This is a genomic window from Kitasatospora phosalacinea, from assembly GCF_000717185.1.
GTDB classification, from domain to species: domain Bacteria; phylum Actinomycetota; class Actinomycetes; order Streptomycetales; family Streptomycetaceae; genus Kitasatospora; species Kitasatospora phosalacinea_A.
Window position 1 is genome coordinate 1 of sequence record NZ_JNYE01000100.1, and the last position, 43,810, is coordinate 43,810.

31 protein-coding genes are annotated in these 43,810 nt (G+C 75.1%); 9 read left to right on the plus strand and 22 right to left on the minus strand.

Going from position 1 to position 43,810, the window contains the following annotated elements:
* Positions 1 to 120 precede the first annotated feature (120 nt).
* A complete protein-coding gene (locus OO57_RS31130; protein WP_033256082.1) occupies positions 121 to 1,029 on the plus strand; it encodes an ABC transporter ATP-binding protein in 909 nt (302 codons plus the stop codon).
* Positions 1,026 to 1,784, plus strand: coding sequence for an ABC transporter permease (locus OO57_RS31135; protein ID WP_051778473.1), 759 nt, complete (start codon positions 1,026 to 1,028; stop codon positions 1,782 to 1,784). The genes OO57_RS31130 and OO57_RS31135 overlap by 4 nt, the downstream gene beginning before the upstream one ends.
* A 156-nt stretch (positions 1,785 to 1,940) precedes the next feature.
* On the opposite strand, the gene OO57_RS31140 is transcribed toward OO57_RS31135, so the two are convergent.
* Positions 1,941 to 3,212: a DUF6350 family protein gene (locus tag OO57_RS31140; protein WP_051778474.1), complete on the minus strand. Its 1,272-nt coding sequence runs from the start codon at positions 3,210 to 3,212 to the stop codon at positions 1,941 to 1,943.
* A gap of 117 nt (positions 3,213 to 3,329) precedes the next feature.
* Here OO57_RS31140 and OO57_RS39985 point away from each other — a divergent pair, with 117 nt between their 5' ends.
* Positions 3,330 to 4,784, plus strand: a complete 1,455-nt coding sequence (locus OO57_RS39985; protein WP_051778475.1) for a LuxR C-terminal-related transcriptional regulator — start codon at positions 3,330 to 3,332, stop codon at positions 4,782 to 4,784.
* Between the two features lie 124 nt (positions 4,785 to 4,908).
* On the opposite strand, the gene sucD is transcribed toward OO57_RS39985, so the two are convergent.
* The 6 genes from sucD to OO57_RS31175 all read right to left on the minus strand — a co-directional run bounded on the left by sucD (position 4,909) and on the right by OO57_RS31175 (position 12,654).
* On the minus strand, positions 4,909 to 5,799 hold the full coding sequence (sucD, locus tag OO57_RS31150) for a succinate--CoA ligase subunit alpha (RefSeq protein ID WP_033256083.1): 891 nt from the start codon (positions 5,797 to 5,799) through the stop codon (positions 4,909 to 4,911).
* Between the two features lie 18 nt (positions 5,800 to 5,817).
* The gene (gene sucC / locus OO57_RS31155; RefSeq protein WP_033256084.1) at positions 5,818 to 6,990 is read right to left on the minus strand and encodes an ADP-forming succinate--CoA ligase subunit beta; all 1,173 of its coding nucleotides are present in this window, start codon (positions 6,988 to 6,990) and stop codon (positions 5,818 to 5,820) included.
* A 375-nt stretch (positions 6,991 to 7,365) separates the two neighbouring features.
* On the minus strand, positions 7,366 to 8,499 hold the full coding sequence (locus tag OO57_RS31160) for a VWA domain-containing protein (protein WP_033256085.1): 1,134 nt from the start codon (positions 8,497 to 8,499) through the stop codon (positions 7,366 to 7,368).
* A 49-nt stretch (positions 8,500 to 8,548) separates the two neighbouring features.
* The gene (locus OO57_RS31165) at positions 8,549 to 10,987 is read right to left on the minus strand and encodes a DUF5682 family protein (RefSeq protein WP_418909931.1); all 2,439 of its coding nucleotides are present in this window, start codon (positions 10,985 to 10,987) and stop codon (positions 8,549 to 8,551) included.
* Complete coding sequence (locus OO57_RS31170; RefSeq protein ID WP_033256086.1) at positions 10,984 to 12,081, minus strand: ATP-binding protein; 1,098 nt, start codon at positions 12,079 to 12,081, stop codon at positions 10,984 to 10,986. The genes OO57_RS31165 and OO57_RS31170 overlap by 4 nt, the downstream gene beginning before the upstream one ends.
* Positions 12,082 to 12,237: 156 nt before the next feature.
* Positions 12,238 to 12,654: a hypothetical protein gene (locus tag OO57_RS31175; protein ID WP_033256087.1), complete on the minus strand. Its 417-nt coding sequence runs from the start codon at positions 12,652 to 12,654 to the stop codon at positions 12,238 to 12,240.
* Between the two features lie 104 nt (positions 12,655 to 12,758).
* Between OO57_RS31175 and OO57_RS31180 the strand changes: the two genes are divergently transcribed.
* The 3 genes from OO57_RS31180 to OO57_RS31190 all read left to right on the plus strand — a co-directional run bounded on the left by OO57_RS31180 (position 12,759) and on the right by OO57_RS31190 (position 16,444).
* Complete coding sequence (locus tag OO57_RS31180) at positions 12,759 to 13,112, plus strand: MerR family transcriptional regulator (RefSeq protein ID WP_033256088.1); 354 nt, start codon at positions 12,759 to 12,761, stop codon at positions 13,110 to 13,112.
* 281 nt (positions 13,113 to 13,393) lie between these two features.
* On the plus strand, positions 13,394 to 14,707 hold the full coding sequence (locus tag OO57_RS31185) for an SWIM zinc finger family protein (protein ID WP_033256089.1): 1,314 nt from the start codon (positions 13,394 to 13,396) through the stop codon (positions 14,705 to 14,707).
* 174 nt (positions 14,708 to 14,881) lie between these two features.
* On the plus strand, positions 14,882 to 16,444 hold the full coding sequence (locus tag OO57_RS31190; protein WP_033256090.1) for a DUF5691 domain-containing protein: 1,563 nt from the start codon (positions 14,882 to 14,884) through the stop codon (positions 16,442 to 16,444).
* 77 nt (positions 16,445 to 16,521) lie between these two features.
* Here OO57_RS31190 and OO57_RS31195 read toward each other — a convergent pair whose 3' ends face one another.
* From OO57_RS31195 to OO57_RS31205, 3 genes are all read right to left on the minus strand, one after another.
* Positions 16,522 to 16,926: a cobalamin B12-binding domain-containing protein gene (locus OO57_RS31195; RefSeq protein ID WP_033256091.1), complete on the minus strand. Its 405-nt coding sequence runs from the start codon at positions 16,924 to 16,926 to the stop codon at positions 16,522 to 16,524.
* Positions 16,927 to 17,094: 168 nt separating this feature from the next.
* Positions 17,095 to 19,725, minus strand: a complete 2,631-nt coding sequence (pcrA, locus tag OO57_RS31200) for a DNA helicase PcrA (protein ID WP_033256092.1) — start codon at positions 19,723 to 19,725, stop codon at positions 17,095 to 17,097.
* A gap of 148 nt (positions 19,726 to 19,873) precedes the next feature.
* Positions 19,874 to 20,869, minus strand: a complete 996-nt coding sequence (locus OO57_RS31205; protein ID WP_033256093.1) for a glycosyltransferase family 2 protein — start codon at positions 20,867 to 20,869, stop codon at positions 19,874 to 19,876.
* A 460-nt stretch (positions 20,870 to 21,329) separates the two neighbouring features.
* Here OO57_RS31205 and OO57_RS31210 point away from each other — a divergent pair, with 460 nt between their 5' ends.
* Positions 21,330 to 23,762, plus strand: coding sequence for a hypothetical protein (locus tag OO57_RS31210; RefSeq protein WP_033256094.1), 2,433 nt, complete (start codon positions 21,330 to 21,332; stop codon positions 23,760 to 23,762).
* 78 nt (positions 23,763 to 23,840) lie between these two features.
* On the opposite strand, the gene OO57_RS31215 is transcribed toward OO57_RS31210, so the two are convergent.
* The 5 genes from OO57_RS31215 to OO57_RS31235 all read right to left on the minus strand — a co-directional run bounded on the left by OO57_RS31215 (position 23,841) and on the right by OO57_RS31235 (position 30,225).
* Entirely contained in the window at positions 23,841 to 25,367 is a 1,527-nt protein-coding gene (locus OO57_RS31215; protein ID WP_051778476.1) for a glycosyltransferase family 39 protein, read from the minus strand.
* 60 nt (positions 25,368 to 25,427) lie between these two features.
* On the minus strand, positions 25,428 to 26,675 hold the full coding sequence (locus OO57_RS44275; protein ID WP_033256095.1) for a hypothetical protein: 1,248 nt from the start codon (positions 26,673 to 26,675) through the stop codon (positions 25,428 to 25,430).
* Between the two features lie 145 nt (positions 26,676 to 26,820).
* Positions 26,821 to 27,978 (minus strand): acyltransferase family protein, encoded by a 1,158-nt coding sequence (locus OO57_RS31225; RefSeq protein ID WP_063737678.1) that lies wholly within the window; start codon positions 27,976 to 27,978, stop codon positions 26,821 to 26,823.
* Between the two features lie 173 nt (positions 27,979 to 28,151).
* A complete protein-coding gene (locus OO57_RS31230) occupies positions 28,152 to 28,832 on the minus strand; it encodes a LuxR C-terminal-related transcriptional regulator (RefSeq protein WP_033256097.1) in 681 nt (226 codons plus the stop codon).
* Entirely contained in the window at positions 28,825 to 30,225 is a 1,401-nt protein-coding gene (locus OO57_RS31235; protein WP_033256098.1) for an ATP-binding protein, read from the minus strand. The genes OO57_RS31230 and OO57_RS31235 overlap by 8 nt, the downstream gene beginning before the upstream one ends.
* A gap of 135 nt (positions 30,226 to 30,360) precedes the next feature.
* Here OO57_RS31235 and OO57_RS38720 point away from each other — a divergent pair, with 135 nt between their 5' ends.
* A complete protein-coding gene (locus tag OO57_RS38720; protein WP_035790312.1) occupies positions 30,361 to 31,890 on the plus strand; it encodes a PspC domain-containing protein in 1,530 nt (509 codons plus the stop codon).
* Positions 31,890 to 32,117 carry a hypothetical protein gene (locus tag OO57_RS31245; protein WP_033256099.1) on the plus strand — a complete coding sequence of 76 codons (228 nt, stop codon included), beginning with the start codon at positions 31,890 to 31,892 and terminating at the stop codon, positions 32,115 to 32,117. Before OO57_RS38720 ends, OO57_RS31245 begins: the two co-directional genes overlap by 1 nt.
* A 6-nt stretch (positions 32,118 to 32,123) precedes the next feature.
* On the opposite strand, the gene OO57_RS47255 is transcribed toward OO57_RS31245, so the two are convergent.
* From OO57_RS47255 to OO57_RS38725, 7 genes are all read right to left on the minus strand, one after another.
* Positions 32,124 to 33,125, minus strand: coding sequence for a ubiquinol-cytochrome c reductase iron-sulfur subunit (locus OO57_RS47255; protein ID WP_063737679.1), 1,002 nt, complete (start codon positions 33,123 to 33,125; stop codon positions 32,124 to 32,126).
* Positions 33,126 to 33,274: 149 nt separating this feature from the next.
* Positions 33,275 to 34,861 (minus strand): glutamine-hydrolyzing GMP synthase, encoded by a 1,587-nt coding sequence (guaA, locus tag OO57_RS31255; protein WP_033256100.1) that lies wholly within the window; start codon positions 34,859 to 34,861, stop codon positions 33,275 to 33,277.
* Positions 34,862 to 35,617: 756 nt separating this feature from the next.
* Complete coding sequence (locus OO57_RS31260) at positions 35,618 to 37,228, minus strand: zinc ribbon domain-containing protein (RefSeq protein WP_033256101.1); 1,611 nt, start codon at positions 37,226 to 37,228, stop codon at positions 35,618 to 35,620.
* A 65-nt stretch (positions 37,229 to 37,293) separates the two neighbouring features.
* Positions 37,294 to 39,054 (minus strand): GMC family oxidoreductase, encoded by a 1,761-nt coding sequence (locus OO57_RS31265; RefSeq protein ID WP_051778477.1) that lies wholly within the window; start codon positions 39,052 to 39,054, stop codon positions 37,294 to 37,296.
* Between the two features lie 21 nt (positions 39,055 to 39,075).
* Positions 39,076 to 40,683, minus strand: a complete 1,608-nt coding sequence (locus OO57_RS31270; protein WP_033256103.1) for a succinic semialdehyde dehydrogenase — start codon at positions 40,681 to 40,683, stop codon at positions 39,076 to 39,078.
* Between the two features lie 84 nt (positions 40,684 to 40,767).
* A complete protein-coding gene (locus OO57_RS31275) occupies positions 40,768 to 42,420 on the minus strand; it encodes a serine/threonine-protein kinase (protein WP_051778478.1) in 1,653 nt (550 codons plus the stop codon).
* 155 nt (positions 42,421 to 42,575) lie between these two features.
* Positions 42,576 to 43,667, minus strand: a complete 1,092-nt coding sequence (locus OO57_RS38725; RefSeq protein ID WP_106974155.1) for a protein kinase — start codon at positions 43,665 to 43,667, stop codon at positions 42,576 to 42,578.
* Positions 43,668 to 43,810 lie beyond the last annotated feature (143 nt).

A 43,810-nucleotide genomic window follows, 5' to 3' on the forward strand; every position in this document is an offset into this window, starting at 1 on the left:
CCCCCTCCCGCCCGCCCCCTCCTCCCTCCCGGGAGGGAGACGGACCACCCGCGGGCGGGATCCGGCGGCCCCGGCCCGGGCGGTTGACTCGGAACAGGCAACCGGAGGAAGGGAGTTCCCGTGATCGAGATCCGCGACCTGACCAAGGCGTACGGCGAGCGCCGGGCCGTGGACGGCCTGTCGTTCCGGGTCGAGCCCGGGCGGGTGACGGGCTTCCTGGGGCCGAACGGGGCGGGCAAGTCGACGACGCTGCGGATGGTGCTGGGGCTGGACCGGCCGACGTCCGGGACGGCGCTGGTGGACGGGCGGCCGTACGCCGGGCTCGACCGCCCGCTGTGCCGGGTCGGCGCGCTGCTGGACGCGCAGGCCGTGCACCCGGGCCGCACCGCGGCCGGGCACCTGCGGTGGATCGCCGCCTCGCACGGCCTGCCCGCCCGCCGCGTGGCGGAGGTGCTCGCCCTGGTCGGCCTCGCCGAGGTCGCCGACCGCCGGATCCGCACCTTCTCGCTGGGCATGCGCCAGCGCCTGGGCATCGCGGCGGCCCTGCTCGGCGACCCGGCGGCGCTGCTGCTGGACGAGCCGGTGAACGGCCTGGACGCGGAGGGCATCCGGTGGATCCGGAGCCTGCTGCGCCGCCTCGCGGGCGAGGGCCGGGCCGTGCTGGTCTCCTCGCACCTGATGGCGGAGATGGCGCTCACCGCCGACCACCTGGTGGTGATCGGCCGGGGCCGGCTGCTCGCCGACACCTCCACCGCGGACTTCCTGGCCCACCACGGCCGCCGCCGGGTCCGGGTCCGCGCCGTCGACCCGGCCGCCCTGGCCGCCCTGCTCGCCACCGCCCACCCGGACGCGGTGCCCCGCGCCGACGGCTCCTACGACGTCCCGGACGCCGACCCGGCCCGGCTGGGCGCCCTGGCCGCCGAGCACCGTGTGGTGCTGATCGAACTGTCCGTGACCCACGACTCCCTGGAGGAGGCCTTCATGCGGATGACCGCGGACGCCGTCGAGTACCGGGCGGTGGCGGCATGAGCACCCTGACGCCGCGGGCCCGCCGGACGTACCCGCTGCGCGCCGAGTGGGCGAAGTTCGCCACCCTGCGCCCGCTGTGGACCACCCCGTTCCTCGCGGTGGCCCTCAGCGCGGGCATCACCGCGGCCGTCCAGGCCGCGTACGGCCGCACCGACACCTCGCTGACCGACGACCCGATGGAGGGCCTGTACTACGGGCTGAACTTCGGCCAGGTCGCGGTCGTCTGCCTGGGCATCCTGCTGGTCGGCCAGGAGTACGCCTCCGGGACGCTCACCACCTCGCTCGCCGCCGTCCCGGACCGGCTGCGGTTCTACCGCGCCAAGCTGCTGCTGGGCACCGGCCTGGGCCTGGCCGTCGGCGTCGCCACCGTCGGCGGCCAACTCGCCGCGACCGCGGCGACGGTGGGCCTGGACCTGTCCGCCCCCGGCACCGTGCGGGCCCTCGTCGCGGGGGTGCTCTACCACCCGCTGCTGCTCGTCCTGTGCCTGGCGCTCACCACCGTCCTGCGCAACCAGACCGCGGCCCTCGGCCTGCTCTCCCCCGCGGTCTTCCTCGGCACCACCGCCCTGACCGCCGTCCCCGGCCTCCGCGAAGCCGCCCGCTTCCTCCCCGACCGCGCCGGCCAGTACGCCCTCCGCCTCGCCGACGCCCCCGGCACCCCCTACGGCCACACCACCGGCCTCCTCCTGATGGCCGCCTGGACCCTGGCCGCCGCCCTCGCGGGCCTGCGCACCCTCCACCGCAAGGACGCGTAAGCACCCGGAGGGGCGCGGGGAACTGCGCGAGCAACCGGGCACCCACCGCAAGGTCGCGAGGGAACGGCAACGCACCGCCCACCTCGCGACCTTGCTGACGTTCACCTCCCGCCGCGCACAGTTCCCCGCGCCCCCATCTGCGCGCTTCGCGTTGCGCTACGCGGCCAGTCGGCACACCAGCCGGTACGCCCCCACCCGGGCGCGGACCACCGGCCCCGCGCCGTCGCCGTGGCGGCCGAGCCACCAGCGCCGGAGCAGCGCCCCGGGCAGGGCGAGGGCGAGCAGCCAGGCGGTCTGGGCGAGGGCGAACTGCCAGGGGACGGGGCCGAGCCGGGACATCCGGCCGGGGCCGAGCGCGCCGCCCGCGAGGTGGGCGGCGAGCAGGGCGGGCGGGACGGCGGCGAAGGCGGTGGCGACGGCGGTGGCGGCGGTCTGGGCGGGGGTCCAGCGGGTGGCGGCGCGGCCGATGAGCAGGGCGGTGGTGAGGGCCGCGGCGACGGCCGCCGCGCAGGCGAGCAGGTGCCAGTCGGGGCCGCGGTCGGCGGGGAGCAGGGCGAGCAGCGGGAAGTCCGGGGCGGGGCCGAGCCGGGTGCCGAACGGTCCGGCGTGGTTCCCGGTGCCGACGTCGAAGCCCGCGCCGAGTGCGTAACTCGCGGACCAGGCGAGCGCGTTGGGCACCAGGGTCAGGCAGGCCAGCAGCATGCCGAGCCAGTCGGCGGCGCCGCTGCCGAGCTGTTGCGCGTCCCGTCCGGCGGAGCCGAGCAGGACGGCGGCGGCGAACACCGCGCCGCCCCCGGCGGTCAGGGCGAGCAGCCATCCGGCCAGGGCCCGGCCGAGGACGGCCGGGGCGCCGTCGGGCCAGAGGGCGGGCGGTAGCGGCGGGCGGGGCAGTGCGACGGGTCGGCCGAGTCCGCTCCACAGGCCGTGGCCGAGCGCGGCGGCGGCGAGCAGGGCGACGGCGGTGAGGTCGGGGACGGCCCGGGAGCGGAGCAGGGCCTGCGGGTCGGCGCACTGGGCGACGGCGACGGCCGCGACCAGCAGGTACCCGGCGTACACCGTGAGCGGGGAGCGCCAACGCACCCATCCGCGCCCCCGGGCGCGCCGGGCCTGGCGGCGCCCGGCGCGGGAGAGCAGCACGGCGGTGACGGCGGTGAGCAGCAGCGGCGCGACGGTCACGGGGGCGGCGCCGGGGCCGCGGGCGAGGGGGGCGCCGTGGCCGAGCAGCCAGAGCGCGAAGACGGCCCGGGCCGCGTCCTGCGCCGTGTCGTCGCCGTACGGGGCGAGCACCCACAGGCCGAACACCGGGACGGCGATCACGGACAGGGTGAGCAGCGCGGTGCGGACACCGGTGAGCAGGTCGGAGAGGGTGGAGCGGCTGTCCAAGTCGCTCGGCAGGCCCAGGATCGGACGGCCCATCAGCTGCGTCATGGCCCTCATGCTGCCAAGGCCACCCGTTGAGGGGTGTCACCGCGCGAACCTTCGCCGTGTCCCGGATTATCAGTACATGTGCCTTTTTCCGGGACGGACCTGCCACGGAGGAGATCGGTGACCTCGCCCTCGACCGCCGAACCGGAGCGAACCGCCGGAACCCCGCCGCGGGCCCGCGAGGACGCCGAGCTCCTGCTGCGCCGCCTCGCCCCCCGCGAGGCCCAGGCCCTGGCCCGGCTGGCCGCGGGCGACGACCTGCAAGCCGTGGCCCGGCACCTGGGCGTCGCCCCCGGCACCGCCCGCAGCCACCTCAACCGGGCGGTGCGCAAGCTCGGCGTCCGCAACCGCGAGGAGGCCGTCGCCCTGGTCGCCGCACTCGCCCCGCAGGCACCGCAGGCACCGGCCCCCCAGCCCCCGGCCTCCGCGTCCGCACCCGCACCCGCACCCGCACCCGCACCCGCACCCGTCGAGTTCGTCGGTCCCCCCGCGCCCCCCGCAACCTCCGCGCCCCCCGCGCCCGCCGCAGGCCCCGCCGCCGTCCCGGCCTCCTTCGCGGAGTTCGCCGCCCTGGTGCACGCCCGGCTGGTCCAGCAGACCTTCCTGCTGACCGGCCACCGCCACCGGGCCGTGCACTGCGTGCACCTGGCGCTGGGTTCGGCGGCCCGCCGGTGGGAGGAGGTGGCGGCGGACCCGGATCCGGAGGGGCGGGTGCGCCGGGAGGCGTTCGACCTGGCGCTGTCGCCGTGGCACCGGGGCGGCCCGCGGCGGGCGCACCTGCTGCGGCGGCCGCGGCGGCGGATCGTGGTGGAGGGGGCGGGCGCGCCGGAGCCGCCCGAGCCGCCGCAGCAGCTGACGCACCGCGACCGGGCGCTGGTGAAGGCGCTGCTGCGGCTGTCGCGGCCGCAGCGGCGGGCGCTGGTGCTGCACGACACGCTGGGCCTGCCGGTGGAGCGGGTCGCGGTGGAGGTGGAGTCGAGCACGGCGGCGGCCGGGGCCCGGGTGCGTTCGGCGCGGGCCGCGCTGGCCCGGGAGGTTCCGGCGCTGGTCGGCGCGGACCCGGAGGACCCGGAGTTCGCGGAGCGGCTGGCGGACCTGCTGCACCGGGCGGCGGTGCACGGCTGCCCGGGGCCGCGGCTGCCGTCCCCGGCCCGGCTGGTCGCGGACAGCAGGCTGCACACGGGCCTGGTGACGGGTGCGGCGGTGGCGCTGACGGTCGTGGTGGGCGGGGCGATCGTGGCGACCCTGCTGGGGGTGGGCCCGTCGGACCTGGCGCGTCCGGAGCCCGTGCGCGGGACGGCCTGCACCGGGGCCGGTTCGGGCAGCGCCGGTCCGGCGGCCCCGTACCGCGCGCCGGGCCTGCAGACGCCGTGGTGCGGGCCGGTGCCGGGCGTCCCGGCCCGGCTGGCGGACCCGCCGGGGCAGCTGCCGCCCCCGCCGGACCGGTCGGGCGCGCCGCCCGCGGACCCGTTCGCGGCCCGCCGCCCGCTGTTCGCCCCGCCGCCGGAGCACCGCCCGCTGCCGCCCCCGGCGGCGTCCGCCGCGTGCGGCCCGGTGGAGCGCTGCGTGCTCTGACCCCCCGCGCCGAACCCCACGCCCCGGCCCCACACTCCGGGCCCCGGGAACGCCGGAGGCGCCGCCCACCGTCACAACGGTGCGCGGCGCCTCCGCCGTACCTGCGCGTCTGCGCGGCTGCTGCTTACTTCGCGGCGGCGAACAGCTCGCGGGCCAGGCGGGCGGTCTCGGACGGCGTCTTGCCGACCTTGACGCCGGCGGCCTCCAGGGCCTCCTTCTTCGCCTGGGCGGTGCCGGAGGAGCCGGAGACGATGGCGCCGGCGTGGCCCATGGTCTTGCCCTCGGGCGCGGTGAAGCCCGCGACGTAGCCGACGACCGGCTTGGTGACGTGCTCGGCGATGTAGGCCGCGGCCCGCTCCTCGGCGTCGCCGCCGATCTCGCCGATCATGACGATGAGCTCGGTCTCCGGGTCCTCCTGGAACGCCTTGAGGGCGTCGATGTGGGTGGTGCCGATGACGGGGTCGCCGCCGATGCCCACCGCGGAGGAGAAGCCGAGGTCACGGAGCTCGTACATGAGCTGGTAGGTCAGGGTGCCGGACTTCGACACCAGACCGATCTTGCCCGAGCCGGTGATGTTGGCCGGGATGATGCCCGCGTTGGACTGTCCGGGGCTGATCAGGCCGGGGCAGTTCGGGCCGATGATGCGGGTCTTGTTGCCCTTGGCGCCGGCGTGGGCCCAGAACGCGGCGGTGTCGTGCACCGGCACGCCCTCGGTGATGACCACGGCGAGGCCGATCTCGGCGTCGATCGCCTCGATCACGGCGGACTTGGTGAACGCCGGCGGCACGAAGATGACGGTGACGTCGGCACCGGTCTTCTCCATCGCCTCGACCACGGTGCCGAACACCGGGACCTCGGTGCCGTCCACGTCGACGGTGGTGCCCGCCTTGCGCGGGTTCACGCCGCCGACGATCTGGGTGCCGGAGGCGAGCATGCGGCGGGTGTGCTTCATGCCCTCGGAGCCGGTCATGCCCTGGACGATGACCTTGCTGTCCTTGGTAAGGAAGATAGCCATGGTGTTAAGTCCCCTTCCTTACTTGTTGGCCAGCTCGGCGGCGCGGTCAGCGGCGCCGTCCATGGTGTCCACCTGCTCGACCAGCGGGTGGTTGGCGTCGGTCAGGATCTGGCGACCGAGCTCGGCGTTGTTGCCGTCCAGGCGGACGACCAGCGGCTTGGTGACGGCCTCGCCCTTGCCCTCCAGGAGCGCGAGGGCCTGCACGATGCCGTTGGCGACCGCGTCACAGGCGGTGATGCCGCCGAAGACGTTGACGAAGACCGACTTGACGTCGGCGTCGCCCAGGATGATCTCCAGGCCGTTCGCCATCACCTCGGCGGACGCGCCGCCGCCGATGTCGAGGAAGTTGGCCGGCTTCACGCCGCCGTGGTTCTCACCGGCGTACGCGACGACGTCCAGGGTGCTCATGACGAGGCCCGCGCCGTTGCCGATGATGCCGACCTGGCCGTCGAGCTTGACGTAGTTCAGGCCCTTGGCCTTCGCCGCCGCCTCGAGCGGGTTGGCGGCGGCCTTGTCCTCGAGCGCCTCGTGCTCGGGCTGGCGGAACTCGGCGTTCTCGTCCAGGGAGACCTTGCCGTCCAGGGCGATGATCTTGCCCTCGCCGGACTTGATCAGCGGGTTGACCTCGACCAGGAGGGCGTCCTCCTTGACGAAGACGACCCAGAGCTTCTGCAGGACGTCGGCGACCTGGTCGGCGATCTCGGCCGGGAACTTCGCGGCGGCGACGATCTCGGCGGCCTTCTCCGGGGTCACGCCCTCGTTCGCGTCGACCGGGATCTTGGCCAGCGCGTCCGGGTTCTCCTCGGCCACGACCTCGATCTCCACGCCGCCCTCGACGCTGGCCATCGCCAGGAAGGTGCGGTTGGTGCGGTCGAGCAGGAAGGAGACGTAGTACTCCTCCTTGATGTCCGCGGTCTGGGCCAGCATGACCTTGTGGACGGTGTGGCCCTTGATGTCCATGCCGAGGATCGCCTCGGCCTTGGCCACGGCGTCCTGCGGGTCGGACGCGAGCTTCACGCCACCGGCCTTGCCCCGGCCACCCACCTTCACCTGAGCCTTGACGACGGCTCGGCCGCCGAAGCGCTCCGCGATGGCGGCAGCGTCTGCGGCGGTCTCGATGACATCGCCGTCAAGCACGGGTACACCGTGCTTGGCGAAGAGGTCCCTCGCCTGGTACTCGAACAGGTCCACGTGTTTGTCCTTGTTCGTGGTCGCGGAATGTGTCTCTACGAGCGTGCCACGGCAGGATCTTCGCTGCGGGTCGTCGACACTGAGCGGGTACGCAGATGTACGGCCTTGCGGCCCACGCAGTTGCCGGGCGCATCGTCAATCAACACGCGCGTCACGTCCGCATGGCAGGTTATCCCCGCACGACCGGCCTGTTTCGCCCGGGGCCCGCTCCGCGTTGGTGAGAACCGTCACAACGGGCCCGCTCCGGGCCCCTCACCAGCGGGGGCGCGCAGCGGTGAGGGCCACCACCGGTTCACCCGGACGGGTGGCCGCCGCCCCCCTTGACGCCCGCCTCGACACCCTCCCCGCCCCTCCGGGCCCGCCGCCCGGCACCGCTCACCGCCGGTCGGGCACCGGCAGCGGACGCTTCTCGATCGCCGCCGCCATGATCTCCGGGAACGCGTCCGGCGTGCAGGCGAACGCCGGGGCGCCCAGCTCCGCCAGCGCCTGCGCGTGCGCGTGGTCGTACGCCGGGGCGCCCTCGTCGGACAGCGCCAGCAGCGCGATGAACTGCACCCCCGCGGCCTTCATCGCCGCGACCCGCTTCAGCATCTCGTTGCGGATCCCGCCCTCGTACAGGTCGCTGATCAGCACCACGACCGTCTCGGACGGGCGGCTGATCTTCGACTGGCAGTACGCCAGCGCCCGGTTGATGTCGGTGCCGCCGCCCAGCTGGGTCGCGAACAGCACGTCCACCGGGTCGCTCAGCTGCTCGGTCAGGTCCACCACCGAGGTGTCGAACACCACCAGCCGGGTGTCCAGGCTCGGCATCGACGCCAGCACCGCGCCGAACACCGCCGAGTGCACCACCGACGGCGCCATCGAACCGGACTGGTCGATGCACAGGATCACGTCCTTCTTCACCGCCCGCTGCGCCCGCGCGTAGCCGACCAGCCGCTCCGGGACGACCGTGCGGTACTCCGGCAGGTACTTCGACAGGTTGGCCCGGATGGTGCGGTCCCAGTCGATGTCCCGGTGCCGGGGGCGGTTCACCCGGGCGCTGCGGTCCAGCGCGCCGCCGACCGTCGAGCGGGTCCGGTCGGCGAGTCGGCGCTCCAGGTCGGCCACCACCTTGCCGACCACCGCGCGGGCGGTCTCCCGGGTGGTCTCCGGCAGCGCGTGCTTCAGCGACAGCAGCGTCCCCACCAGGTGCACGTCCGGCTCGACGGCGGCCAGCATCTCCGGCTCCAGCAGCAGCCGGTCCAGGCCGAGTCGGGAGATCGCGTCCTGCTGCATCAGCTGCACCACGCTGGTCGGGAAGTACTCCCGGATGTCCCCCAGCCAGCGCGCCACCTTCGGCGCCGACCCCCCGAGCCCCGCCGACCGCTTCCCGTCCTCCCGGTACAGCGCCCCCAGCGCCCCGTCCATCGCCGCGTCCCGCCCCGACAGCCGCACCCCGGTGCCGTCCGCGTCACCGCCGAGCACCAGCCGCCAACGCCGCATCCGTTCGTCGTCCTGACGGACCGTCATGTGATCTCACTCCTTGGCTTGCCCATCGGGCCGGGGGAACGGGGGAAGGTCAGGCCGTGGCGCGGCGGTCCGCCTGGCGGGGGATCCGCGGCTGCGGGACCTGCACGCCCAGCAGCAGCGCCAGCACCGGCACGGCCGCGTCGGCGCGCTCCTCGTCGAGCGGGGCGTCCGGGGCGGAGCCCGCCGCCGGAGCCGTGAGCGGGCCGGTGGCGACCCGGGAGCCGATGGTGTGGCGGACGCCCGTCTCCAGGGAGGAGAAGGTGCGGCGCAGCACCGGCAGCAGGTCGGTGAAGGCCTCCGGGGAGACCCCGCACAGCCAGCCGTCGAGCAGGCCGAGCAGGACGGGGTCGTGCAGCAGCAGGGCGCCGCCGCCGGAGACGAAGCCCTCGACCCAGCCGCCCGCGTCGGCCGGTTCGGAGGCGGTGGAGAGCACCAGCCCGAGCCGCCGCCCGGCCTCCTCGGCGTCGAGCCGCCCGTCGTCCAGCAGCAGCCGCACGGCGCGGCCGCGCAGCAGGCCGGGGACGCCCGTCGCGGGGCCGCCGTGCGGTTCGCGGGCGGCGAGGGCGGCGAGGGTGTCGGCCCAGCGTTCGGCGGTGGCGCCGCCGAGCAGGGCGACCGCCTGGTGGACGGCGTCCAGTTCGGCGCGGCGGGCGGTCGCGCCGTCCGCGTCGAGGCCGGTGCAGGCGGCGGGCAGCGCGACGGAGAGCCGTTCGGCGAGGCCGTGGGCGACGGCGGTGAGGGCACTGGTGTCGGTGGCCCGGACGTCGCCGTAGCGCAGGGTGCGGACCAGGGCGGGGAGGGCGGCGGCGAGGTGCCCGGCGTCGGTGTCGAGGGCGGCGCGGTCGGCGAGGGCGCGCATCACCTCGGGCAGCGCGTCGGGCAGGTCGGCCAGCAGGCACTGCTCGGCGAGCGCGGTGAGGGCGGTGAGCTCGGCCTTCGCGGCCTCGGCGACGGCCCTGCCGGTGGCGGCGGAGCGCACGGTGGTGCCCCACTGGCCGGCCTCGACCAGGCGGACGGAGAACTCGGGCTCCCAGGCGAGCTGCCAGGTCTCCCGGAAGGTGCCGGTGGAGTGGACGCTGTCGCGGGCCGGGCGGCCCCAGTGCAGGCCGAGCAGCCGCAGCCGGTGCAGCAGCCGGGAGCGCTCGCCGTCGAGGTCCTTGCGCAGGTCGAGGACGAGTTCGCGGGCCGCGGCCTCCGGCTTGAGCCGCAGGGTGCGCTGCAGGCGGGTGAGGTCGCGCTGCAGCGGCACGGCGGGCACCGAGTCGGGGACCTCGCCGAGCGCGTCGCCGACCACCAGGCGGTCGCGGACCAGCGCGAGGGCGACGTCCGAGCCGTCGCACATCACGGCGCGCACCGCGTCCAGCGTCTCGGTGAGGCCGGGCAGCGGGCGGCCGCGCACCGCGGCGAGCGAGTCGGCGAGCCGGACGGCCTCGATGACGTGCGCGGAGGAGACCGGGTGGTCCTCGGCGCGGAGCAGTTCGGCGACCCTGGTCATCCAGCGGGCGACCGGCTGCCCGGGGGCGGTGAACAGGTGGTGGTACCAGCCGGGCGAGTCGATGCCCGCGCCGTAGCCGGTGTGCTGGGACAGCCTGCGGTGCGTCCACGGCACCCAGGTCAGCTCGACCTTGGGCTTCTTCGGCAGCTCGGCGAGCAGGGCCCGGTCGTGCGCGACGGTCGGCGTCGCGGCGAGCGCCGGGACGTGCCAGGCGCCGCAGACCACCGCGATCCGCCGGTGCCCGGCCCGGCGGGCGGCCCGGACCTGCTGGCGCATCGCGGCCTCGCGGACCAGGTCGCGCCGCTCGGCCGGGTGGTGCTCGCGCAGCGCCGCCATCGCCTCGGCGAGGGCCGCGAACGGGGCCAGGGGGTCGCCGTCGGGGGTGCGGTGCTCGACCGCGTCCTCCCACCAGGCCTCGGGGTCGGCGTGGCCCGCGGCGGCGGCGAGTTCGGCGATCGGGTCGACGGGCGCGGGCCGGGAAGTGCCCCCCGGCACTCCCGACCCCTCCCCCTCTTCAGACGCGCCGTCACCGCCGGAGGTGTCGCCCTCCCCGGTAACGGTTCGGCCCTCCTCGTCGTCACCGCCGCGCGGGCCGAGCGCGAGGCCCTGCGCGGCGGGCAGGTCGATGAACCGGACGGGCACCCCGGCGTCCAGCGCGTGCCGCAGCGCCACCCACTCGGGCGAGAACTCGGCGAACGGCCAGAACGCGGCCCGCGCCGGGTCGTCGGCGACGTGCGCGAGCAGCGCGACCGGCGGCACCATCTCCTTCTCGGCGGCGGCCGCGACCAGCCCGTCGGCCTCCGGCGGGCCCTCGATCAGCACCGCGTCGGGCTGCAGGGCGGCCAGCGCGGCGGCCACCGCGCGGGCCGAGCCGGGGCCGTGGTGGCGCACCCCGAGCAGCGTCACCTCCGCGCCCGCGGCCCGGGCGCCCGCGGTCCCCGCGCTCACGCTCTCGGCACCCGCGGCCCGGGCGCTCACGGTCTCGGCACTCACGCGGAGACCTCCCGGGCGGCCCGGTAGAAGTCCTTCCAGCCGTCGCGGTCGCGGACCACGCCCTCCACGTACTCGCGCCACACCTGGCGGTCGGCGACCGGGTCGCGGACCACCGCGCCGACGATGCCGTCCGCGACGTCGCCCGCGCGCAGCACGCCGTCGCCGAAGTGCGCGGCCAGCGCGAGGCCGTTGGTGACCACGGAGATCGCCTCGGCGGTGGAGAGCGTGCCGCTGGGGGTCTTCACCTTCGTCCGCCCGTCGGCCGTCAGGCCGGAGCGCAGCTCGCGGAAGACCGTCACCACCCGGCGGATCTCCTCGGCGCCGCCCGGCAGTTCGGGCAGGTCGAGGGAGCGGCCGAGCTGGCCGACCCGGCGGGTGACGATCTCCACCTCCTCCTCCAGCGTCCCCGGCAGGGGGAGCACCACGGTGTTGAAGCGGCGGCGCAGCGCGGAGGAGAGCTCGTTGACGCCGCGGTCGCGGTCGTTGGCGGTGGCGATCACGTTGAAGCCGCGCACCGCCTGCACCTCGGAGCCCAGCTCCGGGACGGGCAGGGTCTTCTCGGAGAGGATGGTGATCAGGCTGTCCTGCACGTCCGCCGGGATGCGGGTGAGCTCCTCGACCCGGGCGATCTGCCCGTGCCGCATGGCGCGCATCAGCGGGGACGGCACCAGCGCGTCCTCGCTCGGGCCGTGGGCGAGGAGCTGGGCGTAGTTCCAGCCGTAGCGGACGGCCTCCTCGGGGGTGCCCGCGGTGCCCTGCACCAGCAGGGTGGAGTCTCCGGAGATCGCCGCCGCGAGGTGCTCGGAGACCCAGGTCTTGGCGGTGCCGGGCACGCCGAGCAGCAGCAGCGCCCGGTCGGTGGCCAGCGTGGTCACGGCGACCTCGACCACCCGGCGCGGGCCGACGTACTTGGGCGTGATCACGGTGCCGTCGGCGAGCTCGCCGCCGAGCAGGTAGGTGGCCACCGCCCACGGCGACAGCCGCCAGCGCTCCGGCCGGTCCCGGTCGTCGTGCCGGGCGAGGGCGGCCAGCTCCTCGGCGAACGCGTCCTCGGCGTGCTGCCGCAGGACCTCGCTGGTCGTCTCGGTGGTCATCGACTGCTCCGATCTCACGGGGGTCTCACGGGTCGTCAGAACGCTGCGCGCAGGGGCGCGAAGGACGAACGGCACGGCGCTGACCTGGGAGGGAGAACCTCCGTCCGCCCCGTGCACCCACCACTGTGCCGCCCGCCACTGACAACCGACCCGGCGTCAGGACGCCGCCGGGACGGGCCGGTCGGCCGCCCGCCGCCAGGGCCACAACTGGGCCGCGCCGAACGCCGCCTCCACCACCAGGAAGCCCCACAGCAGCCCGGTCGCGCCCTGCGCCAGCGCCCAGCCCTGCCAGCAGGCGAACAGCACCCGGGCCGCCCCGTCGAACAGCCCGTGCACCGGTTGCGGGCGCAGCAGCCGCAGCAGCGCCCAGACCAGCACCACCGACCCCATCAGGTTGGCGAACAGCGTCTGCATCGGTTCCGGCGGCGGCAGTTCGCCCAGCCCCAGCGCACCGGACGCCGCGGACAGCGCCCGGTGCGCGAGGGCGTACGTCCAGGGGGTGGCGAAGGGGGCGGTGACCAGCAGGTCGTACCGGGCGCTGGCGCGGACCAGGCGGGCGTAGCGGGGCGTCATGCGGACTCCTCCGTGGCGTCTCGGGCGGGGACGGCCCCATGCTGGGGGGTGGAGTACTGTCCAGGGTCAAGTCCCAGGGTCGATCCGCCGACGGGAGCAGGGACGTGCGCATCGGGGAACTCGCCGAACGGACCGGGCTGAGCCGCGACACGCTGCGCTTCTACGAGCGCACCGGGCTGCTGGTCCCCCGGCGCCTGCCCAACGGCTACCGCGACTTCCCGCCCGAGGCGGAACCCTGGCTGCGGTACGTCCGCACCGCGCAGGCGCTGGGCTTCTCGCTCGCCGAGATCACCCGCACCGGCGCCGAGTTGAGCGCCGCGCCGGACGCCGCCGAGCGGCTCTCGGAGCTGTTCCGGGAGAAGATCGCGCTGATCGACGCCCGGACGGCGGAGCTCGCCGCGCTGCGCGCCGACCTCGCCGGGCGGGTCGGCACCGGCTGCCCGCTGGGGCCGGTCTGACGGTCCGCCCGGGTCCCGGCCCCCTCCGGCCTCCGGCCGACCGGCACGGCGAGCGGTTCCGCAGCCCGGCGGCGGGCAGGCGCCGAGCACCACGGACCGGGGGCCGTCCCCGGGGCCCCCGGCTCCCCGCTCCCCTCGCCCCGGCCCGGCCACGCCCCGGCCCACCTCCCGGAAGACCCCGCCGCGGGACCGCCCCGCCCTCCGTACGGCGCGGCCGGCGGTTCCGGGGGCGGCCCCTGACGGGCCCTCGACTGTCAGTGGCCCCTCCTAGCGTCAACGGCATGGAGGAACGCTGGAGCACCGAACACGTCCTTTCGCTGGCGCCCGATCCGGCTTCCCTGAAGGCCGCGGGCAAGCTCTCCGGGCCCGGCCCGTGGTCGGCCACCGGCACCGGGCGGGGCGCGCTGTGGGGCCTGTGCAAGGGCAGCGGCAGCACGCCGTACCGGACGGCGGTGGAGCTCGGGACGCCCGCGTACAAGTGCAGTTGCCCGAGCCGGAAGTTCCCGTGCAAGCACGCCCTGGGCCTGCTGCTGCTGTGGGCCGCCGGGCCGGAGGCCGTCGCCGACGGCGCCGCCCCGCCCGACTGGGTCGAGGAGTGGCTGGACGGGCGCGGCCGGGCCGCCGCGGACAGGGCGGCCAAGCAGCAGGCGAAGGCCGCCGAGGCGGACCCGGAGGCCGCCCGCCGGCGGGCGGAGAAGCGTGCGGCCCGGGTCGCGGGCGGGGCCCGCGAGCTGCGGCTGCGGCTGGCCGACGGCGTGCGCCGCGGGCTGGCCGACCCGCTGCCGGCCGGTGCGTGGGAGGAGGTCGCCGCGCGCATGGTCGACGCCCAGGCGCCGGGCCTGGCGTCCCGGGTGCGGGTGCTGGCCGAGGCCCCGCAGGACGAACTGCTGGAGGAGTACGCGATGCTGCACCTGCTGGCCGGCGCCTACGGCCGGATCGACACCCTGCCGGAGGCCCTGGCGGCGACGGTCCGGACCCGGGTCGGCTTCACCACCGACGCCGCCGACCTGCTCGCCGGGCCGACCGTCCGGGACCGCTGGCACGTCCTGGGCAGCCGGGACACCGCGGACGACCGCCTGACCACCCGCCGGGTGTGGCTGCACGGCGCGAAGACCGGGCGGCACGCCCTGCTGCTGGCCTTCGGCCGCCCCGGCCAGGCCCCCGACCTCGCGCTGCCCACCGGCCGCCTGCTGGAGGCCGAGCTGGCCTACCACCCGGGCGCCCGCCCGCTGCGGGCCGTCCTGGGCACCCGCTACGGCGGCCCCGAGCCCGCCCCGGCCGCCGCGCCCGCGGGCCTGTCGCCCGCCGGGGCGCTCGCCGGGTACGGCGCCGCCGTCGCCGAGGACCCGTGGCTGGACGGCTGGCCGACCGTCCTGGCCGACGTGGTGCCGGTCCGCACGCCGGAGGGCTGGCAGCTCACCGACGGCGCCCACTCCCTGCCGGTGCGCCGCGGCGCGCTGCCCGAGGCGGCGCTGTGGCGGTTGGCCGCGGTCTCCGCCGGGCACCCCGTCACGCTGTTCGGCGAGTGCGGCCACCACGGCTTCACCCCCGTCACCGCCTGGGACGCCGAGCACCGGCCCGTCCCGCTCGGCTGAGCCTCCCCGCCGCTCCCCCCCCCCCCCCCCCCCCCACCCCCCCCCCCCCCCGCCCCCCCGCCCCCCCTGCCTCAACGAGCACCTCGACCAGCGCGGCGTCCCCCGGGCCGCCCTCGCCAGCGGCTGGGGCCGCCGCCACCGCACCGCCGTCCGGCGCCCGAACGGGGCCCGGGGATGACCGCGCCCGTGCTCGCCCCCGCCGACGACTGGGCCGACCTGCAGGGCGCCGCCCTGCTCGGCACCGACCGCCGCCCGCTGCCCGAGCCGCGCACCGCGCTGGCCGCCGCCGTCGACCGCACCGATCCGGCGGGCGCCCTGCTCGACCTGGCCGCCGTCGCCGCGGTCCGCCGCCGGGCCGGGGCGCTGCCCGCCCCCGCCGTGGAGACGCCCGCGCCCGCACCGGACGACCCGCGGCCCGCCCTGCCCGAGGCCGCCGCCCGCCGCCTGGCCGTGCTGCTCGGCACCCGCGGCGGCCACGGCAGCACCGCCAACCTGGCCGAGCTCCTCCCGCAGTGGCTGACCGCCGCCCGCACCCGCGGCTACCGGCTGCCGCCCGCCCTCGTCCCGACCCTGCTGGACACCGCCCGGGCCCGCTCCGAGCTGCGCTCCGACGCCGTCGCCCTGGCCGGCCCGCTCGGCCGCTGGCTGGCCCCGCACAACCCCGACTGGAAGTACGTCACCCGCACCGCCGGGGAACAGGACGTCCACCAGCAGCCCGGTGAACTCCTGTGGCAGGAAGGCCTGTTCGCCGAACGCGTCACCCACCTCACCCGGCTGCGCCGCACCGACCCGGCCGCCGGGCTGGCCCTGCTCGCCTCCACCTGGAGCACCGAGCGCGCCGAGGACCGGGTGCTGTTCCTCGACTCCCTGCAGGACGGGCTCTCCGCCGCGGACGAGGACTTCCTGGAGGCCGCGCTGTCCGACCGCTCCAAGAACGTCCGGGCCACCGCCGCGGAACTGCTCTCCACCCTCCCCGGTTCCGCCCTCGCCGCCCGGATGGCCGCCCGCGCCCGCGCGGCCGTCCGCCACGACGGCGACCGGCTGCACGTCACCCCGCCCGCGGCCTGCGACGCCGCCATGCAGCGCGACGGCATACCGGTCAAGTCGCCCACCGGGCGCGGCGAACGCGCCTGGTGGTTCGGCGAGGTCGTCGCCGGGGCGCCGCTCGCCCTGTGGACCACCGGCACCGGCCTGGGCCCCGAGCAGCTGCTCGCCCTGCCGACCGTCGACGCGCCCGACGGCGGCGGCGCCGAGTGGGCCGAGGACCTGCGCGAGGCCTGGGCCCGCGCCGCCGTCCGCCAGCAGGACGCCGCCTGGGCCCGCGCCCTGCTCGGCACCCCGCCCCGCCCCGGCCGCGACACCCGCACCCCGGGCGCCCCGGCGAAGCTGCTGGCCGTCCTCCCGCCCGCCGAACGGGCCGCCTGGACGGCCGCGTTCGTCCAGACCCACGGGCTCGGCGACGCCTTCCAGCTCCTCGGCGCCTGCGCCACCCCGTGGACGCCCCCGCTCTCCACCGCCGTCGTCGCCGCGCTCAAGCGCGCCGCGGAGCTCGGCTCCTACCCGTGGAGCCACAGCGGCGTCCTCGGCATGACCGAACGCGCCCTCGCCCCGGAGACCGCCCCCGCCGTCGAGGCCCTGGCCGCCGACACCTCCCCGGACACCGCCTGGTCCGACACCTTCACCCGCCTCGCGGGGACGCTGCGCTTCCGGCAGGCGATGCTCACCGAACTGGAGTGAGCGGCGGGACGCGACACCAGGGGCCCGGGGCTGTCGTTCCCCGGGCCCCTGGAAGGGCTTCTCGGCCGAAGGGCTTCTCAGCTGGCGCGCAGGTTCGACTGCACCCAGCTGACGACCTCCTGCGTGGAGGTGCCCGGGGTGAAGATGTCGGCGACGCCGAGGGCCTTGAGCTCGGTGATGTCCGCGTCGGGGATGATCCCGCCGCAGAAGACCTTGATGTCCGCGGCGTCGCGCTCCTTGAGGAGTTCGATCACCTTCGCGCAGAGGGTCATGTGCGCGCCGGAGAGGATGGACAGGCCGATGCCGTCCGCGTCCTCCTGGATCGCCGTGTCGACGATCTGCTCGGGGGTCTGGTGGAGGCCGGTGTAGATGACCTCCATGCCGGCGTCGCGCAGCGCCCGCGCGATGACCTTGGCTCCCCGGTCGTGCCCGTCGAGCCCGGGCTTGGCCACCACGACTCGGATCGGCCCCGACACCACCATGACTGCCTCCTGGACCATGTTGTCCACCACCCGGCCGACCTGGTCGCGGGCTCGGTGTTAACCACTTCTAACAGACCTGAGGGGAGGTTAGCGGGCCGCGGCGCCGCCGTCCTTCCCCACCTGCCGAGAGGAGGGCAAAATCACAGCGCCACGGGGCCGTCCGACTACTCAGAGCTTCTCGACGGGGGCGTACCGGAGCAGCAGCACCTTGCGCCCGGCGGAGCCGAAGTCGACCGTGGCCTTGGCCCTGTCCCCGACGCCCTCGACGCCGACGACGGTGCCGAGGCCGAAGCTGTCGTGGCTGACCCGGTCGCCGACGGCGAGCGCGACGACCTCCCGGTCGGTGACCGTCCGCGCGGACTTGCCCCAACCGGCCTTAGGCGAGGCCGCGGTGGAGAACCCGGAGCCCCGCGAGGACCCGTACGAGCCCGAGGACGAGCCCGAGCCCGAGGACGAGTAGCCGCGCGAGGGCGGCACCGCGGCCGCGCCCGTCCGCTTCCACTCGATCAGCTTCTCCGGGATCTCCTCCAGGAAGCGCGAGGCCGGGTTGTAGGAGGGCTGGCCCCAGGCGCTGCGCAGCACCGAGCGGGTCAGGTAGAGCCGCTGCCGGGCCCGGGTGAGGCCGACGTAGGCGAGGCGGCGCTCCTCCTCCAGCTCCTTGGCCTGGTTGAGGGCCCGCATGTGCGGGAAGATCCCGTCCTCCATGCCGGTGAGGAAGACGACCGGGAACTCCAGGCCCTTGGCGGTGTGCAGGGTCATCATCGTGATGACGCCCGCCCCGTCCTCCTCCCCGTCGGGGATCTGGTCGGAGTCGGCGACCAGCGCGACCCGCTCCAGGAAGTCGGCGAGCGAGCCGACCGGCGGGCCCTCGTCGCCCTCGGGGCGCTCCCCCGGGTCCTTCTCGTACTCCAGGGCGACCGAGGCGAGCTCCTGGAGGTTCTCCACCCGGGTCTCGTCCTGCGGGTCGGTGGAGGACTGGAGCTCGGCGAGGTAGCCGGTCTCCTCCAGGACGGCCTCCAGCACGGCGGCCGGTCCGGCGCCGGAGTCGACGACCTGGCGCAGCCCGGCCAGCAGCTCGTTGAACTTCTTCACCGCGTTGGCGGAGCGCGCCGCCATCCCGTACGCCTCGTCGACCCGGCGCAGCGCCGCGGCGAAGGAGATCCGCTCGCGCGAGGCGAGGGCGTCGATCATCGCCTCGGCGCGCTCGCCGATGCCGCGCTTGGGGACGTTGAGGATGCGGCGCAGCGGGACGGTGTCCTCGGGGTTGGACAGGACCCGCAGGTAGGCGAGGACGTCCTTGACCTCCCTGCGCTCGTAGAAGCGCACGCCGCCGACGACCTTGTAGGGCAGGCCGACCCGGATGAACACCTCTTCGAAGACCCGGGACTGGGCGTTGGTGCGGTAGAAGATCGCCACGTCGCCGGGGCGGGCGTCGCCCGCGTCGGTGAGCCGGTCGATCTCCTCGGCGATGAACTGGGCCTCGCCGTGCTCGTCGTCGGCGACGTAGCCGACGACCTGCTCGCCCTGGTCGCCCGCCGTCCAGAGGTTCTTCTTGCGGCGGTTGGTGTTGCGTTCGATGACCGAGTTGGCGGCGCTCAGGATGGTCTGGGTGGAGCGGTAGTTCTGCTCCAGCAGGATCGTCGTCGCGTTCGGGTAGTCCTCCTCGAACTGGAGGATGTTGCGGATGGTCGCGCCGCGGAAGGCGTAGATCGACTGGTCGGCGTCGCCGACGACGCACAGTTCGGCGGGCGGGACCTGCGCGAGGCCCGCCTCGGCGGGGTTCACGTGGTCGCCGTCGACGGTCCTCCGGGGCGCCTGCCCCGCGGAGCCGCCGGAGAGCTCGCGCACCAGGGTGTACTGGGCGTGGTTGGTGTCCTGGTACTCGTCGACCAGGATGTGCCGGAACCGGCGCCGGTAGTGCTCGGCCACGGCGGGGAACGCCTGCAGCAGGTTGACGGTGGCCATGATGATGTCGTCGAAGTCGAGGGCGTTGGCCTCGCGCAGCCGCCGCTGGTAGAGGAAGTACGCCTCGGCGAGCTTCTTCTCGGTCGGGTTGGCCGCCTGGTCGGCGTACGTCTCCTCGTCGATCAGCTCGTTCTTCAGGTTGCTGATCTTGGAGGTGAAGGACTTCGGCGGGAACTGCTTGGGGTCGAGGTCCAGGTCGCGGCAGACCAGGGCCATCAGGCGCTGCGAGTCCGCCGAGTCGTAGATCGAGAAGCTGGAGTTCATGCCCAGCTGCTTGGCCTCGCGGCGCAGGATGCGCACGCACGCGCTGTGGAAGGTGGAGACCCACATCGCCTTGGCGCGCGGGCCGACCAGCGCCTCGACGCGCTCGCGCATCTCGCCCGCGGCCTTGTTGGTGAAGGTGATCGCCAGGATCTCGCCGGGCTGCACGCCGCGGGCGGCCAGCAGGTGGGCGATCCGGTGGGTCAGCACCCGGGTCTTGCCGGAGCCCGCGCCGGCCACGATCAGCAGCGGCGACCCGGCGTGCAGCACCGCCTCGCGCTGCGGGTCGTTCATGCCCTCCAGCAGCTGCGCCGGGTCGACCACGGTGCGGGCGGCGCCGTTGCGGTGCCAGGCGTCGCGCTCGGCCTCGGCGGCGTGGTCGGTGGCGAACAGCCCGTCGGGCAGCTCCTCCTCGTACGCCCCGTCGTAGGGCCCGGCGTCGTACGGCTCGTCCGGCTCGTCCGGGGGCGGGGCCTCCTCCTCGGACCACTGCTGGGCTGCGGGGCGGGGGCTCGACCCGACGGCGGGGCGCTCGAAGCCGGGGAGCGGGAGGTCATCGAAGAGGCTACTCATGGCCCTTCGAGTCTATGGCCCGCCGCCGACATCCGGTCCGCCCCGACGCCCGCACCGCACCGCACCGGCCCGCCCCGCACCGCCCCCGGCAGCGCGAACGGCCCGGCCCCCGCGGCGGGGGGCCGGGCCGTCCCGGAGTTCCGGGAGGTCAGACGCCGACGTCGACCCGCTCGGCCCGCTCGGCGTCGCGCCGCTGCGGGACGTCGGCCGAGTCGTAGCCGATGAAGAAGGTCGGGCGCTTCTGCACCGCGGTGTAGATCCGGCCGATGTACTCGCCGAGCAGGCCCACGCAGATCAGCTGGATGCCGCCGATGAACAGCATCGCGACGAACAGCGAGGTCCAGCCGGGCACGGTGTGGCCGGCCAGGTAGACGCCGATGGTGGCGGCCAGCATCGCGAAGCAGCCGAAGAAGCTCAGCACGCCCAGCCAGGTCGCGATCCGCAGCGGCGCGGCGGAGAAGTTGGTGATGCTGTCGATCGCGAGGCGGATCATCTTGCTCAGCGGGTACTTGGTCTCGCCCGCGACGCGCTCCTCGCGGAAGTAGGTGACCTGTCCGCTGGGGAAGCCCAGCCAAGGCACCAGCAGGCGGTAGACCTGCTGCTGGTCCGGCAGCGCCTTGAGGGCGTCGACGGCCTCGCGGCTGAGCAGCCGGAAGTCGCCCGCCTGGGACGGCACCCGCTTGCCGACCATGCGGCGCATCAGCCAGTAGTACAGACCGGCGGTCCGGCGCTTGAAGCCGCTGTCGGTGCTGCGGTCGGAGCGGACGCCGTAGACGATGTCGAGCTTGTCCCGCCGGGCGAGCTCCAGCATCTCCGGGATCTTCTCCGGCGGGTCCTGCAGGTCGGCGTCGATGCTGGCCACGTAGTCGCCGACCGAGCTGTGCAGACCGGCGGTCAGCGCGGCCTGGTGCCCCGAGTTGCGGCGCAGCTTGACGATGCGCAGCTCCGACCAGCCCAGGCGTATCTCCTCCAGGAGCTCCGCGGTGCGGTCGGCGCTGCCGTCGTCCACGGCCACGACCTCGTAGGAGACGTTGGTGCCGTCCAGCGCGGGGCGGAGACGGGCGACGAGGGCCGGCAGGGCGGCTTCCTCGTTGTACATCGGAATGACGACGGACAGGGTCGTCGTGGCTCGTGCAGCCGCCATGGGGTTTCCCGCCAGAGAAGAGTAGTTCGATGAGTCAATGACGCAGAGGTTCGATTGATCGAGCGCATCCTAGCAAGGCGCCCCATACGGAATCGTCACCCGAGCTGCCCGGAACCCCCCGGTTCCGACGAACACTCAGAAGCCGCTCGAAGCCGCCCCGAGACCGCCCCGAGACTGGCCCGAGACCGGCCCGGAACCGCTCCGGCGCCCGCCCCGGAAGGCCTCCGGACCCTGCTGGTAGCCTGTGGGTCGCGTACGGCATGCTATCGAAGTCCGCGCTGTCGAGCCGGGTCGTCCCACCTCAGGACCACGCTCGTCACCGACCGCCTGCGCCGCTGCCCGGCGGTAGGCGGTCCCCTCCCCCGGGGCCCCGCCCCCGCTCCCGAGCCGCGGCCGGCACCGTTCCGTTCTCCAGGTCGGCGCAGAGCCACCGAGCACTCCAGGGGGAGAAAACAGTCTCATGGGCACCTTTCACGACACCCCCGTGGCGGCGGACGTCCCGCCCGCGGTTCCCGACCCCCGGCGCCCCGACGGCGTCCGGGGCCGCCCGGAGGGCCCGGGGGCGCTCGGCGCGGTGTGGCGCTTCCTGCCCGCCCTCGCCGCCCTGGCGCTGCTGCTGGCGACCCTGGTGGCGTCCGACACCCCGCTGAACTCCATAGCCAGGTACGGGTTCTACATAGCCTGGGGTGTGCTGCTGCCCGGCACGCTGGTGTACCGCTCGCTGCGCCGTGCTCCGCACACCCTGCTGGAGGACCTGGTCCTGGGCGCGGTCACCGGCCTGGTGCTGGAGCTCGCCGCCTGGGCGCTGTTCCTGCCGCTGGGCCTGGCCGGGGCGGCGGTGCTCTGGCCGCTGCTGGTGGTCGTGCCGTTCGCCGCGGTGCCGCGGCTGCGCCGGCACTGGTGGGTGCGCGGCTACGCGAAGGTCCCGGTGGGCTGGTCCTGGGCGGTGGCCGGGACGGTCGCGCTGACCAGCGGCTACCTGTACCGGACGTACCTGTCGCGCACGCCGCTGATGCCCGCGGACGACGCCAGCCGCCAGTTCATCGACCTGTCGTACCAGATGTCGCTGGCCGGCAACGCGAAGCACGCCTTCCCGCTGACCCTCCCGCAGGCGGCCGGCGAGCCGCTGCAGTACCACTGGTTCGCGTTCGTGCACGAGGCGATGACCAGCCTGGTCGGCCACCTCGACCTGCCGGTGGTGCAGCTGCGGCTGATGATCCCGGCGCTGTGCGCGCTCACCATGCTGGTCGCCGCGGTGGTCGCGCACCGGCTCACCGGCCGGATCTGGGCCGGTCCGATCGCGGGCCTGCTGCTGTTCGCGATCGGCGAGTTCAACGGCGGGCACGGCCAGACCCCGTTCGGTTCGCCGCAGACCACGCTGATGGTGTGGGGCAGCGTCTCCATGACGTACAGCCAGCCGCTGCTGCTGGCGCTGATCGCCACCGCGGGCGACGCGCTGCGCCGCCCCGAGCGGGAGACCGGCGCGCCGGTGCCCCAGCTGGGCGGCCGGGCCGTGTACGTGCTGACGGTGCTGTTCGCCTTCGCCTCCAGCGCCGCCAAGGCCACCTCCGTCCCGGTCACCCTGGCGGCCCTCGCGCTGGCGGGCGCGGTCGGGCTGCTGGTGAGCCGGCGGATCCCGTGGACGGTGGTCAAGCTCGGCGCGATCGTGGCCGCCGCCCAGCTGTTCTCCACCGCGGTGATCTTCGCGTTCAAGACGTACGGCCTGACGGTGGACCCGTTCTCCAACCTCCGCTACGGCTGGGCCGACCCGCACGGCCTGCGCGGCGCCTCCGGCCAGGCCGTGGTGGTGGCGCTGGTGCTGTTCGCCTTCGTGGTCAACACCCAGCTGCGGATGGCGGGCGCGCTGCCGCTGCTGTGGCGCAGCCGGTTGAAGCTGGAGCCGGTGCAGTGGTTCCTGCTCGGCGGTGCCGTGGCCGGTCCGGCCGTGTTCGTCCTGGTCAGCGGCTGGAACGCGGGCTACTTCACGCACGCGGGCCTGGTCTTCGGCGTGCTGCTGTCCGCCTGGGGCTACTGCGAGTCCTTCGAGCGGGCCGACCTGGGCCGGGCCGGGCGGGCCGTGCTGGCCGCCTTCGCGGTGGGCTGGACGGTGCTGCTGACCTGGTTCGTCGTCGACAAGCACGACTCCGCCTGGCTAGACCGGCTCGCCGGGCACCTGCACGCCCTGCACCCGACCAGGAGCGGGTTCCTGCGCGCCTTCCTGGGCGGCAACCCGGACGGCAACGGCTCCGCGTCCGGGCTGTTCCCGATCGTCGCGGCCGGCCTGGCGCTGCTCGGCGTCGGCGTGCTGTGCGCGCTGCTGTGGTGGGGCCTGTCCCGCGCGGTGCCGCGGATGCGCCGCCGCGGCGGCGTGGTGCTGCTGACCGCCGCGCTGCTGGCGGGCGCCCCGACGCTGGTGCTGGACCTGCCCAAGCCGGTCTGGGACGCGACGGTCTGGGGCTCGATGCCGCTGCCCGCCTCCAAGGTGGACGCGGCCCGCTGGGTGCGCGCGCACAGCGAGCCGACGGACGTGCTGGCGACCAACGAGCACTGCTGGTCGTACGACGACTTCGCCGACCCGACCGCCCCGTGCAAGGACTACCGGGACTTCGCGCTGAGCGCCTACTCGGAGCGCTCGGTGCTGGTCGAGGGCTGGGCCTTCGCCCCGCGGGTGATGGCCGGCACCGACCCGGGCTTCTGGGACCAGCCGCTGCTGGCGCTGAACGACGAGGCCTTCTACCGGCCGACCGCGCAGGTGCTGGCGCAGCTGCACGACGAGCACCACGTGCGCTACCTGTTCGTGAACCGCAAGGTCCGCGCCGAGTCGCCCGAGCTGGCGGTGCTGGCCGCCAAGGTGTTCGACAACGGCCGGATCGGCGTCTACGAGCTGCACTGACCGTCCCGTCGGCCGCGACGGTGAAGGCCCGGACCTCCGCGGAGGTCCGGGCCTTCACCGTTGCGGCGCGGCCGCGGGTCAGGGGGTGCGCTGCAGCAGGGTCACGGTCATCTGGCGGACCTTGGTGACCTCGACCGGGGTGAACTCCGACTTGAGCAGCGCGGCCTGGGCGGCCGGCAGGCCCTCGTAGAGGTTGCCCTTGTTCTCGAAGGCGTAGGTGACCATCCAGATCCGCCGGGTGTCGCCGAGGCAGGCGGCCGGGTCGGGGCACTCCTTGGCGAACAGGTCGTTGCGGTCGACCGCGGACTTGGCGACGAACACGTCCCTCGGCTGGACGTCGTCGGGCAGGTAGTAGTCGAGCGCGAGGTCCATCATCATCCAGGCCTGCTTGCCGCGGACCGGGAGGATCCCGTCGCCGGGCTGGTACCCGGCCGCGATGGCCCGGGCCGCGCCGCGCTCGTCGGAGTACTCGTGCGAGATGGAGATGCGCAGGTGCTCCTGGGTCTCCATGCCGAGGTAGCCGGTGCCGAGCAGGAACACCAGCGCCATCCACACCCGGGGGCGCAGCGCGGTGATCGCCGCCGCGGCCACCACGCACCAGGCGGGCACGGTGAACAGCAGGTAGCGGTCCATGAAGTACGAGGTCTTGCCCTGCGAGACGAGGTAGACCGCGGCGATCGGCAGCGCCGCGACCATGCCGATCTCGATCGCCCGGCGGCGGTTGCCGCTCCACGCCAGCGGCATGACGGCCATCGCCAGGAAGATGCCGCCGACCAGCGGGTCGCCGAACACGCCGTTCCAGAAGGGCTGGAAGGACGTCAGGTCGGGGGTGGTGATCCAGGAGATCTGCCGGCCGACCTGCCGGCGGCCCAGCAGCACCAGCGGGACGAGCGGGAGGACCCCCGCCACGACCGCCGCCGGGAAGCCGAACAGCAGCCGCCGGTCGCGGGTCGGCCACCAGCGCAGCGCCACCACGACGGCGTGCGGCAGCAGGAACACCAGCGAGATCATGTGGAACAGCCCGGCCATCGCCACGCAGGCCGCGTAGGAGAGCCAGCGCAGCCAGGTCGGCCGTTCCAGGGCGCGCAGCAGCGCCCAGGTGCCCGCGGCGACGAACAGCACCACGAAGGCGTAGCCGCGGACCTGCTGGGCGAAGCCGGAGACCGAGGGGACGACGGCGAACAGCAGTCCGGCCACCAGCCCCGTCCAGGCGCTGCCGAACTGCTTGCGGGCGATCAGCACGACGAACGCGGCGGCCCCGGCCATCGCGAGCGCGGAGGGCAGCCGCATCGAGGTGGCGGAGTCGCCGAACCAGCCGATCCAGAAGTGCAGCAGCAGGTAGTAGGCGCCGGAGACGGCGTCGACGTGGTGCAGCATGCTCAGCAGTTCGCCGGTGCTGCGTTCGGCGGCGCTCCAGGAGGCCAGCTCGTCGCGCCACAGCTGGGGCCGCCAGGAGCCCCGCGTGCCCAGGGCGAGGGTGATCAGCATCGGCCACACCCACAGCGTGTCCACCAGCCACCGGGGCGGCGCGGCGAACCGTCCGGCCGGAGCGGCGGAGCCCTTTCGTTCGGCGGCCGGCTGTTCGGCCACGGCGGCTTCCGCCACGTCTTTCCCCTTAGGACGCATGTGTGCAAGGACCGGTTCGGTGCTTCGGCGGTTCCGGTGTCAGGGGGCGTCCGGGTAGACCCAGGTCAGGTAGCCGCCGTAGACGGCGGAGCACGCCGCTGCCGAAACGACGACCAGCATAGTCGCCGCCCGGCTGCGCAACCGCGCCAGCCCGAGGGCCGCGGGCAGCAGCAGGGAGAAGGCCGGGAGCAGGAAGCGGACCCTGGAGTTGAAGTACGCGGCGTCGCCGAGCGCGACCAGCAGCAGCACCGCGCTGTACGTCAGCAGCCAGGGCGGCTGGCGCTGCAGGACGCCGACCGCGAACAGCACGACGTACCCGATCAGCACGATCGCGGTGACCGCCTCGGTCAGCCAGACCGGCTGCGCGGAGAACAGCAGCCGGGAGTAGGAGGCGAGGGTGCTGCGGCCGAAGTCGAAGTGCGAGTCCCAGGCGCGCTGGACCTCGAAATAGGCGTCCCAGCGGCCGCGGCGGTGGCCGACCCAGGCGAGGTAGCCGACGAAGCCGAGCGGGGCGACGGCGGCGGCGGCGACCGGCCGGACCCAGCCGGCGGCGTCGCGGCGGCGGACCGCGGAGACCAGGGCGAGCAGCGCGGCGACGCCGACGGCGGCGGCGACGGCGATGCCGGTGGGGCGGGTCAGGCAGGCCAGGGTGGAGAGCAGTCCGGCGGTCAGCCAGCGGCGCAGCAGCAGGGCGAGCAGGGCCCAGGCGGCGAAGGCGGTGAAGAGCGGTTCGCTGTAGGCCATCGACTCGACGACCGCGCCGGGCAGGGAGCCCCAGAGCAGGACCAGCAGCAGGCCGGTGCGCCGGGAGTACAGGCGGCTGCCGAACTCGGAGATCCCCCAGGCGGCGGCGAGCGAGCCCGCCCAGGCGACGGCGAGGGCGGAGCCCGCGACGCCGAGCGGGAGCACGGCGTCGACGGCGGCGATCAGCCAGGGGTAGAGCGGGAAGAAGGCCAGCGTGGAGTAGGGGACGCCGTTGGCGTAGCCGCCGACGTCCAGCTGGTCGGTGTAGCCGTGCACCACGATGTGCTGGTACCACTGGGCGTCCCACAGGGTGGCCAGCCGGTGCAGGGCGGACTGCCCGGGGTCGAGCCGGTGGCCCCAGACGACTACGGCGGCCAGGCCGATCAGCCGCACCGCGGCGTAGCCGCCCAGGGCGAGCGCCGTCCAGCGCAGCCGTTCGGAGCGGAGCAGCCGCTGCGGGGTGCGGGCCGGGTACGGCCGGGCGGGGCCGCCGGGCGGCGTCGGACGGTCCGGCTGGTCCAGGCGGTCGGCCTCGGCGGTCACGCTTCCTCCTGCCGGGCCGGGGGTGCGAGTGGCTCGGACAGGGGTGGGCGGGGGGTGGGGACGGCTCCGGCCCCGGCAGGATATGCACGGGGCCGGATCGGGGGCGCCGACGCGCGGGCCGCGCGCCGGCTTTCACCCGGAAGGGTCAGTCGGATTCGCCGTTGCGGCGGATCTGTGCGAAGGAGCTCTCCAGCTTCTTCTTCATCCAGGGCGCGAGCGGCACCTCGACCAGCCGGTGCACCAGGTAGGCGGCGACCATCATCGCGGCCAGCACCAGGAAGAAGGTGGGGTACGGGTCCAGGTGGCGGCTGACCCGGGTGATCACCTGGAAGCCGACCTCCTGGTGCAGCAGGTACAGCGGGTAGGTGAGCGAGCCCGCGACGGTCAGCCACTTCCAGCGGACCCAGTTGAACCAGCCCAGCGCCGAGCCGAGCACCAGCAGGAAGGCGACGGTGACGTACGCCATGACCAGGTACCAGGACAGGTGGTGCCGGGTGCCGTACTCGTAGCCGCCGATCACGCCGCGCATCCGGTCCTGGGCCATCAGCCAGCAGTAGACGACCAGCGCCCAGAGCACCATGTTCGGCTTGAAGCGGTACATCAGGTACATCGCGATGCCCGCGATGAAGTACCAGGCGTAGGTGGACTGCACCATGGTCTCGAGGATCGGGAGGTTCACCGAGGGCGAGATGGTGGCGAGGAACGCCCAGACGCCGCAGAACGCGACCACGCGCTTGTAGGTCAGGCCCCAGAGCAGCAGCAGGCCGAACAGCACGTAGAACCGCATCTCGGCCCAGAGCGACCAGTACACCGGGTCGATGTTGCCGACGCCGAGCGGCATGTTGAACATCGTCAGGTTGGTCAGGATGCGGGTCGGCGTCGGGTGGTGGGTGTCGTCGCCCCATATCGTCGGGACCACCATCAGCACGGCCGAGGTGACCAGCACCGCCACCCAGTACGCCGGGTAGAGCCGGACGATGCGCGAGGTGACGAAGTCGCCGATCGAGCGGCCCCAGCAGGACATGCAGATGACGAAGCCGCTGATCAGGAAGAACAGTTGGACGCCCGTCCAGCTGTAGGCGCCGATCAGGTGGCCGAACGGCATCAGCTTCGACGGGGAGCCGTGCCAGACGCCCTGGAAGCGCTCGACGCCGAGCCAGTGCCAGCACAGCACGCCGATCGCGGCGAGCAGCCGCAGACCGTCGAGCACGTAGAGCCGGGGGCGCTTGGCGGGTTTTGCAGGGGCCGCGCTGTCCGCCGTCAACGGGGACAGCGGCTCGTGGCTCGCAACGGTCGAAGACATCGGCGCGCTCTCGCTGTGGAGGGACTGAGGAGGCCGGCCGCCGGGCCCGGATCGGGGCCGCCGCGGTGCCGGTCGGGAGGAAGCCTACCGACACCCCGACGCGGCCCCGCGCCCGGTGACCGGATCGTCGGCACACGGCCGCACCGCGCGGGCCGGGCCCCGGCTGCGACGGTCTAGACCAGGCGGCGGGCGGTGGCCCAGCGGGTCAGCTCGTGCCGGTTGGAGAGCTGCAGCTTGCGCAGCACCGCGGAGACGTGGCTCTCCACCGTCTTGACCGAGATGAACAGCTGCTTGGCGATCTCCTTGTAGGCGTAGCCGCGGGCGATCAGCCGCAGCACCTCGCGCTCGCGCTGGGTGAGCCGGTCGAGGTCCTCGTCCACCGGCGGGGTGTCGGTGGCGGCGAAGGCGTCCAGCACGAAGCCCGCCAGCCGGGGCGAGAACACCGCGTCGCCGTCGGAGATCCGGAAGACCGCGTTGACCAGGTCGGTGCCGGTGATGGTCTTGGTGACGTAGCCGCGGGCGCCGCCGCGGATCACCCCGATCACGTCCTCGGCGGCGTCCGAGACGGACAGCGCGAGGAAGCGCACCCCCTCGACGCCCGCCGAGCGGCGCAGCACCTCGACGCCGCCGCCGCCGGGCAGGTGGACGTCGAGCAGCACCACGTCGGGCCGGGTCTCGGCGACCACCCGGACCGCGGACTCGACGTCGTCGGCCTCGCCGACCACGTCGATGCCGGTCTCCTCGGTGCGCCCGATCTCGGCGCGCACGCCGGTGCGGAACATCCGGTGGTCGTCGACCAGCACCACCCGGGCCCGCCTGCCGGGTGCCGCCTCCTGCGACGCTGCGTCAGTCATCTGCCGCCCTCTCCATCTCCAGCTCGACCTCGGTCCCGCCGTCCGGCGCGGGCCGCACCCGCGCGGTGCCCCCGTTGCGCCGCATCCGGCCGATGATCGATTCGCGTACGCCCATGCGGTCCTCGGGGAGGTCGTCGGGGTCGAAGCCGGGGCCGTGGTCGCGGACGAACACCGACACCGTCCTCCCCTCCACCTCCGCGTAGACCTGGACCGGTCCACCGCCACCGTACTTGGCGGCGTTCACCATGGCTTCCCTGGCGGCCTGCATCTGCGAGGCGACCCGCTCGTCCATCGGGCAGTCGCCGACGCAGACCAGCTCCAGGTGGACGCCGTGCCGGTCCTCGACCTCGGCGACGATCTCGCGCAGCCGCTCGGCCAGGGTGTCGGGGGCGGCCTCGGCGGCGGCCTCCGGGCGGTACAGCCACAGGCGCAGTTCGCGCTCCTGGGCGCGGGCCAGGCGCAGCACCTCCTTGGGGTCCTCGGCCCGGCGCTGGATCAGGGTGAGGGTGTGCAGCACCGAGTCGTGGACGTGCGCGGCGATCTCGGCCCGCTCCTGGGCCCGGATCCGGGCGGTGCGCTCGGCGCCGAGGTCCTGCCACATCCGCAGCATGGACGGGCCGCCGAGCACCAGCACGCCCGCGACCACGGCCAGCGAGGACTCGACGACCAGCGCGACCGGCGAGTCGACGCCCTGGGTGACGAAGTAGCCGATGATGCCGGCCACCACCAGCAGCACCCCGGACAGCACCCGCAGGTAGGCGCCCTTGCGGCTGCCCGGCTCCAGGCCGAACCAGCTCTGCCAGCGCGAGTCGTCGGCCTGCCGCCACACCAGGGCGACGCCGATGCCGACCGCGAGCAGCGGCCACACGTACGGCTCGGCGGTCTGGATGCCGAGCGCGGACAGCAGCGCCATCACGCCGATCACCAGCGCGACCAGGGCGAACAGCTGGCCCACGCTGCCGCCCCGGCCGCGGCCCGCGGCCGGGGCGGGGCTCCGCCCGTCCGCGGCGAGAGCGCCCTCCTCGCCGGCGGGGGCGCCCTCGTCGCCGTGGAAGGTGCGCTCCAGCAGGTCGCGCAGCCGCCCGAAGCGGCCGGGGGCGGCGTCGGCGCGGCGGGCGGGGCGGTCGGCGCCGGGGGCGGCCTGGTTGATGCCCAGCGGCACCACGACCCAGAACGCGGCGTACAGCAGGGCGCCGATGCCCTCGGAGAAGAACAGCACGATGAACGCCAGCCGCACCCACGTCACGGGCACGCCGAGGTGGGTGGCCAGGCCCTGGCAGACGCCGCCGAGGATCCGGCCGTGCGGGCTGCGGTACAGCCGCCGGTAGGGCGGCGCGCCGGCCGGCGGCTCGGTCGGGGCGGGCTCGGTGGTTCTGGTCTCGGGTGCTGCCACGGCACCGATGGTGGCAGGTGGCGGTGGAGCGGCGCATCAGGGTACGGCCCCTGACCTGTCCTCAGGGACAGTTCAGGGTCGCTCCCGGGCCCCGGACGGTTGGGCGGGGCCCGGCGGCCCGGAAGGATGGGGAGCATGACGGACGACCAGACCCCGGCGGACCCCCCGGCCGCCCCCGCCGACGGCCGGCCGGCGCTCACCCGCTCCTCCCGGCACCGGGTGGTGGCGGGCGTGTGCGGCGGCCTGGGCCGCTACCTGGACATCGACCCGGTGGTGTTCCGGGTGGTGATCGCGGTGCTCGGCCTGACCGGCGGGCTCGGCCTGTTCCTGTACGGCCTGGCCTGGCTGGTGGTGCCGCGGGAGGCCGCGGACGGCGAGGGCGGCCGCACCGAGCTGCAGCGGGTGCTGACCGGCCGGGTCGACGGCCAGTCGGTCGGCGCGGTGCTGCTGACGGTGATCGGCACCGGGGTGTTCTTCTCCTCGATGGGCGACGGCGGCCAGCTGTTCCCGCTGCTGCTGCTCGCCGTGCTGGTGTTCCTGGGGCTGCGCTACGACCCGGAGCGGCGGCGGCGCTTCGGCGGCGGCGACGCCCCGCCGGCGCCCCCGCCGCCCGGCCCGCGGGACCGGCTGGAGGAGGCCGGTCCGTTCGCCGACTGGCGGACGTGGGGCGAGTCGGTCGGCCGCGACCTGCGCGGCGAGTGGAAGGTCCGCAGCGCCGAGCTGCACGAGCGGATCCGGGCCTGGCACGAGCAGCAGGCCGCGGGCGGCGCCACCGAGGACCGGCCCGGCGACACCCCGCCGGTCGGCCCGTCCGGCTACCTGTGGGACCCGCGGCACCCGGAGCGCAACCCGTACGGCGGCGCGACGCCGCCGCCCGGGGCGCCCGCCCGGCCGTGGTGGCAGCGCACCGACCTGCCGGAGGGCGACCCGCTGCGCAAGGAGCCCGCGGAGGAGACCCACCGGGAGCGGATGGAGCGCCGGATGGCGGACCACCGCGTCGCGAAGGAGCGGCACCAGGCCGCCGTGGAGCGGCACCGCGAGTGGAAGGCCCGGCGCCGGGCGGAGCGCGGCACCTCGGTGCTGGGGGCGTCGGCGCTGCTGGTCGCGGTCGGCGCGTCCTGGGCGGTCGCGGCGAGCGACCACGGGCAGCACCGCTGGTCGACGGTGCTGGCGGTGGCGCTGCTGCCGCTGGGCCTGGCGATGCTGGTCGGCGCCCGCTGGGGGCGGACCCGCGGGCTGACCCTGCCGGCGCTGCTGCTGACGGCGGGCCTGGTGTTCTCGGCCGGCACCTCGGCGACGGTCGCGGGCTCCACCGGCGACCACCGCTGGACGGTCTCCGCCCCGCAGCAGCTCCAGGAGCACTACACCCTGGCGTTCGGCGACGCGCGGCTCGACCTGTCGGCGCTGGACCCGGCGGGCGGCACCCTGCGCACCGAACTGCGGGTCGGCGCGGGCAGCGCCCGGGTGACCGTGCCGACCGGCGTGGAGCTGCGGCTGAGGATCCACGCCGGGGTGGGCGAGGTGTCCCTGCCGGACGGGCAGGACTTCAACGGCCCCGGCACCGACGAGGACGTGGTGATCGAGGTCCCGGACGGACAGCCGTCCAGGGGCGTACTGGAACTGGCGGTGTCCGTGGGCGCCGGAGACATCAAGGTGGTGCGGTGATGCGGAAGCACCGGTTCGACGTGTACGCGCTGATCGCGGGCGGGCTGTTCACCGCGCTGGCGGTGCTGTACCTGGTGGCCTCGCTGAACGACCGCGAGGTGAACAGCCGCTTCGTGCTCCCGCTGGTGTGCATCGTGCTCGGCGGCGGCGGCCTGGCGGGCGCCCTGGTGGCGGCGTCCCGGCGCGGCCGGGGCGGCGCCCGGGACGACGACCACACCCTGGACTGACGGGGCCTACGACTGCTGGGGGCCGAGCTCCAGCCGGTCGCCGTTCCTGGTGACGGCGTACGTGGGAAGCGGCTGCACGGCCGGGCCGGTGATCACCGCGCCGGTGGCGGCGTCGAACCTGGAGCCGTGGCAGGGGCAGTACAGCTGGCCGTCCTTGGGCGGGTTGACCGCGCAGCCGGAGTGGGTGCAGACCGAGGACAGGCCCGCGTACTGCCCGGCGGCGGGCTGGACGATGTAGACCGCGTCGCCGCTGGCCGGGTCCTTGACGGCGGCGGAGCCGCCGACCGGGACCTGCGCGGCGGGCACCGAGGGGCCGGGCTGCGGGACGGGGCTGGTGGCGCCGGCGCCCGCCGCGGCGGGCGCCTCGTCCCGGCCGAAGCCGGCGGTGAGCGACCCGGCGAGCAGCCCGGCGCCGCCGAGCGCGACGGCCGCGATGCCGCCGTCGAGCAGGGCGCGGCGGCGCACCGCGTCCTCGGCGAGGCCGCGGGCCCGGTCGCGGGCGGCCCGGGCGGCGAGGTAACCGTCGACCGACAGGTGCGGGGTGCCGGCCAGCAGCAGCGGCGTCCAGGCCATCAGGTAGGCCAGGTCGTTGCCGAGGTAGTACGGGGTGGTGTGGAAGCTGACGGTCAGCCAGAGCGAGGCGGACAGCAGCGCGCCGCCGAGCGCCGCGACCCGGCCCCACAGGCCGAGCAGGGTGCCCAGGCCGACGGCGAGCTCGCCGAAGGCGACCAGCAGGCCGAAGAAGGTCGGCGCGTGCAGCGCGGGGCCGAGCGCCCAGCCGATCGGGCTGCTGCCCTCGGCGGCCTTCGTCTGGGCGTAGAAGGAGGCGGGGTCGCCCGCCCCGGCCAGGTAGTGCGCGTCGGAGAGCTTGTCGAAGGCGGCGTAGGCGAAGGTCACCCCCAGGAACAGCCGCAGCGGCAGCAGCGCGGTGCGCGACCCCAGGGCCTTCCACTCGGTGATCCTGGCGCCCGCCGTACTGCCCGCCGCGTTGCCCGTTCCCGTCGCCATCCTCGCCGCCCTCTCGCTCGCCGCCTGCCGTCCGCCGACGGATGCCGACCGGACCGGGTCCGATTGTGCCCGGTGCCCTTCCCACACGGCCGCGCCGCCACTCCCCTGGCGCGGGAAGCGGCGGCGCGGTCACACGGTTGCCGGTGGGATCACTCCCACTCGATGGTGCCCGGCGGCTTGGAGGTGACGTCCAGGACGACCCGGTTCACGTCCTTGACCTCGTTGGTGATCCGGGTGGAGATCTTCGCCAGCACCTCGTAGGGCAGGCGCGACCAGTCCGCGGTCATGGCGTCCTCGGAGGAGACCGGGCGCAGCACGATCGGGTGGCCGTAGGTGCGGCCGTCGCCCTGGACGCCGACCGAGCGGACGTCGGCCAGCAGCACGACCGGGCACTGCCAGATCTGGGCGTCCAGACCGGCCAGGGTCAGCTCCTCGCGGGCGATGGCGTCGGCCTCGCGGAGCAGGTCGAGGCGCTCCTTGGTGACCTCGCCGACGATCCGGATGCCGAGGCCCGGGCCGGGGAAGGGCTGGCGCTGGACGATCTCGGCGGGCAGGCCGAGCTCCTGGCCGACCATCCGGACCTCGTCCTTGAACAGCTTGCGCAGCGGCTCGACGAGCTGGAACTCCAGGTCCTCGGGGAGGCCGCCGACGTTGTGGTGGGACTTGATGTTGGCGGTGCCGGTGCCGCCGCCGGACTCCACCACGTCCGGGTACAGGGTGCCCTGGACCAGGAACTCCACGGCCGGGCCCTCGTCGGCGACGATCTCGGCCTGGGCCTGCTCGAAGACCCGGATGAACTCGCGGCCGATGATCTTGCGCTTCTGCTCGGGGTCGCTGACGCCCGCCAGCGCGGTCAGGAAGCGCTCCTCGGCGTCGACCACGACCAGCTTGACACCGGTGGCCGCGACGAAGTCCTTCTCGACCTGCTCGGTCTCGCCCTTGCGCATCAGGCCGTGGTCGACGTACACGCAGGTCAGCCGGTCGCCGATGGCGCGGGCCACCAGCGCGGCGGCGACCGCGGAGTCCACGCCGCCGGACAGGCCGCAGACGGCGCGCTTGTCGCCGACCTGCTCGCGGATCAGCGCGACCTGCTCCTCGACCACGTTGGTGGTGGTCCAGTTCGGGGCGATGCCAGCGCCGCGGTACAGGAAGTGCTCCAGCACCTGCTGGCCGTGCTCGGAGTGCATCACCTCGGGGTGGTACTGCACGCCGTACAGCTTGCGCTCGTCGTCCTCGAAGGCGGCGACCGGCACCACGTCGGTGGAGGCGGTGACGGTGAAGCCCGCCGGGGCGGCCGAGCAGGCGTCGCCGTGCGACATCCACACCGACTGCTGGGCCGGGGTGCCCTCGAACAGGGTGGAGCCGGGGCGGGAGACGGTCAGCGGGGTGCGGCCGTACTCGCGGGCGCCGCTGTTGTCGACGGTGCCGCCGAGGGCCTTGGCCATCAGCTGGAAGCCGTAGCACATGCCGAAGACCGGGACGCCGGCCTCGAAGAGCGCGCCGTCGAGCTGCGGGGCGCCCTCCTCGTACACCGACGACGGGCCGCCGGAGAGGATGATCGCCCGCGGGTTCTTGGCGAGCATCTCGGCGACCGGCATGGTGCTCGGCACGATCTCGCTGTAGACCCGCGCCTCACGCACCCGACGGGCGATGAGCTGGGCGTACTGGGCACCGAAGTCGACGACCAGGACGGTGTCGTTCTCGGGTGCGGACTGGACGGGGGAATCAGCGGACACAGACGGCCTTCCGGCGGGCGGTACAAGGGGGTGTCGCCCCCGAGTCTACCGGGACGCTTTCACCCGACTGCCCGCGCCGCCGCCCGTGACCGCGCGGGCGGGCGAATCGTTGCACCTGGAGACCGTGCGGATACGTCGGCGCCCTCCAGGTGCGGGCGGCACCGCGCGGCGGAACCACGCGTGGATCATCTCCGGTCCACCGGGTGCGCGTGGCGGGCACGGGCCCGCCGTGGGACCGCGCCCCGGTGCCGCGGTCGGGTCAGCAGGGGACAGCTACCCCGTCCGCGACCGGGCGGACCCGGGGTGCGGCGGCCGGTACCGGTGCCGGCCGCCGCACCTCAGTCAGCCGCCCGCTCCGGCGTACGCCCCGGTACGCCCAGCAAGCGCTTATCACGGACGGTGACCGCCTTTCGGCGGCCGGGCCGGTGCTTCCCCGCGCCGTGGCCGGTTCCGGCCGCACCTCTCATTTACGCCGAATCGGTTGCACGGCAAGGCCCTCGTCCAGGACGATGCTGGGAGGCGGGATGCTCACCGTGCACCCGCCGCCGTGGAGAGCCCGTTCGCACGGGCGGCTCCTGTTTCACGCTCCGTGAGGCCCATCCGGCCCCGGTGCGTGTCCGTGACCATCCTTCCGCGACGGCGCTCCTCCCCCGGCGCCGTCACCCAGCACCGGCGCGGCCCTGACGCCGAGTGCTGCGACAAAGGGCCCCGTTCCCCCGCGGGGCCCTTTGCCCTTTCCCGGGGCCGGGGCTCCCGTCAGCCCGCCGCGGGGCGGCGGAACGCGGCGTGCGGGTCCTCGTCCGTGCCGGGCGCGGCCGCGGGGGCGGGCGGCTGCTCGTCGACGACCAGCTCGACCGAGCCGTACGGGACCTTCTCCAGCAGGTCCGCGCCACCGGCCTGGCCGGGCAGCACGGGCCGGACGGGCGGCAGCGCGCCGGGCTGCGGCGGCACGGCGGGCACCGGCGGCACGGCCGGGCGCGGCGGGACCAGCGGGACGCGGGTGCGGCGCAGCGCGTCGAGCGCGGCGGGCACCACCAGGGCGCCGAACGCGCCCCAGCAGAGCGCGGAGACCAGCACCGAGGCCACCGACCAGCCGGTCAGGTCCATGGTGTTGGTGAACTCCTTGCCGCTCGGGCTGGTGCTGGAGTTGTCGTACCAGGACGAGGTGCCGAGCAGCAGCGCGGCGGTCAGCACCGCGTACAGGCCCGCGAGCACCGCCCGGTCCCGGTGGACGAGGCGGCCGCGGTGCGCGGACCAGCCGAGCGCCAGCGCGGCGGCCAGCACCGGGAGGACCGCGAACCACCAGCCGGAGCTGTGCTCGTTCAGGTCGAACAGCGAGAAGGCGGACGGGTGGAGCCCGAAGGCCCCCGTGCCCAGGGCGCTCGCGCCGCTGCCGACGCCGTAGAGGTGCAGGCCGTCGTTGGTGACCATGCCCAGCGGGCCGGAGCCCTGCTCCGGGAACACCTCGTCCGAGGAGAGCCGCACCACCAGCGCGACCGCGGTGAGCAGCACCAGCAGGCCGCCGATCACCCGGAAGGCGTGCTGCCAGGCGAGCAGCAGGCTGCCCAGCCAGCCGCGCCGGGCGGCCTCCGCGCGCAGGGCGGCGGCGCCGTCGACGGCCAGCACCAGGACGGCCGCGGCCAGCGCCGCGGAGACGGTGAGCGGCAGCAGCGAGGTGCCGGACTGCAGGGTCATCGACAGGTCGTCGTCCTCGCCGAGGCCGCTGCCGAGGCTCGATTCGTGCCCGGCCAGCCAGCCCAGCAGCAGCGCGACCGCGCCCGACAGCGCGCCGGTGCGCAGTGCCTGGAGGGCGGCGGCGGGGGCGGCGGGCTCGGCGGCGCCGACCCGGCGGCGGGCCCGGCCGGCCAGGTGCAGGCCGGCCCAGAGCAGCAGCAGCCAGCCGAAGGTGACCAGGTACATCACCAGGTGGGTGGTGCTGGTGGAGGCCGAGTCCCCGCTGTCGGCGAACGTCGAGCCCACGGTGGAGTGCACCCGGGAGGTCAGCGGCGCGCCGAAGGCGGTGAGGACGAGCGTCAGCCAGGTCTGGAAGCCCTCGGTGGACCAGCCGAGGCGGGCCGCCGCGGCGTCGCTGCCGTCCTGGCCGGCCGCGCCGATCACGGCGGCCAGGACCAGCAGCGCGGTCGGGGCGATCAGCACCCGGCCCGCGGTCAGCCAGCCGCGGGAGAGCAGCGGCGTCTCCCGGGTGTGGTGCACCTGGCCGGCGCCCCACGGGGAGGGGCCGGTGCCCGCGGAGGCCGCACCCTCGATCACGTCCCCGATCGCGGGCGCGGAGAGCGGCCTGCCGCAGTTGGCGCAGGTCGCCGCGGGGTCGGCCGAGGCCGCTCCGCAGGACGGGCAGATGGGCATGGTGGGTCCCCCCGGGGTGCTTCGTGCGATGAGGGCCCGTTTATCCCACCGGGGGTAAAGGAATGTCAATCTCCTTCTGCGGTCCGGCGGGGCACCTCGGGGACGGCCAGCAGCGGCAGCCGCAGCGCGCCGAACGCGCCGTCGGGGACGGCGGGCCGCCGGGGCGCGACGGGCGCGACCGGCCGGTAGGCGGTGCCGGGTTCGGGGCGCGGGTCGGCCTCGCCGCGGTTGGGCCACATCGACATGGCGCGCTCGGCCTGCGCGGTGATGGTGAGCGAGGGGTTGACGCCCAGGTTGGCGGAGACCGCGGAGCCGTCGACCACGCTGATCCCGGGGTGCCCGTACAGCCGGTGGTAGGGGTCGACGACGCCGGTGTCGGCGCTGTCGCCGATCGGGCAGCCGCCGAGGAAGTGCGCGGTCAGCGGGATGTCGAAGACCTCGCCCGCGGTGGAGCCGGGGAAGCCGTTGATGGAGGCGGCGAGCGCCCGGGCGCCCTCCTCGGCGGCCGGGATCCAGCTCGGGTTGGGCGCGCCGTGGCCCTGGCGGGAGGTGAGCTTCCCGTTCTTCAGCGAGACGGTCAGCGAGTTGTCCAGGGACTGCATGACCAGGCCGATGATCGTCTTCTCCGACCAGCGGTGCTGGTTCATCGACTGGACGAAGATCCACGGGTGCCGGGCCGCGGTGCCCAGGTAGCGCAGCCAGCGCGGCCCGCGCCCGGCGCCGCTGACCTGCTGGATCGAGAGCGCGCCCATCGCGTTGGAGCCCCGCCCGTAGCGGACCGGCTCGATGTGGGTGTTCTCGTCGGGGTGCACCGAGGAGGTGATGGCCACGCCGCGGGTGAAGTCGGGGCGCTCCCCGTAGCGCCGGGTGGAGGTCTGCGCGCCCACCAGCGCCTCGGAGTTGGTGCGGGTGAGGTGGCCGAGCCGGGCGGAGATCCCGGGCAGCAGCCCGCCCTCGCGCATCCGGTGCAGCAGCGTCTGGGTGCCGTACGTGCCCGCCGCGACGACGACCCGTTCGGCGGTGACCGTGCGCGCCCCGGCCCGCCGCGCCCGCCGGGTGCGGGCGTCGGTGGGCAGCACGTCGACCGCGTAGCCGTCGCCGTGCGGGCGCAGCCGCTTCACGGTGGTCATCGGCAGGATCTCGGCGCCGGCCCGCTCGGCCAGGTACAGGTAGTTCTCGGTGAGGGTGTTCTTGGCGCCGTGCCGGCAGCCGGTCATGCACTCCCCGCACTCGGTGCAGGCCCGGCGCCTGGGCCCGGCGCCGCCGAAGTACGGGTCGTCGACCTCGCCGCCGGGCGCGGCCCTCGCCTCGCCGGTGCCGTCCTGCCCGTCGCCGAAGAACACCCCGACGGGCGCCAGGTGGAAGGTGTCGCCGCAGCCCATCGCCTCAGCGGCGGCCTTCAGGTGCACGTCGGAGGGCGTCATGGTGGGGTTGAGCCGCACCCCGAGCATCCGCTGCGCCTGGTCGTAGAACGGGGCGAGCTCGGCCCGCCAGTCGGTGATGTGCCGCCACTGCCGGTCCTCGAAGAACGCCTTCGGCGGGACGTACAGCGTGTTGGCGTAGTTCAGCGAGCCGCCGCCGACCCCCGCCCCGGCCAGGATCAGCACGTTGCGCAGCAGGTGGATGCGCTGGATGCCGTAGCGGCCGAGGGCGGGTGCCCACAGGTAGTCGCGCAGGTTCCAGGAGGTGCTGGGCAGCTCCTCCCGGCGGAACCTGCGCCCGGCCTCCAGGACGGCGACCTTGTAGCCCTTCTCGGTGAGCCGCAGGGCCGCGACCGAGCCCCCGAAGCCCGAACCGACCACCACGACGTCGTAGTCGTACGCCACTGCCACCCCTCCCGGGAACGCTTACTTCAGTCGGAACGCCTTCATGGCCCGCAGCCCGGCGGTGAAGAACTCGGCGAACTTCCGGTCGTCCATGCCCATCGACGGGCCGATCGGCAGCAGCCGCTGCACGGCGACGGTCTGCGCCTCGGTGTAGCGCAGGATGCCCTCGGCGCCGTGCCGCCGGCCCAGCCCGGAGTCGCCCATGCCGCCCATCGGCGAGGCCACCGAGCCGTACGCGGCGGCGTACGCCTCGTTGACGTTGACGGTGCCGGTGCGCAGCCGGGCGGCGACCCGGCGGCCGCGGGCGGTGTCCTTGGTCCAGACGCTGGAGTTCAGGCCGTACGGGGTGGAGTTGGCGGCGGTGACGGCCTCGTCCTCGGTGTCGAAGCGGTAGACCGAGACGACCGGGCCGAAGGTCTCCTCGGCGCAGACCGCCATGTCGGGGGTGACGCCGTCCAGGATGGTCGGCTCGTGGAACAGCGGGCCCAGGTCGGGCCGGGCCCGGCCGCCGGCCAGCACCTTCGCGCCGGCCTTGACGGCCTCCTCGACGTGCCGGGTGACGGTCTCCAGCTGGCGGGCGGAGACCAGCGAGCCCATGTCGGCGCCGTAGGCGAGGCCGCCGCCGAGGCGCAGCGCGGCCGTCCGCTCGGCGAACTTCGCCAGGAAGGCGTCGGCGACCGAGCGGTGCACGTAGAGCCGCTCGATGGAGATGCACAGCTGGCCGGCCGAGGAGAAGCAGGCCCGGACGGCGCCCGCGGCGGCCCGGTCCAGGTCGGCGTCGGCGAGCACCAGCATGGCGTTCTTGCCGCCGAGTTCCAGCGAGGCGCCGACCAGCCGCTCGGCGGCCCGCCGGGCGACGTCCCGGCCGGTGCGGGTGGAGCCGGTGAACGCGACGTAGTCGGCGCGCTCGACCACCTGCGGGCCGACCACCGGACCGTCGCCGAGGACGATCTGCCAGCCCTGCGGGGGCAGCCCGGCCTCGACGAACAGCTCGCGGGCCCACAGCGCGGTCAGCGCGGTCTGGGTGTCCGGCTTGTTGACCACCGCGTTGCCCGCGACCAGGGCGGGCAGCGCGTCGCCGACGGACAGCTCCAGCGGGTAGTTCCAGGGCGAGATCTGCCCGACCACGCCCTTGGGGCGGCGGGCCTCCACCGCGCTGGTCAGACCGGGCACGGCGCCGCCGCGGCGGCGGTCCCGCAGGTAGGAGTGGGCGGCGCGGCCGTAGTGCCGGGCCGCCGAGGCGACGGCCATCACCTCTTCGAAGGCGTGCAGCCGGGCCTTGCCGGTCTCCGCCTGGATCAGGTCCAGCACCTCGTCCTGCCGCTTCAGCAGCAGGTCGTGGAAGCGCAGCAGGACGCCCGCCCGGTGCCGCACCGACAGCGCGGACCAGGCGGGCTGGGCCCGCCTGGCCTGCTCGAACGCCCGCTCCACGTCCTGCTCCGAGGACAGCGGCAGGTCGGCCAGCGCCTCGCCGGTCAGCGGCGCGAAGGTCTGCGTGCGCTGCCCGCCGGACGCGGTGACGCCCTTGGCCAGCCGGGCGACCAGCGCCGCCGGGACCGCCGAGGCGACGCCGCGCGCCGCACCCTTCGCCGCAGGATTGCGCCGGACCTGGCTCGTGCTCTCCGTCATGCGGGCAGCCTAGGCCCTGGACCCCGACTTGTGTACCCGCCGGTAACACCAAAAGGCGGAACGCGCCGCTCCGGACGGGAGGCCTCAGGAGGTCGGGGTGAAGTTGTTCAGCACCGTGGTGAACTGCCGCAGGCTCTCCAGCCAGTCCTTCTCCGGCCCGGACACGTACACCATGTACGCCGTCCCGTCCGCGCGCCGGAACTCGACCTCCTTGGCGTGCCGCCGGGCGTCCTTGGCACCGAAGCTGAACTCCCACACCGCGCCCTCCTCGCCCTTGATCTTGGCGATGGCGAGGCTGGTGCGCTGGTAGTCCTTCAGGCTCTTGCTGAGCGTGGCTTCCATCTGCAGGAAGTGCTCCTGCGGGGAGAGCGGCTGGCCGACCGTGACCGCGAACAGCAGGAAGTGCTCCTGGTCGTCCGGCGTGTAGTAGATCTGGCCGCCGCTCTTCTCGGTGCGCACCCAGTCCCCGTTGGTGGGCAGCAGGAAGCGGAACCCGGCCGGGTCGTCCCGCCAGGCGTACCCGGCGGGCGCGGGCGCGCCGCTGGGCAGCGGGCTCTCGGAGGGCAGCGGGTCGCCCGCGCCGGACGTGCCGGACGCGACCGGGCTCGGCGTGACGGGCGAGCCGCTGCGGTGCTGCTGGACGTAGTACGCGCCCCCGCCCGCACCGGCCAGCAGCAGCACGCCGACCACCGACCACAGCACCGCCCGCCCGCGCCGCCGCCGGGGAGCCGCGGGCACCGCGGGCGGTGCCGCCGCGTCGGGCTGCGCCGGGGCCGGGACGGGCTCGGTGGCCGGTTCGGCGTCCGGCGCGGGGGCGGCGGGCTCCGCGGTCCGGTCGACGACCGGGACGAGCTGGGTGGGCAGCCGGGGGCCGACCGCCTGCTCGGGCACCCGGATGCTGACGGTGTGCCCGTCGGCGACCTCCCGCAGCAGCCGTCCGGCCTCGTCGGCGCCGGGCCGCTCGGCCGGGTCCTTGGCCATCAGCGCGGCCAGCACCGGCCCGAGCCCGGCGGCCCGGCGCGGCTCGGGCAGCGGCTCGTCGACGACGGCGGTGAGCGTGCTGAGCGGGTTGTCGCGGCGGAACGGCGACTGGCCCTCCACCGCGTGGTACAGCGTCGCGCCGAGCGCCCACAGGTCGGAGGCCGGCCCGGGACGCTGGCCCTGGGCCCGCTCCGGGGCCAGGTAGTCGGGCGAGCCGACCAGGTCGCCGGGGCGGGTGATGTCCATCGCGCCCTCGAACTTGGCGATGCCGAAGTCGAGCAGCACGACCCGCCCGGTGCCGTGCTCCAGCAGCACGTTGGCCGGCTTGACGTCGCGGTGCAGCACCCCCAGCTGGTGGCCGCGGTGCAGGGCGGCGAGCACCTGGAGGCCGACGTCGGCGGCCTCCCGGGGCGTCAGCGTGCCGTCCTGGGTGATGACGTCGGACAGCGCGCGGCCGTCCACCAGCTCCATCACGATCCACGGCCGGCCGTCCTGCTCCAGCACGTCGTGGATGGTGATCACGCCCGGGTGCTTGATCCGGGCGGCGGCCCGGGCCTCGCGCTTCATCCGGGACTGGAGCATCTCCAGGTCCTCCTCGGAGAGGTGGCTGACCGTCAGTTCCTTGACGGCCACCTCCCGGTCCAGCATCTCGTCCCTGGCGCGCCAGACGGTCCCCATCCCGCCGCGCCCCAGACGCTCGCCGAGCGCGTACCGCCCGGCCAGCAGACGGCTGGTCGACTGGTCCTGTGCGCCCATGGGCCGTCCCCCCTTCGCTCCCCCACCGCCGGTCGGACGGGGTCCTGGCAGACCGTGTGCCTGCTCGCACCGACGGTTCAGGAGGCCAGCCTAGGCTGCGCGGCGCCCCCCGGGAATCGCGCCCCGGCTACGCGTCGCACCGTGACCGGGTGCTCTCAGCCTGCGACGGCGACGATCCCGGCGAGCGCCGCGACCAGCAGCACCAGCACGCCCCCCAGGATCAGCGGCCCGAGCAGCCTCGGCGCCACCCGCGGCTGCCGCACCGGTCCCTGACGCTCCGTCCCCCGCGCGGCCGCCCGCTCCCGCCGCCCGCCGCGCGGGCGCGGCACCAGCGGACCGGCCGGCGGCCGGGGCACCGGCAGCAGCGGCTCGGGCGGGCCGTCCGGGCCCGGTTCGGGTGCGAACACCAGCAGGTCGCGCAGCTCCCGCTGGACGGCGACCGCGTCCGGCCGGGCCGCGGCGTCCGGCTGCAACAGCCGCTCGACCAGCGGCTGCAGCGGGCCGCAGCCGTCCGCGGGGTGGTGCCGACCGTCCCGGACGGCCGCCAGCAGCGTCGGCAGGTCGGCCTCCGGGTACGGGCCGCGGCCGGTCAGCAGCCGGTACAGCAGCACGCCCAGCGCCCAGGTGTCCGCGGGGGCGCCCGGGTCGATCGCCCAGCGCTCGGCGAGCGGACCGAGCATCAGCGCCCGGGTGTCGTACACCCGGCGCGGCACCTCGCCGCCCAGCGCCGCGCACAGCTCCTCCTCGGCGGCGCCCAGCAGCAGCCCGCCGAGCATCGCCGCGCCGTCCTCGCAGACCAGCACCGTGCGCAGGGTCAGGTTCCCGTGCGTCAGACCGTCCTCGTGCAGGGAGCGCAGCGCGCCCGCCAGGTCCGCCCCGATCTCCGCGACCCGGTACGGCGGGACCGGCCCGCTTCCCACCAGCCGCTCCAGCGGCACCCCCGGCACCGCCTCCTCGGCGACCCACAGCACCTCGTCCTCGGGCCCGGCCGCGAGCCCGCGCAGCAGCCGCGGGTGCGCCCCGGCCGCCGCCGCGACCTGCGCGACCCGCGCCGTCACCCGCGGCCCGTACGACGGGGCGGGCGCCCCCAACGGGTGCCCCGGCACCAGCAGTTCGGGCAGCTCCAACCCGAAAAGCCGCACCCGCGCCCCGCCGTGGACGTCCACCGCGAGCACCCCGGCCTCGTCCTCCGGACGGTCCGTCACCCGGTACCGCCCGGCCACCACTTGCCCCGGCTCCGCTCGCATGCCTGTTCCTCACGCCGTAGTCCCGCCAGCGTACGGCTCCCGCCTGCCCCCGCCACCGCCCGGTACGCGCTTTCCCCTCCACCACCGGAAGCCGCCCCTCCACCCCGCCACCCCCACCCACCCGCGCCGGAGCCGCCCCCGAC

Excerpts from the sequence above, each read along its gene's own strand:
- OO57_RS31135 (WP_051778473.1), top strand. The coding sequence starts at position 1,026 with ATGAGCACCCTGACGCCGCGGGCCCGCCGGACGTACCCGCTGCGCGCC.
- OO57_RS31140 (WP_051778474.1), bottom strand. The coding sequence starts at position 3,212 with ATGACGCAGCTGATGGGCCGTCCGATCCTGGGCCTGCCGAGCGACTTG.
- sucD (WP_033256083.1), bottom strand. The coding sequence starts at position 5,799 with ATGGCTATCTTCCTTACCAAGGACAGCAAGGTCATCGTCCAGGGCATG.
- OO57_RS31160 (WP_033256085.1), bottom strand. The coding sequence starts at position 8,499 with ATGACGGTCCGTCAGGACGACGAACGGATGCGGCGTTGGCGGCTGGTG.
- OO57_RS31170 (WP_033256086.1), bottom strand. The coding sequence starts at position 12,081 with ATGACCACCGAGACGACCAGCGAGGTCCTGCGGCAGCACGCCGAGGAC.
- OO57_RS31175 (WP_033256087.1), bottom strand. The coding sequence starts at position 12,654 with ATGACGCCCCGCTACGCCCGCCTGGTCCGCGCCAGCGCCCGGTACGAC.
- OO57_RS31185 (WP_033256089.1), top strand. The coding sequence starts at position 13,394 with ATGGAGGAACGCTGGAGCACCGAACACGTCCTTTCGCTGGCGCCCGAT.
- OO57_RS31190 (WP_033256090.1), top strand. The coding sequence starts at position 14,882 with ATGACCGCGCCCGTGCTCGCCCCCGCCGACGACTGGGCCGACCTGCAG.
- OO57_RS31195 (WP_033256091.1), bottom strand. The coding sequence starts at position 16,926 with ATGGTGGTGTCGGGGCCGATCCGAGTCGTGGTGGCCAAGCCCGGGCTC.
- pcrA (WP_033256092.1), bottom strand. The coding sequence starts at position 19,725 with ATGAGTAGCCTCTTCGATGACCTCCCGCTCCCCGGCTTCGAGCGCCCC.
- OO57_RS31205 (WP_033256093.1), bottom strand. The coding sequence starts at position 20,869 with ATGGCGGCTGCACGAGCCACGACGACCCTGTCCGTCGTCATTCCGATG.
- OO57_RS31210 (WP_033256094.1), top strand. The coding sequence starts at position 21,330 with ATGGGCACCTTTCACGACACCCCCGTGGCGGCGGACGTCCCGCCCGCG.
- OO57_RS31225 (WP_063737678.1), bottom strand. The coding sequence starts at position 27,978 with ATGTCTTCGACCGTTGCGAGCCACGAGCCGCTGTCCCCGTTGACGGCG.
- OO57_RS31230 (WP_033256097.1), bottom strand. The coding sequence starts at position 28,832 with ATGACTGACGCAGCGTCGCAGGAGGCGGCACCCGGCAGGCGGGCCCGG.
- OO57_RS38720 (WP_035790312.1), top strand. The coding sequence starts at position 30,361 with ATGACGGACGACCAGACCCCGGCGGACCCCCCGGCCGCCCCCGCCGAC.
- OO57_RS31245 (WP_033256099.1), top strand. The coding sequence starts at position 31,890 with ATGCGGAAGCACCGGTTCGACGTGTACGCGCTGATCGCGGGCGGGCTG.
- OO57_RS47255 (WP_063737679.1), bottom strand. The coding sequence starts at position 33,125 with ATGGCGACGGGAACGGGCAACGCGGCGGGCAGTACGGCGGGCGCCAGG.
- OO57_RS31260 (WP_033256101.1), bottom strand. The coding sequence starts at position 37,228 with ATGCCCATCTGCCCGTCCTGCGGAGCGGCCTCGGCCGACCCCGCGGCG.
- OO57_RS31270 (WP_033256103.1), bottom strand. The coding sequence starts at position 40,683 with ATGACGGAGAGCACGAGCCAGGTCCGGCGCAATCCTGCGGCGAAGGGT.
- OO57_RS31275 (WP_051778478.1), bottom strand. The coding sequence starts at position 42,420 with ATGGGCGCACAGGACCAGTCGACCAGCCGTCTGCTGGCCGGGCGGTAC.
- OO57_RS38725 (WP_106974155.1), bottom strand. The coding sequence starts at position 43,667 with ATGCGAGCGGAGCCGGGGCAAGTGGTGGCCGGGCGGTACCGGGTGACG.